Origin of the sequence: Lacticaseibacillus daqingensis (genome assembly GCF_003946115.1) — a bacterium.
Lineage (GTDB): Bacteria > Bacillota > Bacilli > Lactobacillales > Lactobacillaceae > Lacticaseibacillus > Lacticaseibacillus daqingensis.
In genome coordinates, this window is sequence record NZ_RHOH01000007.1 from 112800 (window position 1) to 153799 (window position 41000).

The 41000-nt window shown below is 53.7% G+C and carries 22 protein-coding genes, 1 tRNA gene, 1 pseudogene and 1 CRISPR repeat array (1 of these 25 only partly in view); of the genes and pseudogenes, 4 read left to right on the plus strand and 20 right to left on the minus strand.

The window, feature by feature from the left end:
* From EKM88_RS09695 to EKM88_RS09705, 3 genes are all read right to left on the minus strand, one after another.
* Positions 1 to 1278 carry the 5' portion of a heparinase II/III domain-containing protein gene (locus tag EKM88_RS09695; RefSeq protein WP_125705637.1) on the minus strand. Its footprint begins 606 nt before the window's first position, so only the first 1278 of its 1884 coding nucleotides appear in the window; its start codon is at positions 1276 to 1278; the stop codon falls past the left edge of the window.
* 219 nt (positions 1279 to 1497) lie between these two features.
* A tRNA-Tyr gene (locus EKM88_RS09700) sits at positions 1498 to 1578 on the minus strand.
* A 40-nt stretch (positions 1579 to 1618) separates the two neighbouring features.
* Complete coding sequence (locus EKM88_RS09705; RefSeq protein WP_125705639.1) at positions 1619 to 2458, minus strand: metallophosphoesterase; 840 nt, start codon at positions 2456 to 2458, stop codon at positions 1619 to 1621.
* A 317-nt stretch (positions 2459 to 2775) separates the two neighbouring features.
* Between EKM88_RS09705 and EKM88_RS09710 the strand changes: the two genes are divergently transcribed.
* Positions 2776 to 4635 carry a heavy metal translocating P-type ATPase gene (locus tag EKM88_RS09710; protein WP_125705641.1) on the plus strand — a complete coding sequence of 620 codons (1860 nt, stop codon included), beginning with the start codon at positions 2776 to 2778 and terminating at the stop codon, positions 4633 to 4635.
* Between the two features lie 58 nt (positions 4636 to 4693).
* Positions 4694 to 5011, plus strand: a complete 318-nt coding sequence (locus tag EKM88_RS09715) for an ArsR/SmtB family transcription factor (protein WP_125705643.1) — start codon at positions 4694 to 4696, stop codon at positions 5009 to 5011.
* A gap of 63 nt (positions 5012 to 5074) precedes the next feature.
* Here EKM88_RS09715 and EKM88_RS09720 read toward each other — a convergent pair whose 3' ends face one another.
* Together EKM88_RS09720 and EKM88_RS09725 are read right to left on the minus strand one after the other, a co-directional pair.
* Positions 5075 to 5716 carry an NEAT domain-containing protein gene (locus EKM88_RS09720; protein WP_225418465.1) on the minus strand — a complete coding sequence of 214 codons (642 nt, stop codon included), beginning with the start codon at positions 5714 to 5716 and terminating at the stop codon, positions 5075 to 5077.
* A complete protein-coding gene (locus tag EKM88_RS09725) occupies positions 5697 to 7631 on the minus strand; it encodes a hypothetical protein (protein WP_125705645.1) in 1935 nt (644 codons plus the stop codon). Before EKM88_RS09725 ends, EKM88_RS09720 begins: the two co-directional genes overlap by 20 nt.
* A 220-nt stretch (positions 7632 to 7851) precedes the next feature.
* Between EKM88_RS09725 and arsC the strand changes: the two genes are divergently transcribed.
* On the plus strand, positions 7852 to 8253 hold the full coding sequence (arsC, locus tag EKM88_RS09730) for an arsenate reductase (thioredoxin) (RefSeq protein ID WP_125705647.1): 402 nt from the start codon (positions 7852 to 7854) through the stop codon (positions 8251 to 8253).
* A 193-nt stretch (positions 8254 to 8446) separates the two neighbouring features.
* On the opposite strand, the gene EKM88_RS13390 is transcribed toward arsC, so the two are convergent.
* The 10 genes from EKM88_RS13390 to EKM88_RS09780 form a co-directional block, all read right to left on the minus strand.
* Positions 8447 to 9763, minus strand: a complete 1317-nt coding sequence (locus tag EKM88_RS13390; RefSeq protein WP_191988716.1) for a C39 family peptidase — start codon at positions 9761 to 9763, stop codon at positions 8447 to 8449.
* Positions 9764 to 9847: 84 nt separating this feature from the next.
* A complete protein-coding gene (locus EKM88_RS09740; RefSeq protein ID WP_125705649.1) occupies positions 9848 to 10873 on the minus strand; it encodes a helix-turn-helix transcriptional regulator in 1026 nt (341 codons plus the stop codon).
* A 324-nt stretch (positions 10874 to 11197) separates the two neighbouring features.
* Positions 11198 to 25847: a CRISPR direct-repeat array (repeat unit 32 nt; unit sequence ATTTCAATTCACGCACTCACGTAGAGTGCGAC).
* Between the two features lie 178 nt (positions 25848 to 26025).
* A complete protein-coding gene (locus EKM88_RS09745; RefSeq protein WP_125705651.1) occupies positions 26026 to 28551 on the minus strand; it encodes a CRISPR-associated endonuclease Cas3'' in 2526 nt (841 codons plus the stop codon).
* On the minus strand, positions 28541 to 29476 hold the full coding sequence (gene cas7c / locus EKM88_RS09750; protein WP_164512069.1) for a type I-C CRISPR-associated protein Cas7/Csd2: 936 nt from the start codon (positions 29474 to 29476) through the stop codon (positions 28541 to 28543). Before cas7c ends, EKM88_RS09745 begins: the two co-directional genes overlap by 11 nt.
* A complete protein-coding gene (gene cas8c, locus EKM88_RS09755; protein ID WP_164512070.1) occupies positions 29469 to 31349 on the minus strand; it encodes a type I-C CRISPR-associated protein Cas8c/Csd1 in 1881 nt (626 codons plus the stop codon). Before cas8c ends, cas7c begins: the two co-directional genes overlap by 8 nt.
* 1 nt (position 31350) lies before the next feature.
* Positions 31351 to 32073, minus strand: coding sequence for a type I-C CRISPR-associated protein Cas5c (gene cas5c, locus EKM88_RS09760; protein WP_125705657.1), 723 nt, complete (start codon positions 32071 to 32073; stop codon positions 31351 to 31353).
* A gap of 275 nt (positions 32074 to 32348) precedes the next feature.
* The gene (gene cas2 / locus EKM88_RS09765; protein WP_125705659.1) at positions 32349 to 32636 is read right to left on the minus strand and encodes a CRISPR-associated endonuclease Cas2; all 288 of its coding nucleotides are present in this window, start codon (positions 32634 to 32636) and stop codon (positions 32349 to 32351) included.
* Between the two features lie 9 nt (positions 32637 to 32645).
* Complete coding sequence (cas1c, locus tag EKM88_RS09770) at positions 32646 to 33677, minus strand: type I-C CRISPR-associated endonuclease Cas1c (RefSeq protein ID WP_125705662.1); 1032 nt, start codon at positions 33675 to 33677, stop codon at positions 32646 to 32648.
* The gene (gene cas4, locus EKM88_RS09775; RefSeq protein ID WP_125705664.1) at positions 33674 to 34327 is read right to left on the minus strand and encodes a CRISPR-associated protein Cas4; all 654 of its coding nucleotides are present in this window, start codon (positions 34325 to 34327) and stop codon (positions 33674 to 33676) included. The genes cas1c and cas4 overlap by 4 nt, the downstream gene beginning before the upstream one ends.
* Before the next feature lie 227 nt (positions 34328 to 34554).
* The gene (locus tag EKM88_RS09780; RefSeq protein ID WP_225418466.1) at positions 34555 to 35352 is read right to left on the minus strand and encodes a DUF2399 domain-containing protein; all 798 of its coding nucleotides are present in this window, start codon (positions 35350 to 35352) and stop codon (positions 34555 to 34557) included.
* A 497-nt stretch (positions 35353 to 35849) separates the two neighbouring features.
* On the opposite strand from EKM88_RS09780, the gene EKM88_RS09785 reads away from it, so the two are divergent.
* Positions 35850 to 36536, plus strand: coding sequence for a beta/alpha barrel domain-containing protein (locus tag EKM88_RS09785; RefSeq protein ID WP_125705666.1), 687 nt, complete (start codon positions 35850 to 35852; stop codon positions 36534 to 36536).
* A 94-nt stretch (positions 36537 to 36630) separates the two neighbouring features.
* Here EKM88_RS09785 and EKM88_RS09790 read toward each other — a convergent pair whose 3' ends face one another.
* The 5 genes and pseudogenes from EKM88_RS09790 to EKM88_RS09805 form a co-directional block, all read right to left on the minus strand.
* The gene (locus tag EKM88_RS09790) at positions 36631 to 37218 is read right to left on the minus strand and encodes a DUF3841 domain-containing protein (RefSeq protein WP_125705668.1); all 588 of its coding nucleotides are present in this window, start codon (positions 37216 to 37218) and stop codon (positions 36631 to 36633) included.
* A 201-nt stretch (positions 37219 to 37419) separates the two neighbouring features.
* Positions 37420 to 38574 (minus strand): hypothetical protein, encoded by a 1155-nt coding sequence (locus EKM88_RS09795; protein WP_125705670.1) that lies wholly within the window; start codon positions 38572 to 38574, stop codon positions 37420 to 37422.
* 452 nt (positions 38575 to 39026) lie between these two features.
* Positions 39027 to 40262, minus strand: coding sequence for a hypothetical protein (locus EKM88_RS09800; protein ID WP_125705672.1), 1236 nt, complete (start codon positions 40260 to 40262; stop codon positions 39027 to 39029).
* 69 nt (positions 40263 to 40331) lie between these two features.
* Positions 40332 to 40487 (minus strand): hypothetical protein, encoded by a 156-nt coding sequence (locus EKM88_RS13340; RefSeq protein ID WP_164512071.1) that lies wholly within the window; start codon positions 40485 to 40487, stop codon positions 40332 to 40334.
* A 294-nt stretch (positions 40488 to 40781) separates the two neighbouring features.
* Positions 40782 to 41000: pseudogene (locus EKM88_RS09805) on the minus strand (tyrosine-type recombinase/integrase); the annotation flags it as partial.

Sequence of the window (41000 nt, forward strand, 5' to 3'; positions counted from 1 at the left end):
CACGCCCGTCACCTGCCACGCGTCGATCGGCACGATCGCCGGGCGGTCGTCCAGCACCAATGTGTTATGCGCCGCGGCGCTTTTGAGCGTGCGTCGCAACGGCCCATCGACATAGGTGCCGCGCCCCGGGTCGATCAGCACCGGCACGCCACCGATCACCAGGTCGATATGGCCGAGGTTGGCGTGGCCGTGCCCACTGCCGACCGGCCCCGCCGCAGCGTGCCAAAAATCGGCCGTGGCCTCATCCCCGCTGCGCCAAAACGCGTTGCCGCTGATCGGGTCGAAGAACTGCCGTGGCCGCGCCAGGTGCCCCGCCTCGGGTACCGGCCAACTGCTGTGCGCCAAGGCCAGCAGCAGCCAATCGTACGTCCCGCGGACCGCAGCCCAACGTAGCGGTTGCCCGAGCAACACCTCCGCGGTCGTCAACACGCTGGCGACCGCAATGGCGTCCGAATCGCCTTGCTGCAGCAGCTGCCCCGACGGCAACACGGCCTGACTTAACGCCACAGCCAGTTGGTGCAACTGGTGTAACACTGCGGGCGGCGTCGCGGCACCGGTGGCCTGCCGCGCGGCCACCACCGCCAGCCCCGAGCGCAAGACCTCCAGCTGGTACAGTGGCGCCTGCTCCCAGTGACTGCCGGCCGGGGTGACCTGTAGCGCGAACCCTTCCTGCCACCGTTCGGCCGCCCACGCCTGCTGCGCGCGCGACACACTCGCCGGGTGCCGCGCCGCGTAGGCCAGCACTCCACTGGTGATCAGAATGCCCCAGTTGGACAGTCCGTCAGTGGGCCGCTCATGGGCCATCAAAAACGCGATCTGCGCGCTGACCGCCTGATCGATCTGCACCTGTTCCGCCACCGTCAGCTGCGCCAGCCGTTGCAGTGACGCGACAACCGGCGCCCACGCCATCAACCGCAAGCCGATATCCAGCGTGCGCCAGTTGGTCGGGTCCGCATCGGCCACCACCGCCGACAATAGAAGCGCTTTCATTTTAGCGAAAAATCGTGGATCATCGGTCAACAGCCCCGCTCCCAGCAACTCAAGCAGGTATTCCTGGCGCTGAAGCATATAGCGCCACTCCGGGTCACCGTTGGGCACCGCTCGCCAGTCCAACGGCGCTAAGTGCACCGTTGTCTGCGTCGGCTCCATCGCGTACGGGGCATCGAAGCGGTAATCATCTTGCATCAGCCGCTCAGCGCGTGCGATCAGCGCCGGACCCTCCAGCGCTTCCGCGGTGGCCAAGTGCTTTAAGTGCGTTGCCCATGCCTGTTCCGTCATGTGGCCCCACCCCCTTTCTCACCCCCCTGCCGGCCGCGGTTGGTCCCCCACTGGCCCGCCTGGTCGTGTGGTTTGCCAAAATTCTGCATCTTTCGTCACCTCCTGAACGGTTGCAGTCTAGCACGCGCGTTCACAATTGCCCAGTAACTTGCTCAGCAGCTTCCCAAATCCAAAAAAGCGCCCCAAGTTTCCGGTCGGAAACTTGGGGCGCTGCTGTGATGGAGGATCTAGGATTCGAACCTAGGAACCCGAAGGAACGGATTTACAGTCCGTCGCGTTTAGCCTCTTCGCTAATCCTCCATAAGTGGTGCGCGAATCAACGTTTTATACTATACAAAATTTACGCCGGCGTGGCAACCTTTTTTTCCGGAATGTCCAGCACCACCAGTGTGCGCGTCCACTCGGTGAACCAGTCAGCAGACTGCCACTCGTACAGGCGGCGAAGGCCGTACCCCATCGGCTGGTGGTAAAATACCGTGCGGTCGACCGTCAATGGGGCCTCGCGGCGGTGCAGGTGACCGTACACGACCGCCGAAACCGCGTGCGCCTCCAGGAGTGTCCCAAGGTGCGCCGACCCCATCAGGGCCATCGCCATCTGCCAGTACTCCGGCGCCTCCGGTGGGGCCATCGACAACCCCGTCGGAACAAAGTGCGTGGCGTACAAGATCCGCTTACCCGCGTTGGCGGCCAGTGCGGCCTGGGTGGTGGCCAGCACCCGCGCCATCCGCTCGGCATCACTCACCGGCTGGTCGATCCCGCGGTCGATCCAGTAGGCGCGCTTCCACTGCGCAAACTCCGCCGCCGTTTTGTGCAACCAAGGCGCGGCCAGCGAGTAATCGTACCAGCCGTTGTTGCCGACGATCACCGTGTCCGTGTTCGGCAGCGCCAGCGTTTGCTCGTGCAGGTACAGCGGATCGACCGGGCTTTGCGCCTCCGCGTAACTGATCCCGTTGACCAAGTCGTGGTTCCCAGCCAAAAAACGCACGGTGGTGGTCGGCGCCTGCCGTTGCAACGCCTGAAAAAACGCCAGCGTCTTGGTGAAGTCGTTGAACGTATCGCCGGCATTCACGTACACGCTGATCCGGTGTTCGGTCAGGTAAGCCGCCTGCCGAGCCACGACCGCTTGGGCGTCCAGTTGATTCACGTCCACATGATTATCAACACTAAAGGCTACCTTCATCGCAAACCCTCCGCTTTCAGTGTCGCATCATCTTAGGTTGTGTGCAAGTCATTTTTGTGTGCGCATCAGCGCCTGCCGCCAGTACGCTCGGTGTTCCTAAAAAATTCCCAGTCATGCGGCCAGAACAGAACCCACAGCCGTTAAGGCGAAGCGCCCACTTTACGCCGTGAGCAGGCCCGCCCGCGAGACCTTGGCGCAGGTCATTTTTTCAACGCTTGGTCGTTGACAACCGCCTGCGTCAGCTGATACAGTGGTCTTATCAAATGAATGATTGTTCATATGTTCAATCGTAGTAAGGAGATCTCTGGAGATCACTGATGAAACTTAACCGCGAAACCACTGCTTACCTGCTTGGCGCTGGCACCTTTCTGGTGTCCTTGGTCGTGCCCCCGGCGGCCCAGGCCGCGCTGGCCACCCTCGCCACGGGCCTGGCCGGCTACCATGTGGCCTGGGAGGGCCTGCATGACACGGTGGTGCAGACCCAGGCCGCCCACCGCTTCACCCCCAACATTCACCTGCTGATGATCCTCGCCGCGCTCGGGGCACTCGCCATCGGGAGTCCCACCGAGGCCGCGCTGTTGATCCTGATTTTCGCCGGCGCCCACTTTCTGGAAGAATACGCTGAAAACAAGAGCCGCAGCGCGATCACCGCGCTGATGGCCATGGCACCGAACAATGCGCGGCGCTACACCGCAGGCGGCCGCGTCGAGGTGGTGGCCGTCGACGACTTAGCCGTGGGCGACCGACTCCTGATTCAAAACGGTGCGCAGATCCCCATCGATGGCACCATTTTGACCGGTACCGGCGCCATCAACGAGGCCGCCATCAGCGGCGAGGCCATTCCGCGCGAAAAAGGGCCGGGCGACCCGGTGTTCGCCGGCACGCTGAACGGCAACCACCCCTTTGACATGACCGTGACCAAGGCCGCGTCAGACACCGTGTTCGCGCAGATCATCCGGCTCGTGGCGGCAGCGCAGAACACGCCGACCCAAACCGCCTCGATGATCCAGCGCTTCGAGCCGCGTTATGTGCGCTTGGTGCTTGCCGCCCTGCCACTCGTGCTTTTGGCTGGACCGCTTGGCTTTGGCTGGTCTTGGGCCACCAGCTGGTACCGCACCATCGGCTTTCTCGTGGCCGCCTCCCCGTGCGCCTTGGCGGCCAGCGCCGTCCCTGCCACCCTGGCCGGCATCACCACGCTGGCCAAAAACGGCGTGCTGTTCAAGGGCGGCCGCTACCTGGCCAACCTCAAGCAGCTCAAGGCGATCGCGTTTGACAAAACCGGCACGCTGACCGCCGGCCATCCGAGCGTGACCGACGTGCGGTTCAGCGCCGCCGTGGTCGAAGCCGAGCTGTTGCCTGTCATCGTCGCGATGGAGCGTCAAAGCAACCACCCGCTGGCAGCGGCGATCGTCGCCCATTTTCCGACGGTCCCGCCGTGTGACGTGACCGTGCACAGCCAGCTGGGCCAGGGGCTTTCCGCCACCGTTGCCGGCCACCAGTTCATCATCGGCAAGCCCGCCCGCTTTGCGCCTGTCCCGGCCGCGTGGCAGGCGCAGGTGGCCGCGCTCACCCATCAAGGCAAAACGGTCATTTTGATCGCCCGAGACGGGGTGGTGGTAGGCCTGATCGCCTTGCTAGACGCACCCAAACCCAGCGCCAAGGGAGCCATCGACTACCTCAAGGCGCACGGTGTGACCCCGGTCATGATCACGGGTGACGCCCAGCCCACCGGCGCCGCCGTGGGGGCGAGCCTGGGCATCGACACCGTGTACGCCAACGTGATGCCGACTCAAAAAGCCAGCGTCATCAGCCGCCTGCAGGCCCATTTTGCCCCGCTCGCAATGGTCGGCGACGGGGTCAACGATGCCCCGGCGCTGGCCAGCGCCGAAGTCGGCATCGCCATGGGCGCCGGCACCGATGTGGCCATTGACGTTGCCGACGTCGTGCTGGTCGACAACGACCTGGCGCGCCTCGCCTTTGCCCACCGAGTCTCACGCAAGCTCGACCGCATCGTGCGCGAGAACCTCGTTTTTGCCATGAGCGTGGTCGTGCTGCTGGTGGGGTTGAACGCTCTGCAGCTGACCAACATCGCGTGGGGCGTGGTGCTTCACGAAGGCAGTACCCTGCTCGTGATCCTGAACGGCCTGCGCCTGCTGCACATGCGCCGCGAGTCGTGACCTACCGCCGCAAATCTGTTAGACTAACCGTTAGACAAACAAGGAGCGGTGACGGCAGATGCATGAGCAAACAGACACGATTCCCACCGATGAGGACCTCCGCGAGGTGCTGGCAGTGTTCAAAACGATGAGCGATGCGACCCGCCTGCGGATCATCCTGACCATCGCCGAGGGGCCGATCACCGTGACCGAGCTCGCCGAGCGCCTGGATTTGGGCCAATCGACCGTTTCCCACCAGCTGCGCCTGCTCAAGCAGGAGCGCCTGGTGCTGGGCGACCGTGACGGCAAGCAGATCTTCTACCGGCTCGTGGACGACCACGTCCTGGCGATTTACCACCTGACGCTGGCCCACATTCAGGAACGCCGGCAGCACTAACGCAATCGGCATCCCACGCTTGCCCGGGCATTTCGGGCGGCGGCGGATGCCGATTTTGGTGGGTCAGTGACGCCGGATGAGGCCCCACGCCCCGGCCGCCAGCAGGAGCACCACCGCTGGGCCGCCGAGCAAAACGGCCCGCTGCGTCCGCGCATTTTGCCGGTTCAGGGCCCGGATCGCAGCCGCCTGTTGCCGCGTTGCGCGCGCCGTTGACGCGCGCTCAGGCACCACCCGGGCCGCCGGCGTGGCCTTGGGGTCAAGCTTGGGCAGTGCCGACTGGGCAAACTGGAAGTCGATGGGTTGCTGCGCGGCGTAGACTCCGGCCACATTGATGGCAATGGTGGCCTTGATGCGGCGGTCAAGGGCGGCCGTTTGAAACGCGTAAGTGTAGTCGTACTGCCCGCCATGGCGCGTCTTCGTCACGTTGGCCGGACCGCTGCCGTCAATTGCCAGCACGGTGACCGGCCACTTACCGAGGCTGGCACTGGTGCGGATCGTCATCGTGACCAAGTACTGACCGCCGTTGGCCACCACGGTTGCCGGCTGGACAAAATACTGCGTCGCCATCGAGGCGTGCGCGGTGCCACTGGTCAGCGCCTGGTACCCGACACTGGCCGCCTGCACCGGTTGCGCGCGGTGGGTCAGCGTCAGGCCCGCCAGTAAAGCCAACAAAACCAGCCAACTGCTAAGCGTTTTGTGCATCATGCACGCCCTCCTTGCCGTGTTTCTGGCGCCACTTAATGACGCCGGTCGCCCCAATGATCGCCAGGCTGGCAAGGCCGAACCCGCCCAGCTCCGCAACGATCGGGTAGTGTTTGAGCGCCGGCAACTTCACCGGCTGCGCCGCTTGCACCCCGCGGAGGCGCGGCTCGCTCGGCTGCTTGGCGATCTGAATCGGGGCTAACCCGCCGCTGGCCGATGCCGGGGTTGCCGTAGCGGCCGCCGCGGTGCCCTTGCCCGTGAACGTCAGCCACAGCGTAAAGGACTGCCCGGTGATGCCCGCCATCGGCACCCGCATCGTGATCACCATCGGCAGCGGCTGATCCAGGGCCGTGGCGGACTGAATCAAAAAGCCGAACTGCCAGACATCGCGGCCGGCGCTGACCCGGTGCGTGGTGGCCACGACCGAGGCGCCGTTGACCGACACTGGGGTGAACTGCACCAGCCCGGCGGTGGCGGTCACCGTCAGCAGCACCTTGTAGCCGCTTGGCGTTTGCACCACCTGCGCAGTGTGCGTGAAGTACGCGTTAGCCGTGGACAACGCACTGCGCGCAGCGTTCCACACGGTGTAGCCAACGGTTTGCGTCGCCAAGCCCGCGGTCAACACGTGCTGCCCTGTGCCCACTGTGGCCGCCGCGGCCACGGGTTGCGCCACTGCCCCGGCCTCAGTCACCGGCAGATCGATCAGAAAGAAGGCCGGCTGCGTCATCTGCGTGCCATCCGGCAGCGTCAGTGCAAACGTCACCGGCACCGGGCGGCTCAGCGCGGCTGTGGGCAGGGTGAACACCAAGTCGGCTGCGTTGCCGTGCTGCGCCGTCACCTGTGCCAACTGGCCCGCAACGCGCAACTGCCGCAGGTATAGCGCGCCAGTGGTGGGCAGCGTGAGGGTCGTCTCGGCACCGTGCGCTTGCGTCGTCGCCGTTTGCGCGAGAAACTGCTGGGCGGCGGATGGCTGGCCTGTCAGCTGACCGTTCACCGACTGGTAGACGCGGATGCCCACCGTGCCCGGCGCGGGCGGCGGCGTGGGGTGAACCGGCATGGTGGCGGCAGGGGCCGATTGCGCCGGGTCGGTGACCGCACTCGGCGGCTCATCGGGCGCCGCATCAGCCGTTCCAGGGGCTACGGCCGGCAGCAGCGGCGTCGCGAACACCAAGTCCGCCTGCTGCGTCATGTTGATCACCACCATGGTCATTGTGGCCACCACGGTTGCCGTGGCGAAGCTTTGGTCCACCGTCAGCACCAGGTCCGCCCCGCCGGCGGCCGTGGGCGTGATCGTCGCTGCCTGGTCGCCCACGGTGAAGGTCTTCAGCATGCTGCCGTTTTTGGCCATGTGCAGGGTCACCGTGGTCGGCTGCCCGACCGTTGCCGTCACCGTTGCACTGCCGGTGAAAAAGCCGTTGGCCAGCGAGGGCTGCGTGGTGCCGTGCTTATTCAGCTGAAAGGCAACTGCGTGAGTGCTGACCGCCGGCGTCGATGGCGCCAGCGCAGCGTCAAACACCAGGTCCGCCTGCTGCGTCATCCCCATCACCTGAATGGTGACGCGCACGCGGGCCGTCGCAAACGCGTCATCGACTGGCAGCGTAAAGTCCGCCGTGTCCGCGCCGGTGCTAGTAATTGTGGCGGTTTGGCTGGCGGTTTTCAGTGCCGTCACTAGGCTGGCATTGCGACTCAGGTGCAGCGTTACCGCCGTCACCCGGCCGTCCGCGGCCTGGGTCAAGGTCGCCTGCCCGGTGAAAAAGCCGTTGGCGAGCGAAGGCTGCGTGGTGCCCGCCTTGTCCATCTGATAGCCCACCGTTGCCGGTGCTGCCGCGTGCACCGGCCGCGCCGCCAATGCCCCGAGCATCACGCCGACTAACACAGTGAGCGCCACCCATAACCGCACGATTTTCGTTCCTGTCATCCACTTGCCCCGCTTCTGCGCCGCACGCTCAACCGCATCGGGTCACGCCCAAAGCCGCCAAGTCAAAGATAAAGCGCTTTAATACCCCGATTATCAGCAAGTCGGTAAGCGGTGTCAATGCAATGACAGATCGAGGTAAGAAATGAAACAGATTGCCCCCCACTTGCCCGGTGCGGCATCAGGTGCGACAATGAACGCAACCACAACCCGGAGGTGCGCCATGCCCAAAATTTACTTTCTGTGCACCGGTAACACCTGCCGCAGCCAAATGGCGGAAGGCGTTGCCCGCCACCTGCTGGATGCCAGTTGGACGGTGCAAAGCGCCGGGCTCACACCGCAGCGCCTGAACCCCAACGCCGTGCGCGCAATGGCCGAGGTGGGCCTCGACATCTCGGCCCAACGCGCCAAACCGATCGATCCCACCTTTTTGGCCAGTGCTGACCTTGTCGTCACCCTGTGCGGTGATGCCCGGGACCAATGCCCCACCACCCCACCACACGTCACGCGCGTGCACTGGCCGCTGCCGGATCCAGCGCTTTCCACCGGCGATGACGCGACGGTCATGGCCGTTTTTCGCCAGGTACGCGACGAGATCAGTCGGCGCGTGGCAGCGCTCGCTTGATCGCAACCACACCAAAAAACCGAAGCGACTGGTGATCAGCCACTTCGGTTTTTCTATCGCCAATCGCGTCACGTGGTGTTGACCGACTGCGCGCCTCTCCCAGCCGCCGTCCCCCCGAACCAAGCGGCCAACCGGTGCGCAATCCTCAGTATGGCACATCCCCTGTGCACGATTTGAACAGCACGCCCCGCCGTTAGCCGATCGCCACGGCAAACTTCATCAGGTTGTACGCCGCCATGAAGGTGCTCTGGCTGATCCAGTACGTGCCGTTGGCCGGGTCCACCACGTGAAAACTGCCGGCTCGGTAGCCATCCAGCGTGACCACGTGGGCGTTGTTGACGCCGCGGCTCCACGCGTAGCTGCCCCACCGCGGCGCGTTGTAGTGGTTGACGATCCACACCACCACCGGTTTGTTTTGATCGATGGCCGCCACGAAGCCGGCGCTGTCCGTGCCGCTGATATTGGTCGCGGTCCCGTACTGGCTGATCCACGGCACGAAGGCACTGGGGAAAATCGACTGGTAAAGGGGCCCATCCGCGATCTTGAACGGGCTGTAAACGAACCCGTGGTACGGATTATCGTCGGCCGCGATCGGCATCGTGTTGAGGAAGCTGACCAGGTTGTAGCCGGTCGCTTGCCCGTGATAATGCAGCGCCTCCAGCGCACTGGCCCCTTCACACCCCATCGGCGCCCCCGCCGCATACTGATCGATCCGCGCAACGCCCAGCACCTTGCTGGCGGCCGGCGTCGTGGCCGGCGCAGCCGCTTGCGTCGATGGTGCGGTGGCCGTTTGCGCTACAGCAGCCGCAGCCTTGGCCGCAGCCGCTGCTTTGGCCTTGGCGTCAGCGGCGGCCTGGGCCGCCTGGGCCGCCGCGGCATGCAACTGATCGCGCTTGGCCGTTGCCAGCGGACTGTACTTCGCCACGAACCCCGGGGCTTTGAGCGCCTGGATCGCCGTCAGCACATCGGCTGCCGCCGCTTCCGTTTGGGCCGCCGCCAGCTGGTGGACCAGGTTCAGCTCCGTGGTGACCAGCGCCACACGCGCGGCGATTCGCTTAGCGTACTTCGGCTTGGCCGCCTGAACCGCCTTGAACGCCGCCTGCAGCGGTGCTGGGTCAAACTGTTCGTCACGCAACGTGTCCTGTGCATCCAGCGCTTGCGCTAACGTCGTCTGTACCGTCAAGATCTGTTTGGCCGCCTGCACGTTTTGGCGCGCCGTGGTCAGCCGCTTCCGCTGGGCGGCCGTCAGCTTTTTTTGCTGCGCGGTCGCCGCCTTCTGCGCCGTGGTGACTTTCGCCAGCGCCGTCGCGGTCAGCCCCTTGCTCGGCTGCGTGGCCGCGCGGTTCGCATAGAGTGTCGCCACCGCCTGCTCAAAGTGCGTGAGCCGTTCAACGGCCGCTGACGCGTGCGGCGCCGGCTGCGACTTGGGCGCGCACCCGCCCAGAAGCAACGCCAGCCCGAGCCCTAATCCCAAGGCAGCCAGTGCCTGCCAGTGTTTGACCCATGTCATCGTTTTTCCCTCACAATCGTGTCGGTGCCTGCAGCGCACCATTGCCTGTAGTGTACCAGCCGCAGTGTGCGTTATTTGCACAGGTCACTGCGCCCCGTAGCTCGCCAGCGTCCACTGCATTCGCGTGATGACATAATCCCGCAGCGCGGTCGGCTCAATCACCTTGAGCATGTGCGCCTGCTGCAACAACCACATTCGGATCCCGTAGCCGTCGTTCACTTCAATGGCGAACCGAACCCGCTGCTGCGTCCATCCCGGCCAAGTCGGCCAGTTCGCCTCAGGCACGGGGGTGGCCAGCTGCTTGGCCTGGGGAAACCGATCGCGCACGTACTGCGGGTCCGAGAAGTAATCGATCACCAGCGTCACCGGATTGCCCAAGAACGGCAGCGCCGTGTGCTGGCGCAAGCGCCCGGTTTCCAACCGCTGGGCCTGCGATGGCGCCGCCGCCCGCCCCACCCGGCGCACCGCGGTCATCGACGTGAGCGCAAACTTATGCAACCGCGTCACATCGAGGTCGTCATAGGCGCTTTCGCACCCGGACGTCATGAAGAAGTACAAGTCGGCAAAAAACACCGCAGTCGGCACCCGCTCCAGCACCACGGCTTGGCCGTTGAACGTATACGTGAACCGGAGCCGCGCATGCTCGCGAATCGCCTGCACCACCACTGCCAGCGTGGCGAGCACCGATTCGGCCGCCTCATCCGGGACCCCGCGGTACTGCTGCCAATCGCTTTGAAGCAACGGCTTCAGCGCCGCTGCTTCCACCTGCCCCAACAACGCCTGCAGAATCGGAGCCATCTCCGTGTTGCTCAGCCCCCGACTGGCCAGCAAAATCTGGCCCACCGCCAACCGCTGTGTCGGTGTCAAGGCCACCGCGCTGCGCTGCTTGAGCTGGTACGTGCCGCGGCCTGCCGCCGTGCTGATCTGAAACTGCTCAGCCAGCCCCGCCTCTGCGATCATCGCGCGAATCTCGCGAATATCGCGCTGCACCGAACTTTCCGAGCACTGAAACTCACTTGCAAGCGCGGTTTTGGTCAGCGCCGCCCCAGTAAAAAGGCGGAGCATGATCATCACCGTCCGTTTGCTCCCCCGCAAGCCTCCTGTCGCCATCCGTTCCACCTCCAGTTTGTTGCCCTAATTGTCCGCTACCGCCGCGTGCACGTCAATCCGCGAGGCGCGCGGGATTACAGGCGACTGAACGAGTTTCAGGGAAAACGACACACGGCCAATGCAAAAATTGGCGCGAAGCAGGGGCAAAAACGCGATCGACCGAGTGTTCACGCCTCCACTTAAATTTAACACCGCGTTAAATTTTTAATTTTCCGCGTGTCCTTTTGCCTGAAACGTGACGTCTTACGGTAGTACGGTCGGCCCGCGAGTCTTGGCGCCCCTTGCATCGCGCAACTCAACCACCAGACGAAACTGACGAATGATATTTCAATTCACGTACTCTCGTAGAGTGCGACCCTGACCCCCTCACCCCACTAAACGGGCCCGATTATTTCAATTCACGCACTCTCGTAGAGTGCGACCACGTCACGCTAAGACCCTTGCCTTTGCCCGTGATTTCAATTCACGCACTCTCGTAGAGTGCGACGCGGCTCAAGGAGCTGGTGGTTGCGGAGGGTGAATTTCAATTCACGCACTCTCGTAGAGTTCGACTCGGTTGGTGAGAAACTGAGCGCGGTCGGTACATTTCAATTCACGCACTCTCGTAGAGTGCGACGCACATCCACTGACCATGCTCGAGTGACTCATCATTTCAATTCATGCACTCACGTAGAGTGCGACGAGTAGGGATACCAATGATTGTCATCTGTGAAAATTTCAATTCACGCACTCACGTAGAGTGCGACGCTAGATCAATACATGGATCGCTGGCTTTACAAATTTCAATTCACGCACTCACGTAGAGTGCGACGGCCATGAAGGCTTTTGCCTCACGCTGCATCTCATTTCAATTCACGCACTCACGTAGAGTGCGACTGTCGGTAGTCGTAGATGTGGTAGGTCTCCGCATTTCAATTCACGCACTCACGTAGAGTGCGACGCGTGCGCTTGGCTAACCGCCAAGTGGGACTGATATTTCAATTCACGCACTCACGTAGAGTGCGACCGCGCCGTCAAACGGCGGCGCAAGGATCCCACAATATTTCAATTCACGCACTCACGTAGAGTGCGACCAGTCACGGGGTCAGGCTTTGGCGACGGCATCATTTCAATTCACGCACTCACGTAGAGTGCGACCTCCTTCAGCCAAAAGTCAGTGAACGTGTCTGATTTCAATTCACGCACTCACGTAGAGTGCGACATCAAGCAAGCAACTGAAACCGTGAAGCAAGAATTTCAATTCACGCACTCACGTAGAGTGCGACTCGGATAAACCCAGCGCTGCCTTAACTTGCTCTTATTTCAATTCACGCACTCACGTAGAGTGCGACGATCAAGGTGTCAGTCAAATCGACATCATGTCATTTCAATTCACGCACTCACGTAGAGTGCGACTGACTCAGCACGGTGCACTTGATGTAGCCCGCCGATTTCAATTCACGCACTCACGTAGAGTGCGACTATGTAGGAAACGAATCGGTTTCGTTCAAACATATTTCAATTTACGCACTCACGTAGAGTGCGACAGTCTTCTACAAAATCCTTTTCCATTGCTGTGATATTTCAATTCACGCACTCACGTAGAGTGCGACGCCGTGTTCTCGATGGCAGAGACACGCCGGGTTATTTCAATTCACGCACTCACGTAGAGTGCGACTTGAGGTTGGTCAGGCACACCTCCAGCTCCCACTCATTTCAATTCACGCACTCACGTAGAGTGCGACGTGTAGCCTTCGTGTTCCTTCCCGTCTTTGTCCTTATTTCAATTCACGCACTCACGTAGAGTGCGACTCTAACTGGTGTGGTATCGGTGCCAGTTGGTCGAATTTCAATTCACGCACTCACGTAGAGTGCGACTCAATCCAAGCGTTTTTACAATTCATAGGGAGATTTCAATTCACGCACTCACGTAGAGTGCGACAAGCGCTTTGGGCCAAGTTTGTTGCTTGGATCCAATTTCAATTCACGCACTCACGTAGAGTGCGACGATCGATGTTACAGGCGTACCGAAACGGCTCAAATTTCAATTCACGCACTCACGTAGAGTGCGACTACGCAGACGCCCGCACTCACATGACGCTGATATTTCAATTCACGCACTCACGTAGAGTGCGACTGCGGAGCGGATATAATAACAGGGTTTTCCAACTTATTTCAATTCACGCACTCACGTAGAGTGCGACAATGACGATATTTCATTGGAAAGCGGGTACTAATTTCAATTCACGCACTCACGTAGAGTGCGACGCAATGAATCACACTTTGCTCAGCCGGGTATTGAATTTCAATTCACGCACTCACGTAGAGTGCGACCCGGCGGTAAACGACAGCCACGAGACGTCTGAAATTTCAATTCACGCACTCACGTAGAGTGCGACGGAAGAGCAGTATCCGTTGTTCGCGGATGCCAAATTTCAATTCACGCACTCACGTAGAGTGCGACACTGGCTGGTGTTTATGAAAGAGGTGCGAAATATTTCAATTCACGCACTCACGTAGAGTGCGACCTTGGAGGAGTAACTTAAGTATAGCACCGTAAAATATTTCAATTCACGCACTCACGTAGAGTGCGACGATGAAGGGAGATCATCATGGGACTGACACTGATTTCAATTCACGCACTCACGTAGAGTGCGACCAGCTTGTCAGCAGACAGGATGTTGGTGCACCAATTTCAATTCACGCACTCACGTAGAGTGCGACCTTGGCAACACAACGAGCGCCGCCGAATTTTGATTTCAATTCACGCACTCACGTAGAGTGCGACCCTTGACGTTTTCGGTCGCTTGGAGTTCAGACTTATTTCAATTCACGCACTCACGTAGAGTGCGACGGTATTTCAAGGCGGGTAGGGTCGAAACGTTCGATTTCAATTCACGCACTCACGTAGAGTGCGACGGTAGACTGGTGATAAATAACGAAAGGGGAAACATTTCAATTCACGCACTCACGTAGAGTGCGACTGATACGCCGCCAACGGCCTCTCAGTACGTCAGATTTCAATTCACGCACTCACGTAGAGTGCGACGCCATCGATAATCGAGTTTGCATAATCGTCGTATTTCAATTCACGCACTCACGTAGAGTGCGACCATTTCGTTTTCTTGCTCTTCGGTAATCACTGGATTTCAATTCACGCACTCACGTAGAGTGCGACCATTTCGTTTTCTTGCTCTTCGGTAATCACTGGATTTCAATTCACGCACTCACGTAGAGTGCGACCATTTCGTTTTCTTGCTCTTCGGTAATCACTGGATTTCAATTCACGCACTCACGTAGAGTGCGACCATTTCGTTTTCTTGCTCTTCGGTAATCACTGGATTTCAATTCACGCACTCACGTAGAGTGCGACCTTCGGGCCGGTCAGCATCGAGACTGGCACGTATATTTCAATTCACGCACTCACGTAGAGTGCGACAATATTCGCTCTGTTGCGCGATATAAGCGACTGATTTCAATTCACGCACTCACGTAGAGTGCGACAGGAAGCTAACAAGGCACTGCGCAAGGCTATCGATATTTCAATTCACGCACTCACGTAGAGTGCGACGCGGCCTTCGCTTGTGCTTGCTCGTGAGACTTGAATTTCAATTCACGCACTCACGTAGAGTGCGACAACAAGAAGCCGCGCTCCAAAGACATCGTCATATTTCAATTCACGCACTCACGTAGAGTGCGACGAACACACCAATCAAAGAGGTGGCGCGTCGAACTGATTTCAATTCACGCACTCACGTAGAGTGCGACGCGATTCATCCGGTTCATGATCACGTGGTGGTATTTCAATTCACGCACTCACGTAGAGTGCGACCGTATCATATCCAGCGCGTGCACGTTGGGATTATTTCAATTCACGCACTCACGTAGAGTGCGACTGGTTGTTGCGCTTGCGATTAACTGGCACCTGTGATTTCAATTCACGCACTCACGTAGAGTGCGACGCAAGCACTGTTTATATCACTGAGACGGAACACAAGATTTCAATTCACGCACTCACGTAGAGTGCGACGCAAGCACTTCGCACCGTATGCACTGGCTTGGAAATTTCAATTCACGCACTCACGTAGAGTGCGACAGGCGTTACGGTACCAGCGGCATACGCGTTGATATTTCAATTCACGCACTCACGTAGAGTGCGACGCAATGATCGCAACTATCGCACTGGCGACTACTTGATTTCAATTCACGCACTCACGTAGAGTGCGACTGGCGCCACCCTAGACGAAAAGGGCGGCATCTTGGAATTTCAATTCACGCACTCACGTAGAGTGCGACCAAGGCAATCACTTATCAACGTAAGGAGCTCAAATTTCAATTCACGCACTCACGTAGAGTGCGACGGTGATGGCGGCGCGTGGGTCAACGCGGCTATCATTTCAATTCACGCACTCACGTAGAGTGCGACTCTACGCCGATGCCCGCACACACATGACGCTGATATTTCAATTCACGCACTCACGTAGAGTGCGACGAGGAAATTATGCAGATCACTTTAGCAGGTAAAATTTCAATTCACGCACTCACGTAGAGTGCGACGTGACCTTGCCCGCACTCCCTCCGTCTGCTTTGGTATTTCAATTCACGCACTCACGTAGAGTGCGACAGTATCAGCCAGTAGCTCACCCGCATAGTACGCATTTCAATTCACGCACTCACGTAGAGTGCAACAGCCTGCGGAATCATGTTCTTGAGCGCGTAGGTATTTCAATTCACGCACTCACGTAGAGTGCGACGGCTGGGCGACATTTTCACAGCACCACTGCAAATTTCAATTCACGCACTCACTTAGAGTGCGACTTCATACCATTCGAGCCTTATGTGGTTATCCTCATTTCAATTCACGCACTCACGTAGAGTGCGACGTAATTCTAGCACCTCTTTAATTACATTGATAATTTCAATTCACGCACTCACGTAGAGTGCGACTACGGGTCACGTTGAGCTGGTTACTATTAGATTATTTCAATTCACGCACTCACGTAGAGTGCGACATCTTGGTAAAGCTTTCCAGTGTCGCGAATTGGAATTTCAATTCACGCACTCACGTAGAGTGCGACATGGTTGGCGACATTACAGACGCGTCCGATAGTCTATTTCAATTCACGCACTCACGTAGAGTGCGACTGACCTTCGTACTGCTCGTGGCCGCCTGAGCAATTTCAATTCACGCACTCACGTAGAGTGCGACTTATTGGCGGCGTCCTTCTGACTTCCACTTTCTGATTTCAATTCACGCACTCACGTAGAGTGCGACGGTGCTCAAAGTCAGGACAATCGAATGTTGTAATTTCAATTCACGCACTCACGTAGAGTGCGACGTGGTTCCTCGATGATCTGACCGTTACCGGCGTATTTCAATTCACGCACTCACGTAGAGTGCGACGCACGTCTTTGTCGTGCCCCTTGTCAATGGAAATTTCAATTCACGCACTCACGTAGAGTGCGACCTTACAAGCTTCATTGCTCGCCCTCCCCATACCGATTTCAATTCACGCACTCACGTAGAGTGCGACTGGTGAGGCTATCCGTTTTGTCGCCAGCACGGTTATTTCAATTCACGCACTCACGTAGAGTGCGACAAGGTCGAGCGCCGTCACACTGCCGTCTTTGTCATTTCAATTCACGCACTCACGTAGAGTGCGACCGTAAACACGGGCGCATATACGGGCGGCACAAAAATTTCAATTCACGCACTCACGTAGAGTGCGACACGAACCCGAACGAAACGACCAAAGACCACGCATTTCAATTCACGCACTCACGTAGAGTGCGACATTGGCATGAAAGCGACCGGTGACCCAGACATATTTCAATTCACGCACTCACGTAGAGTGCGACTTGCTTCACGGCTGCCGATCTTAGCCTCGGTGTCATTTCAATTCACGCACTCACGTAGAGTGCGACGCAGACACGGCTGGAGTTCTTCAACAAAACGCTATTTCAATTCACGCACTCACGTAGAGTGCGACGCCGCTGACAGCGATGAAAACGACAAGTCAATCATTTCAATTCACGCACTCACGTAGAGTGCGACGACGCAAGTATGTGGCGGGATTCCGTCGATTAGATTTCAATTCACGCACTCACGTAGAGTGCGACAGGTGAAGCCGCAGCTACTGCGCGCAACGCCGAATTTCAATTCACGCACTCACGTAGAGTGCGACAGTAACCCGGGTCAGCGCTATTCAGAGCTCTCATTTCAATTCACGCACTCACGTAGAGTGCGACGAACGTGCTTGACCAGGTTGTCCTGAATACCAAATTTCAATTCACGCACTCACGTAGAGTGCGACCCTTGTCGCTATCCTCGACATGGCGCACCATGTTATTTCAATTCACGCACTCACGTAGAGTGCGACCCACAACAAAAAACTAAGTAGCGCCGACCAATCATTTCAATTCACGCACTCACGTAGAGTGCGACAATGCCGCCCGCGCCATCTTCAGGCGTGCGTTCAATTTCAATTCACGCACTCACGTAGAGTGCGACTGCACGAATGTCTTGGTTCGCGATGTCGTCAGATTTCAATTCACGCACTCACGTAGAGTGCGACGGATACTGGTATGGCTCGTGGCCACCGCGTCAGCATTTCAATTCACGCACTCACGTAGAGTGCGACGACACTGATGCTTATTGATTCCGGGGAGCCGATATTTCAATTCACGCACTCACGTAGAGTGCGACCGGCTTCGCAGCGGGTTATCTAATCGCTGATACATTTCAATTCACGCACTCACGTAGAGTGCGACAAGGCATTCAAATAATCTAGGAGGAAATTAATTATTTCAATTCACGCACTCACGTAGAGTGCGACACGATTGACCACGACGGCTCAAGGTGAAAAGTGATTTCAATTCACGCACTCACGTAGAGTGCGACGGTCAGTGGAGATGGCCACGCGATATGGTATCCAAATTTCAATTCACGCACTCACGTAGAGTGCGACTGATAGACATCCCTTCTGTCACCCCAGCGCGTGATTTCAATTCACGCACTCACGTAGAGTGCGACTTACATTGCGACCTACGCGCTGTCTATCATCGAATTTCAATTCACGCACTCACGTAGAGTGCGACTCCTTAGCGATGCTGCGGAACTCCTTCCGCATATTTCAATTCACGCACTCACGTAGAGTGCGACCTCTTGGCGGATAATGAATCCGGGAAGGAGGTATTTCAATTCACGCACTCACGTAGAGTGCGACGTGGCCGGACGTGCAGATTGAGGAGGACAAGCATATTTCAATTCACGCACTCACGTAGAGTGCGACACGGTGCCGGCGGAGTTATCCTACATCGTGGTATTTCAATTCACGCACTCACGTAGAGTGCGACAGGCGATACAAGCATTGAAGGCGATTCGCTTGATATTTCAATTCACGCACTCACGTAGAGTGCGACCTAAAACAAAAACGGGTCAAAAACTTTGGTCTATTTCAATTCACGCACTCACGTAGAGTGCGACAGCGTACTTGTATGAACACTTCGACTTGTCAACATTTCAATTCACGCACTCACGTAGAGTGCGACCCGATTGGAGGGTAGTATATGGATTTATTAGTTATTTCAATTCACGCACTCACGTAGAGTGCGACACTTGGCACTCCGGCAGATGGCGTTATCTCCAAATTTCAATTCACGCACTCACGTAGAGTGCGACGGATCAGCGCCTCGTTGATACAAAAGACACCTATATTTCAATTCACGCACTCACGTAGAGTGCGACGTTTGGTGGATCGGGTACAACAATGATGGCTTGTATTTCAATTCACGCACTCACGTAGAGTGCGACCTACGATACTAAGCCCAACGACGCGTTGGTCTATGATTTCAATTCACGCACTCACGTAGAGTGCGACGGTTGCAGGGTATGCCAAGCTGGTAAGCCGAACAATTTCAATTCACGCACTCACGTAGAGTGCGACAGCTAAGCAGCATCGGCATCGGGTGACAGTTGAATTTCAATTCACGCACTCACGTAGAGTGCGACCTGACAAGTGGCGTGATCGCCGTGAGGTGCAAAACATTTCAATTCACGCACTCACGTAGAGTGCGACGTTGACGCGAAGCACCCACCGCGCGAATCGTCCTAATTTCAATTCACGCACTCACGTAGAGTGCGACCTAGCGTGGTTGCTCGGCTATCAGATTGAGGAGATTTCAATTCACGCACTCACGTAGAGTGCGACCACAACCAGAACCCGATCGCCATTGCTGATTGTATTTCAATTCACGCACTCACGTAGAGTGCGACGGTCAACCGAATATCTGTGTGAGCGCAGCTTAGGGCATTTCAATTCACGCACTCACGTAGAGTGCGACCACAGTCTTACATGAATATGCTAGTTAAACCGTTATTTCAATTCACGCACTCACGTAGAGTGCGACCGGTCGAATTGCAGGGTCTGCCATCGCTGCACTAAATTTCAATTCACGCACTCACGTAGAGTGCGACATTTAGGTTCGCCAGAGGCGGCCTTTTTGATTGATTTCAATTCACGCACTCACGTAGAGTGCGACATTTGGAGTCAGCTGATTATCGGTGTCTTAAGTGATTTCAATTCACGCACTCACGTAGAGTGCGACCGAGATCGAGCGCTACGGCTTGCAGGACTGCGAATTTCAATTCACGCACTCACGTAGAGTGCGACCAAAGACTTGCATCACATCATGTTGGACACATCATTTCAATTCACGCACTCACGTAGAGTGCGACGCCCTAGTTGTTCAATCTCGGCCATGGTTAACATATTTCAATTCACGCACTCACGTAGAGTGCGACAACCCACGCAGTGCGGCCGAAGAAGCCTACTTATTTCAATTCACGCACTCACGTAGAGTGCGACGCGCTGGCCAGCGATGAGAAGCGGCTCGATTCACTATTTCAATTCACGCACTCACGTAGAGTGCGACTGCCGCTTGGTCTCGTCCGTGTAGGCCTGCTTATTTCAATTCACGCACTCACGTAGAGTGCGACACGGCCCGCCGCTACCTGGTGGAACTGTGTGATATTTCAATTCACGCACTCACGTAGAGTGCGACCCGCGACGGTATCAGCATGGACGAGGCGATCAAATTTCAATTCACGCACTCACGTAGAGTGCGACAACTCTGTTGGCACATGCGATCAGTTCCTCCAAAATTTCAATTCACGCACTCACGTAGAGTGCGACTCGGCCTACACATAATCACGGCTTCACAGTTAGATTTCAATTCACGCACTCACGTAGAGTGCGACGCTGATGATTCGCGCTACTATGATCCAGAGTTATTTCAATTCACGCACTCACGTAGAGTGCGACGTTCAATTTTTCTAGATCTTCCAATTTTTCTTTATTTCAATTCACGCACTCACGTAGAGTGCGACTTGTGGCAATGTCGCACCAGAAGCAACAAGCGCTATTTCAATTCACGCACTCACGTAGAGTGCGACGCAGGCCTGCCGTTGCAACGCACGGTTAGAATTATTTCAATTCACGCACTCACGTAGAGTGCGACCCATTGCGTCGCTGTATGCTACTCATTACTTTAATTTCAATTCACGCACTCACGTAGAGTGCGACCTGGTACGAGCAACTCTAACCGCTTCGGGCCAATGAATATTTCAATTCACGCACTCACGTAGAGTGCGACGACACGGTACCCGATGCTGGCATTGCAGACGTGATTTCAATTCACGCACTCACGTAGAGTGCGACATTGCGGCGCCGTTTAATTGATCCTTGATAACTTATTTCAATTCACGCACTCACGTAGAGTGCGACCAGATAAGCGTCCACGACTTCGCCACCGCGGAAATTTCAATTCACGCACTCACGTAGAGTGCGACTACAAAACTTAAGCCATTAGGAGGCTACTACCATATTTCAATTCACGCACTCACGTAGAGTGCGACCGTGGTGATGCCGAAGTGCATGTCGTATAACGATTTCAATTCACGCACTCACGTAGAGTGCGACGGCAGTTGGTCATAATCATCGGTGCCAAATTTCGGATTTCAATTCACGCACTCACGTAGAGTGCGACGGTGATAGTGGTGGTTATGGTAGTGTCTCCTTATTTCAATTCACGCACTCACGTAGAGTGCGACAACACCGTCCACTGTAAGATCTGGATGATTCTTATTTCAATTCACGCACTCACGTAGAGTGCGACGCTTCGGTTGGCGGAGCAATGGGCGGCGGAAAATTTCAATTCACGCACTCACGTAGAGTGCGACGCGGTTAAGCTGGTGCTTGTCAACGTCAGCCATATTTCAATTCACGCACTCACGTAGAGTGCGACTATCGCGAGCTGTTTAATATAACCAAATTCCTCATTTCAATTCACGCACTCACGTAGAGTGCGACGCAAGTATGACAGACGAAGGAAAGATGTATGCAGTATTTCAATTCACGCACTCACGTAGAGTGCGACTACTACAGCCAAGGGCTGACGCGATTTGAAGTATCATTTCAATTCACGCACTCACGTAGAGTGCGACGATTTTGCGCTTACCTGGTCGATGATTCAGAGAGTGATTTCAATTCACGCACTCACGTAGAGTGCGACTGCGCCAGCCTTTGCTAACTTCCACGCGTTGTTATTTCAATTCACGCACTCACGTAGAGTGCGACATCTTGGATTCAAATTCTGGTTCGCAATCATTATTTCAATTCACGCACTCACGTAGAGTGCGACGGCCAGCGTCTACTTGAGTGACGATGGGTATCTATTTCAATTCACGCACTCACGTAGAGTGCGACCGTCAGCGGGTCGGTGCTGTGTAGCTCGTCTGGATTTCAATTCACGCACTCACGTAGAGTGCGACCTCATCGTCAGCCATCCATCGTCTTCCCAACCATTTCAATTCACGCACTCACGTAGAGTGCGACGGTGTCAAACCCAACTGAATGGCCTACTTTAGTATTTCAATTCACGCACTCACGTAGAGTGCGACTGGAACCGTCGTAAGTCAGTGCCTTTCTTGTAATTTCAATTCACGCACTCACGTAGAGTGCGACCCGGGGCATCGTGGCAATGCAGCCCCCGGGAGTCATTTCAATTCACGCACTCACGTAGAGTGCGACTTCACAGCGTCCTTGATTGCCGCCTCGGACTGATTTCAATTCACGCACTCACGTAGAGTGCGACAGCCTTTTCTTGCGCTTCGTCCACGACCTGCTATTTCAATTCACGCACTCACGTAGAGTGCGACGCGACAGGCACGAGCAAGGCGTGCCGTGGGCTTATTTCAATTCACGCACTCACGTAGAGTGCGACCGTACGCCCTAGCACCTTTCCGGTGTCGTGGTCATTTCAATTCACGCACTCACGTAGAGTGCGACGGCGCGCTTGTGTTGCCAGCGTTGAGACTGATAATTTCAATTCACGCACTCACGTAGAGTGCGACCCGATACCACCGGCCGTGGCCACACCCAGCAGATTATTTCAATTCACGCACTCACGTAGAGTGCGACGACAGAGATAATCTCACCTGCGGGGAGGTTAAAATTTCAATTCACGCACTCACGTAGAGTGCGACGATACCTGACGGCTGTGGTGTCGCAGTAGCTCCAATTTCAATTCACGCACTCACGTAGAGTGCGACGGACGAACACTCCAGTCGATGCAAACAATCACGATTTCAATTCACGCACTCACGTAGAGTGCGACCATAGACGCGGCGCAAAAGGCTATCGATGCCGCATTTCAATTCACGCACTCACGTAGAGTGCGACGGATTTCACTATGCAGCTCAGCGGCGGCAGCATATTTCAATTCACGCACTCACGTAGAGTGCGACATTCGGCGCGGCTGTCCTGATGGTCGGTGCAGATTTCAATTCACGCACTCACGTAGAGTGCGACGGTCCCAGCATACCGTCATCGTGGACGCCCAGCATTTCAATTCACGCACTCACGTAGAGTGCGACGAACGTGTGGACAATCAACTCGACTTCTGGACATTTCAATTCACGCACTCACGTAGAGTGCGACCCGTTTGCCAGCATCAGCGCGGTCCAGCTCAAATTTCAATTCACGCACTCACGTAGAGTGCGACCCGCAGTCACACTGGCACAGCCAACATGCCGATCATTTCAATTCACGCACTCACGTAGAGTGCGACCTCCGGTCAGCTCAAAGACACCGACGCCTTTCTATTTCAATTCACGCACTCACGTAGAGTGCGACCATGGCCGCATAGGAGGAAAATCATGAACAAAGTTATTTCAATTCACGCACTCACGTAGAGTGCGACGCTAAGCGTGCGCGAGGAGTTGATTTGGCACAAATTTCAATTCACGCACTCACGTAGAGTGCGACTACTCATCTCGCGCCTCCCGTGTGGTCTTTGCAATTTCAATTCACGCACTCACGTAGAGTGCGACTCGTATGTGAGCGTTGCGCCTGCGGTAATTCCCGATTTCAATTCACGCACTCACGTAGAGTGCGACCGTCTTCAGCGCGGACAGGTTGACCGCATCGATATTTCAATTCACGCACTCACGTAGAGTGCGACTTGCCCCACCCACTTGGTGCCATCCGACTTGTAATTTCAATTCACGCACTCACGTAGAGTGCGACCTCGACCAGCTTGGTGATTTCAGGCAATAACTTAATTTCAATTCACGCACTCACGTAGAGTGCGACGCGGCGTCTTTACTATCAGTCTGTGATTTGTTGTAATTTCAATTCACGCACTCACGTAGAGTGCGACCGTTCCATTTCCGCCTAGGGCTTTGTAGCTGCGATTTCAATTCACGCACTCACGTAGAGTGCGACGTGTCTGGCGCGTGGAGGGAACCGGCGAAATCGTATTTCAATTCACGCACTCACGTAGAGTGCGACTCGTTACTCGGGTCAAGCGTGCCATTGAGTGTATCATTTCAATTCACGCACTCACGTAGAGTGCGACCGTTATGCTGGTGCATCTGCTTCGGCCACAATCATTTCAATTCACGCACTCACGTAGAGTGCGACGCGGCCTCCGTGGAAAGGGGTCGCTTTTTATGTATTTCAATTCACGCACTCACGTAGAGTGCGACTATGACGTTGGGAAATTACCTGATCCCTGTAAATTTCAATTCACGCACTCACGTAGAGTGCGACGCCGCATTTAAGATACCAAAACGCCTACAATCATTTCAATTCACGCACTCACGTAGAGTGCGACAGCATGGTTTCGGTGAATTCCCCCGCATAATCATTTCAATTCACGCACTCACGTAGAGTGCGACTCGCTTGATGTTGCCATGATTAGTCCTCCGTATATTTCAATTCACGCACTCACGTAGAGTGCGACGGTAGCTGTAACCCGGTAAAGACGGGTCGGAACAATTTCAATTCACGCACTCACGTAGAGTGCGACCCTTCTTGACGATAGGAGTTGCCAGCAGTTCGGATTTCAATTCACGCACTCACGTAGAGTGCGACCGGGCAACGCCTCGATTATCACGGGGAAAGATATTTCAATTCACGCACTCACGTAGAGTGCGACCTTGCCAAACAGCCGCAACGTGATTTTTGTTTATTTCAATTCACGCACTCACGTAGAGTGCGACGACGATGCTTTCATGACGCACCCCGAATGGATTATTTCAATTCACGCACTCACGTAGAGTGCGACCTCAAGAAACGCATTGCTTCGGAGCGCGGCAATATTTCAATTCACGCACTCACGTAGAGTGCGACAATCAACTTAGTAACGCCCTCCACAGCAGCTCATTTCAATTCACGCACTCACGTAGAGTGCGACTCCTTGGGAACCGCTTAGGTCGGCAATATAGGTATTTCAATTCACGCACTCACGTAGAGTGCGACTCATGTTTAATCTTCCTTTCAGTTCTTGATTTATTTCAATTCACGCACTCACGTAGAGTGCGACGACGTTTATCATTTCCACCGCCGGGTTCGATATATTTCAATTCACGCACTCACGTAGAGTGCGACGGTCTGCACAATGTGCATACCCTTGGCGGAGACCAATTTCAATTCACGCACTCACGTAGAGTGCGACGCAACTTCTTCACCAAGGTGGTTGTACCGGGTATTTCAATTCACGCACTCACGTAGAGTGCGACCCGAAATCAAAGCGCTCATCGGCGTAGTATATATTTCAATTCACGCACTCACGTAGAGTGCGACCTTACGCCCCCAAGCGTTTGATGTCATCCAGCTCAAATTTCAATTCACGCACTCACGTAGAGTGCGACCTCCGGTCAGCTCAAAGACACTGATGCCTTCTTATTTCAATTCACGCACTCACGTAGAGTGCGACTGTTACCAAGAAGGTAATCAACCGATACATGGAATTTCAATTCACGCACTCACGTAGAGTGCGACGGCAATATCGGTTACCCGATTCAGGCAGGCATATTTCAATTCACGCACTCACGTAGAGTGCGACGCCAAAGCGGTCGACAAACCTAATCCTTGGATATTTCAATTCACGCACTCACGTAGAGTGCGACGGTACCGTCTTCGATCCAGATGCCAAGCTTGGAATTTCAATTCACGCACTCACGTAGAGTGCGACGGGAAGTGCGGTAACGTCGAAGCCGCGTCTGCATTTCAATTCACGCACTCACGTAGAGTGCGACGGCAACACAGGCAGACTTCGATAATTTCTGATAATTTCAATTCACGCACTCACGTAGAGTGCGACATCCAGTCCGATCTTGTCAACGCCGATCTTTCTGATTTCAATTCACGCACTCACGTAGAGTGCGACAGCTCTGTCGGAAAGCTGAGGATATCCCCTTTTGAATTTCAATTCACGCACTCACGTAGAGTGCGACCAAGGCCGCTACTGACAGCGGTGGCACGGTCAAATTTCAATTCACGCACTCACGTAGAGTGCGACACAGCTGATCTCGAAGCTTCAATACCTGTAACAATTTCAATTCACGCACTCACGTAGAGTGCGACGCAATAGACCCGCTGGGCTCGCCTCCAAGACTTATTTCAATTCACGCACTCACGTAGAGTGCGACCGCAACATAATGTGTAGAGGGCTTCCCTAAACCTAGATATTGCGGCTAGTAATCATTTCACTCATAATAATAAGGTAATTTCTCCACAAAAACAACGAATCTATCGTAAAAAAAGGTGCGAATCTGCCGAGCATGTTATGTTCGACATCGTTTCGCACCAGCCAACTTATATAGTAACTCAAAGTATCATGGCATGAACCGGAAGATCTTCACTGATTCCCATCTCCGGATCATAGTTCATTGTATAGTATATCCCACCCTGCTTTGAGGTTTCAATATAACCGATTTGACTAAACTTACTTAAATTGTATACCTGCACGGTAAAGGCTTGCGCTTGCTTCATTAAAATGGAAAGATGATCCGCTGGGGTTTCCTTCGATAACAACGCAGTGATAATATCGAGACCACTGACTGCATGATCTTGACTGATTATTTCGCCATTCTCTAAGTCAACGTTAGGATCGTAACCGACAATCACCGGTGTCGTAGGACTGTCAATAACTTGAAAATGGCGACTAATCGACTGAGAAGCTGCACTAACGAGACCGTAAGACGCAAGTGGTCCTTGCGTGCCCAGTACAGGTTTGGCTCGTGCGACTGATGAAAAACGCGCATTGTTGACCAAGTGGCCTTGCGGTAGGAGATGGCCCCAGTCAAACAAGAATGATTTTTCATACGGGTAACGCATGGTTTGCATGCGATCGAAACCGTCATAATACCGTGCAAAAAATTGCTTGATGCAACTTGGTGCCAGCAATTCAGCGCTGGGATTAAGCTTCCAAACTGCGAGTGTGGCTGACTGCCCCGCCGTTAGTTCCTTTAAACTACTCATACGTTCTGCTGAACTCACCAGTCTAACAAGATGAACAAACCCGACTGGCATCTCGTGATTACGATTACAACGCCCCGCAGTTTGAACGACACTATCCAGTCCAGCCAAAGATCGGATAGCCATCTGAAAGCTTAAATCGACGCCGGCTTCAATTAATCGCGTTGAAAAGACGACAACTTTCTGTTCGTTCTGATGTCCTAGCGCGCGCCGAATCCAATCAAACCGTTTCTGACGATTAGCGGGACACATATCCGTTGACAGATGAAAAGTTCGGACGCCTTCTTGGGTGAACTGCTCATAGGCACGCTTAACTGCGCCCTTTGTATTCAATACAACCAGAACGCTATCAACACAAGTCAGCTGCTGAGTTATAAAGTCATCGAGTTGTTCGATTGTCCATTGTTCATCCAGATGCGACACCAATCGCGTTCGCGCAAACGTCTCACTAACTCGCTCAATATCTGGAACGATTTCAATTGGCTCTGTGGTTAATCCCTGGCTCAGCCGCTTATCGCTTAGGTCGGGTTGTGTGGCCGTGCAAAGCAGCACAGTTGCACGACCATGCGCGGTCACCCAGTTAACGAACGCGTTATGCATTGCAATCATTTTTATCGGTAGCGTCTGCACTTCATCCATAATGATAACGCTGTGCGCCAAGCGATGCATATGCCGCAGGTTGCGACTGCCGCTACCAAAAATTGCATCAAAAAACGCAACTTGTGTGGTCACAACCACCGGCGCATCCCAGGCATCTCGAGTATAGCGATACTCTTCACAAATCTGATCATCGTTCACGACAACATTTGAGTGATACTCAAGAACGGTCGTCAGATCATCATCTGCAACGTTCAAGGCAGCGCGTATCGCCTTTGCATTTTGCTCAATAATCGTCGTATATGGGGCAACGTAAATGATTTGGTTCATCCCCTGGGCTTGTGCTTGGCGCAATGCGAATCTCAGACTTGAAAAGGTTTTTCCGCCGCCAGTTGGAACACTAAGACTATAGAGGCCTGAATCGCCATCTCCAGCAATGGCACTCAAGTTCGACATCTGTTGCCGATCCAGGTTGAGCTGACGGGTAGCCTCGTTTGCACACACCTGACTCGACCGAGCCACAACACTCGCTTCGTTGATTTGATTCAACTCCAACAGTCGTTCAGTACTCGTGAAAATTTGATTGGGACGATTAATCGAAAAGTTGGCCGTATCAGTATGATCGGCGTCAACGAGGCAGGATGCAATAAAGCGCTGGTAATACAGCTGATTTGCAAGCAGTTCATCCGCACCAATACGCTGAGCTTCGGCAACCACAGCAATGCATTCGTTAATAAAGTCAGCGTGTGACATTTCACCGACGCTGAAATACGCGGTCGCTATTTCTGCTGGAGTCCAATCCGCCATCGGTTCTTGCATTTTGGCAAAGAACGGGAAGTAAGGTGCAAAATCATCAACTTCCGTCGTTACGACATTTTTGATTGGATCCAAGAAATCGTATGGGCCAAGTGGATTATGGTGCGCCATGATGGCATTCGCCATCATGTCAGCCAACGTGACCACCGCCAATTCCTGAGGATCATCAAAGTCCCCTGTCAGCCAGTGGTTCTGACGTAACTCCTCGAACAGAAGCCGTGCTCCTGCAAAGGCGTGATTAACTTGGGCGTTGTCGTTTTCCTTGATATGTTTTTGAAAACGCGCCGAATATTTACCTGCATCATGGAGCTGGCCAACCAGCCGACACGTGTGTTCAAGCCCAACAGCCGCACCAAATTGTGCAGATAGTTCCCCCGTTGCGATGAGGTGATCACGTAGGCCCTGCTCGCGAACGTTTTTTTCGCCCGCAGTATGACCGATGAATCGATGCTTAGAATCCATCGATCACTTCCACATGTAGGCCTTCGATGTTCGGGTCTTCAACGCTAACTTCCACCTTAGTAAAGTCAGCGTCCTGATAACGACCTTGATCATCCGCAAACAACTCTCCCTTTTGAATTGCCACTGGATTTTTAACCTTAGTTGCGCCATGGACAAGATACGGCGCTAATTGACCAAGCTGAGAATCGTGTTCCCACCAGATAAGCTTAATTACCGCCATTGAGCCTTCCGGACGGGCAGCAGAACTATCGTTAACAAACAGCGTACGCAATGCTTCTTTCAACGCAGCGGCATCCTCCTGCGTAAAGCCACTCTTCTGCGCCAGCTCGATGTTGATACTTCCGTTGAAAACATAGACGCCGAATGGCACAACGGCCTTGGTGCCCATCGTATCACTTCCCTTGGCACTACCAGGCTCTAGGTTAATTGACTTAGTAATTTGTTCCTCGCGGATGACGATTGGATCTGTTGAATATGCGGCCTGAATGCTAACTGGGCCGCGCAGTGGAATTGAAACCCCATCTAGTCCATCGTTACTCCCACTTTTGAACGGTAAGACTTGACCAAACGCACGGACATCAATCCAACTGGCGTTAGCTGCGGCCATAAGCGCATATCGGTCAACTGGTTGCTTCTTGGTTACACCCGCCAACACCTTCTGAACTTGCTCACTCGCTTTAAGCCGATCACGCAAATTAGTTGGCTCTCCCACGGGAATCCGGTCTTGCGATTCAACCAACACCGGCAAGTTCATATCTTGCCACCGATTGCGAATCTTACGTTTGATGGCCACATCGCTGATTTCTCCGAGCCCATCCGAGTTGACGCGTGGGCGGTTACTATCGAGTGGATCCCCGTTCGGATTCGCGTTCTTAACGCCAATGACGACTGTAAAATCAACTTTGTGTGCTAAAACATTACTCATGATCCTTACCCCCATTTACTTTCGTGGCCTGCCGTTCCGAAAAAATTTGTGCCGCTTCCTGCTGTAATGCCGTTCGCTGATCCATGAACCCCTTGAACACATTACCGGTCAGTGGGTCATCGTTCTTCATGGCGTTATCTTCAAACTGCTCAGTTGCCTGTTGCCAGTGTCCCATATACCGTTCACGTTCAGACTGAGCCGTCACTCTGGGTAAGTATGCCGTCATCATTGCCGCTGCGATACGATTCCAGGTTGTGCTGGGTTGGGCGATAAAGCTGGCATAGAAACGTAATGCAGTCGTAAGCCGCGTTGTCCCAGCACCGCTAGTGTGGCTTTGGAGCGTCCGAGCGCGAGTTTCAATGAAGTCAGCGATAGCCAATAGTCGACCAAACACATAAGAGCGGTCGTGTTCATGTTCATTTAGCGACATATCCATCTTCTCCTTATCCAGAAACCGTGAATTGTAATTTAGCAAGCTATCATAGACAAGCACGTCTTGTGTCCAAACATCGGCCCCTTTTTTCTGGCCGCGCGTCACATTCGTATACCCCACGGGTTTACTGATGCGGCGATAAATCGCTTGACGGATATCATCTGGTACTGGCCGGCCATTAATGATTGCGAGTGCCAAGCGACTGGTTGCTCGCCGCCGGATTGCCGTGTACCGCTGGCCACCGGCACCGATTAAGTAGGCGGATTCGATCACCTGATTCAGTGAAGGCGTGAAGACGCCCCAGCTGCACTGAATCGTCGCGCCCCGATTCCACTGGAGCAGGTTGGCTCGAAACGTGCCAGATTGCATCAAATCGTAATACACAACGGACATTCGTCCCGTCGTGGCGGCATCCAAAAATAAAACGTTCACGCTCTGATCTTCAGGTAACGCCCTGACCCGTTTAAACAACGCATCATGATAGGCCGTGGCGACTTCTTGTCCGGCAAGGTCTCGCGGTCCTTCGAACACCAGCCGAAAAACGCCTGCCGCTGGTTGTGACTGTGCGTCTCCGCCCCGAGTCCAGACTAGAAACACACGAGAGTCTAGCATTATACCCTGCCGCTGAATCAACCATTTCAGTGCATGCGTCATCTTCTGCGAAGACTCCAGCCCAATGTGATAAAATTCCGTGTCTAAAAACATCCCCCGATAGGAAAACCCACTGCCATCATTCGCTGAAATCAGCTTAGCACTGCTAGCTGTTGGGTAAATATTCTTTTCCAGCATCGGTGCCTCAGGCTGCAAATTCCCAGTCAAGTAATCAATCGCTTCTGGCAAGGTGCGCTTCATGACAGGTAAGTAATACGCTTGCCACGCTTCAAAAAGGCGTTTATCTCGCCACGGAGTTTCCTCGCTAACGTCTAAGCTGACCAAAGCAAATCGGATGAACGATTCACCTTTTTCAATCCGACTAATCGCTTTCGCATCATCAAATTGCGCTAATAAGTCTACCATGACGGTTGCACCCGCAGTATAGGTCGCCACAGCCTTAACAATTGGTGGTGCCTCAACATCTGCTGCCCAGTCTTTGATCGTCTGCTGATAGGCCAGGTAGCATTCCCTCGCACGTTTGGCTTTATCACCAGCATAAGGTGCAAAGTCACCGGCAACGTATTTGATTTTGTCATGCAACGGAAATGCTGCCACATTATTCGCCCGCCCTGCGGCAGTGATTGTGGCTGGAATCACAGTCAGGCGCTCATCATCAGCAAGCGCACGCGCACCTACAAACTTCCCCGCCTCATTGATGCTGATCTGGTAATCAACCTTTACTGAGACATGCGCTAACGGCATCAAAGTTTGCCCGGCGCTGTCAAAGCGACCTACCTCGTCTGCGTTCTCGTCGAAGGTTGCCACTAATTCTTGGTAGATAGTCACTCTAATCGCCTCCCAACAACTCGTGAAACAAGGTATCGACCGGCTGTTCAATCGGCCGTGGCTGCATTGGTGGATCAACCAAACGAATCAGTTGAACATCTTCAACCGCCTCTGGCCGCGGAAATTTGATGATTCCGTTCACCATAGACGGATTCCAGAGTCGAACCGAGAACTCGTTGTGGCCAGTTTCGCTAGGGTAGTTAAAACCATGAACCATTGTGCCAAAATAACGGATGGATTCCTCTCGGTGATCATAAAACCCCTCATGCTCACCGAAGTGGATCGGCCGAACATACGCGGCACATTCTCTAGTTCCAAGATAAATATCCCGCCGACCGCCACGAGCTAAGGCCCGATTAAACACAGCTATGTGCTTTTTCATATTGCGATCCTGCCTCAAGTCATGTCGTTGCATGTTCCATTCGATGTGTGCTCTTACCTGGTAGCACGGGTCCTTCAGATACGAATAATAAGCAAGATCCGGGCTCCCATCCAATTGAATAGGCCGAATCCCCTTCGACTCAATTCGAATCTCACGCATGACACGAACTTCATCGATTACGTAGACTATAGTCGGCTTCCAGTAAACGCTCTCAACGATTCCAATCAGCGACTGATACGTTGGAATCGGTAAACTCATTCGCTCTGTCCCCTTGGTTAGAGCCGAAGTAAAAAGGGCATTAGGGCCCCAAACCTGGAACGTTAATACATTCTCACTCGACACAGTAAAGTCACCTCCAAACAACGCTTTCTAGCTAACAGCCGTCCCGGCCTAAGAAACTTCTAGCCCATAAGTAGAGTATAACGCCAAAATCTATTTTCTTCAAAAATTATACACACATATGAAAATTTAAATTAAGAGTACACCAGAACTCTGTATTCTGGCTCTTGACTGCAATTTTACACCCATATTTTTCAATTCACGTCCCACGACGTACTGATCTTTCAGTAATAGTCTCATCAACTACCCCCCAATCATATCAGCTTGTCAGCAGTTCCTCAAAGAATTATTGCATGATCCAGCGGTTCAACCTCGCGGGTGCCAACGTGTCTGATTTTGTTCGCATATTGCTTCCCCAACTGATAATAACGAACCGAATCTAAGTCCGGATCGATGATTGCAAGCATCTCGTGTTGCAATTGGTGGAACTGCAAATTATCAATCAAACATTCAAAAACCGAATTCTGTACCCGTTGACCGTAACGCCCACAAAGCTTCGCAACGCGAGCCAAACGCCGCGAACCCTTCGGTGACGTAATTGCAATATCATAAACAACCACAATCATAGCGACCTCCTACTTCCAAAGAAACGGTGGGTACGCATCGATATCCCCGCGCAGATAACGCGCCAACAATAGCGCCTGAACGTGAGGAACCAGTCCCCATTGAATCTTTTCTTTCAAAAATGGGTGAACTAACTGTTCACTTCGCCGATCCTGCCAAGCTGCTAGGACAGTTCGTCTCCCTTGCTCCGTCAACAGCACGGCACCGTCTTCCTGACTCATAAAGTCGCGCTTACGGACCATTCGCTTATTGATCAGAGTTAGCACAAAACGATCCGCAAAGACACTGCGGAGCTCTTCCATCAAATCAAGTGCGAGAGATGTTCGACCCGGTCGATCTGTGTGCAAAAATCCCACGTAAGCGTCTAGTCCAACTGCCTCTAAGGCGGCTGCACAGTCATGCGCTAATAACGTATAGGCATACGATAACAAAGCATTGGTTCGGTCAAGCGGTGGCCGACGGCTGCGATCAGAAAACGAGAATTCTGATTGCTGCTGTAAGATCAGCTCACCAAAAACGCTGAAATAAGCTCTCGCAGTATTCCCCTCGATTCCGCGGAGCGTTGTCGCATCGTTTACTTTTTTTAACGCTTGAAGGCCTTCCCGTAGCTGCTGAATTGCAGCGTCAAGCTGCGTCGCGCTTACTACCAGGCTATGATCGCGCTTTGCTCTAGCTAAAACCCAGCGCTGATTAAAAAGCTTGCCAATCAAAAATGCTTTGGCCAACTGCAATGCCTCAGTCTCACTGTCGGCGACACGATACTGCGCTCGCCTTAAAAGCACATTACCATTCAGCTCCCCTGTCAAACGGCCACAAAATTGACCTGTCTCTGACAGAAAGCTCAGCGCAACATTATGTTCAAGACAATATCGCATTAGTCCAGGGCTAGCCCCTGGATAGCCGAAGGTAACAATGCCCTCGAAACTGATTAGCGGTAGTTTAGCCACTGTTTCGTGGTTACTGGTCACCACAATATTGCCGCCATCCAACTTAAGATACGCTTTGGGGTTAGTCACATATAATGTTGTGAGAATCTTTTTCATTCATCCAGCCGTCCTTCAATGTATGCTGCCACAGAAGATTCTTTCATCAAAGCAGGCAGACAAATTTCCTGAAGCGAACACCGTTTGCACCATGGACCCGTCTTCACCTTTGGTGTATATTGACGCTTCCATAACCGACGCATCTCCTGAAGTCGATCAAGAAGATCCTGACGCATTGCCTCGGTAAACTCAATCGTGACCCGCTGATTCGTCTCGAAATAATATAAGCTTCCGAAATCAATTCGTCCTCCGAGCATTTCCTCTAGACAAAGGGTTTCTGCCAGTAACTGGTAGGTGTCAGATAGATCCCGTTTCTGATGGCCGTGTTTGTACTCGATAATTTCCGGTCTATATCGTTTAGATCTTCCAACTAATCTCATTCCGTCATTAGATTCCGTGAATTCAACAGCATCACAAACACCGTAAATTCCTAACTCCGAGGAGTGAACTCTCATTGCGTGGACCAGTAGCTTGTCCTTTCGCTTCTCTCGTAAGCTTGGTGTATCAGCTCGCGTATGTTTAGCACGACCATCATAAGTGAGCGTATTTTCTTCCCATTGGTGCTCGATATGAATAAGTGCCCATTGACGGCGACAGAAGAGAAAGTGTTGAATACCTGAAATCATTAAGTAATCATCTTCGGCGTACATAAGGACCCCTCCATATCTGCATTATGTACGTAAGCGCTTACTATATCAAGCAGATATTGTTTCGTTTAAACCAAATTCACTTAAGTGCTCATTTATCAACATTAATTTACAATTCGAAACATTCGTTATGATACCAATTCCTAAGTTGTTAAAAACAATTTAGCCCAGGCTACTCACCCAAACCAAGCGCTCAACTACTCATTTTTTACGGTAAGACACCCGTCAGCTCACCATTGTTCCATCAGCCACGCCGCGATCAATGCTTCGTACTCCCCAATCAGCTGTTCCTGTTCCACAAACCGCCCCAGCACCGCAATGCTATCCATCTCCGTCTGCAACGTCGGATCCGCAATCCGCAGTGCCTGCGTGCGCTTGTCATCGCGCTTTCCTTTGAGACTCAACCACCCCATCACGCGGGGCGGAGTCTGTAAAACAAGGAGCTGCGCTGAATCCGGCAGGGCCGCCTTCAGCGTATCCGCGATGCGAATTCCGGTTGCATCGAGGTCGCCGAGGTAGGTCACCTGCAAGCCTCGCGCGACGAGGCGTTGCATCAGCGTCAGGTAGGCTGGTTGAAAATCGTTGCCGCCCTGCGCGATCAGCGGCCAGTCAGGGTGCCGATGATGAAGCCAGATGAACACCCCATTATTTTCGATAACCACGGCACGGTTCGCCGCCAACGGCCAGTCGCCCATCGCAGGCACCTGCCAAGGGTTCAGCGTCAGGGGTTGGGGCAGCGATGTTGCGAAAACGTTAGCACTGACGAACGCCATGCCGATCAATTGTGCCGACAGCTCCCGCGTCCCTGATAAAGCCGCACAGTGGTCGCGCACCCAGTGGTAATAACGGTAATGCGCCGGATCCACGTCCTTGTCACTGAAGGCATGGGCCACCAACCCCGCGTCAACGGCCTGTTGCGAGCGTGGCGGCATCATCTCGCCTTGTTGCATCCGGTCGAACAGCGCATCGATGGCGTCATGCTGCGGGGGCAACGACACCGGCGTCTCACACTTGGTGCGTTTTCTCAATTTTGCGGCGCTCCCGTCAATCACGCTACAATTCGCGCGGGCCGGCCCAAATCGGGCGACACACTGAATTTCAAGGAAAAAGGCACTCGACCAATCCAAAAAATGACGCGGCGCTGGCCCCGAATGCCCGAATAGCGCGGCGCAGCTCATCAGCCGCAATTTGGGGCCGCATCCGATGCAAAAATTTTCCGTGTGTCGTTTTTCTTAAAACGCGTCAAGTCACGCGTTTTCGTACGCCCCTCGCAGAACGGGCAAGCGTGACCAAGACTGAATCTGTGCAAACGCATGCAACGACCATGCATGCACCTGCGCAAAAAGGCGGTATCTGTTGCCTACCGCCTGGTGATTCAGTCGTGACCAATACTGCCACGTCATGTGCCAGTGCCAATGCTTGAGCCCCACTGCCCCCTATGATAGTTTTAACAATATAGACGCGACCCTCAACTGCTCCAGCTTGGCGGTTGCCAGTTCGTATCAACTCAAGGAGGTAAACGCTTATGACTATCAACCGGGAGATTCCCAATTTAACGTCCGAACTCCGCAACAGCATCGTGACCTCGCCCCCTGCGATTCGCGGCGCCTCGGGGATCAAATTGTTTGGCAAACGGATCAAGTCCATCGTGTATTCCACTGACGTGGCCGCCATTGCGAACTGCGATGCGGATGCCATCTTGGCCGTGTACCCGTGGACGCCGAACACCCGGATACTCGATGCGATCAGCCGTGTCGCCAACGTACCGATCCTCGCCGGTGTCGGCGGTGGGCTCACCAAGGGGCTGCGCTCGGCGACCGTTGCCCGCTTTGCTGAGGAAAACGGCGCTCAAAGCGTGGTGGTCAACGCGCCGGCGAGCCTCGAAACCATTCAGAATATTCGGGCAATCGTCGATGTGCCGATTTTTTACACCGTGGTCAATCAGGCCCCGGACCTTAACGCCTACATTGCAGCCGGCGTCAGCGCGCTCAACGTGGCCGGTGGGAGCCAAACCGCGGCCCTTGTGCGATGGATCCGCGAGTCGCTGGACGACACGGTGCCCAACTTCCCGATCATTGCGTCAGGCGGCAAAACCGATGCCCACATCCAGGCCACCATCGCGGCTGGGGCCAATGCGATCACCTACACCGCTTACGGCGTGACGGAGAAGACCTTCCAGGAGAAAATGGCGTATTATCGGGCGCAACACTGAGGCGTGCCAATGGCTGATGCGAGCGTGGCCGCCAGGTGTCACCACCTACTGAAGCGGCCACATTTGATCCTGACACTGCCAGCCAAACACTCGGTCAATGCCGCAGTGGCGACCAATGGAACCGTCTAACCGTCCGCACATCCGCCAAGCGCAACGCCCAAAACGTCGCCTGAACGTAACATCCCCGCCGTTGCCACGCATCATCAAAGGGCGTGACACAAAAAATTCTCGTCCATGACCTTTGCTTCAACGCCAAGGCCTCTTCCACCGAACGGGCATCCAGCCATGCATCCTCCGCCGTCATCACAGCCTCGTTCTTAGCATCACCCACGTACCACTGGTTCAGCACCGCGTGCCAGTTTTCCTGGTCGCTTAGTAATACCTGACTGTCCGGCAGTTCAAGCTCCAAGCACACGCTCGGATCTGAATAGTTTCTAAACTCGGCTGCCCGCAAGTCCGGTTTCTTGTGTTGCCAATTCAACGTGTGCCACGCCCAAATCAGATAGGTCACCCCAGCAGGCGGCGCGCCGACGCGCATACGCATTTGCGCAACCAGCCAGTCATACGCTTGATGAAAATCATCCCAGTCCGCGTATGGTGACCTGGCAAATTCCGCATAAATGACGCCTTCCTGCCGCAGCTGGTCGTACAAAGGTTCTGGCTGGATCGTCCATAGCCGCAAAGCGCCTCCCCCCTTCCCTGAAACACCCGCGCCTCAAATCAAGTCTCTGGCCAGCCGTTTTTGTGCCTCCACGACCATCGCACCGGCACCGACGATCTACGCCAAAGTGCCGCGCGTTAGGCGCTTTGCCACAATCTTTACGGTCAAATTAAGACCAGTAACCACACGCGCCACCAAAGCACATTTGCCGGGTCTAGCGCTTTATTCGCCAAGATCCTCAAACGTCGCGTATTCATCCCCGTGCTCGCGCATGAACGCAGCCAGTAGCTTCTCGTCTTGCACCATCACATGAACCACCGTACTTTCAGAGTCATCTGCCAGGTACTCGACCACTCCGCCAGTCAACGGTTGATACTGCGCAACCACTTCAGCTACATCGCTGTCGCCTGCGTGGCTTTGGGCATACCAATCTAAGAAGCGCTTCATTTTTGCAGTTGCCGCGTCAAAGTCAGCAGCTTCTTCTTCACCAGCGCGTAACTCAGCCAAAAAGCGTGCAATCCCTGCCTCCCGTTGGTTAGCTTCCGTCCCTTCATATGTCAGCCACCACAGTAGGTCCGCAAATCCAGTCCAAAAATCTGGCCCCTCAATCGTGACATCCATCCCCATCAGCTCTGAATAACTCAGCAAATCGACACCACTGTAATCTTCAGCATCGCCTGCAACACGGTACACCGAATGCCACTGCATCCCCTCTTCGTCGGTGTCAGGGTCATAGCGAACGACCAAGTGCCAATCCTTAAACTCCGCCAACCCCTCAAAACTGCGCAGCTCTGCCAGCACCTCATCGACAAATTCCGCTGCGTGTCCATGCAACTTGTCACTTGTGTCATTCAGCGTGCCGATCAGCGCCATCCGATTCTCACGGTCGTTCGCAGCGTGCACCACCTCAGCCATTGAATACTGCTGCGGCAAGTATGCGCACAACACGAGGTCATCGTCCACATGCGCATAATGCTGCGCAAAATTTTCCTGATCAGACGGTGAAATCACTGACCATGCCACTGGAAAGACCTGCCGGTTCTCACCACGATACAACTCGATGGCCGTGATATCTTGAAAATTCTGTAGCCGCTGAATCCCGGGTTCTGCCAGCCTTGGCTGTTCGAAGGTATGCGCTTCTAACACGCTGGCCTCAGTCGCCGGTAACCGCAAATAGAAGTCATCCGCACGCTGTCCGTCAACCCACAATTCCTTGATCGCATCAGGCCGCAAACTGACCACCTCGACATTTTCAAACACGATGTCGACGCGTGTTAGCGGCGCTAGATCGACTTGTTTGCCAGAGCGTGAAAGTCGGCGGAGATATGCGTCTGATGCGCCAGGGGTGATTTCGCGTTGATAAGTTGAAATAGACATCGTGGGCCTCCTTATCCTTTGTAGTAAATGACCAGCAACTGCACATGAACGGAATTCTTATTTGTCACGAAAATAAGAGTTCGCCAGTGCTCTGTTAGGACGGAGCGACGTATTGGCACATTTAGAGCAGGTAAACGAATTTACTAATATGATCAAATTGATGATACTCTGCCGGGGATTGTAATGCAAAACAGACGGTCAATTGTACGCGTTGACGTGTAAGATCCCTGTCAGCTAAACATTGCAACAATTTACACATCTTCAACAACCCTAGTTGCCTCAACAAACTATTTATAACTAACATTTATATTTATTCGACATGCGAAAAACCAGCAATCCACCTCTTGATAATAGATGCTGGTTTTTAGAAAACCTCGAACAATTACTGCTCGTATACTCAATATGAGTCACTCAATGGCTCACGCACTCTGACAAACGCCCCCCTCATATCACTATCGATTACGAATATACTTACTCAAAGCTTCCCTGATTGTCCAAATCACTTCTTGATTGTTGGTCGCCGCTGCCAGATCCTCCAATTTAGAGAACAGTATAAGCAATGTCTCAACTTGGTCGGCAGTTTCAGCCTCCGTGCGCAATTTAACAACCTCTTCACGCGTCTTTTCTGTAAGAATTGACTTTGATCTGAGTAAAGGATTGAAAATTTTGGCTAACGAGGCATCGCTCGCAGGCTCGTAAAGCTTTGCCGCATTCACAGCCAGGAAGACTTGATTAGAGGCTTCATGAAGCCTGCTAAGATTTTTTAGCCTTTCCGCAATTGTCTCCAGCCGCCACCCATGGTTAATCGTGAACACAGATGAATCAGATAGCGTGACAGTTGACTCCCGGTAATCGAGTTTATATAACAACTCAAAATTGGCACTACCGTCTGCAATCTCACTGTTACGAATTGCAAGTCCTACTTGCGCGTGCACGCCACCCTCTAATTCGGTTGTGTCTTGCGATAATAGCAGTAGATCCATTTTAGAATCTGTGACGTCCAGCGAGCTAACATAGAAGTTTACATGCTGTTCTTTAGCATATTGGTATGCACCCATCAAAGCCAAAAATAGAACTTCACAATTGTCATAGTTTTTATACGACTGATCACCCACTACAGATCTCAAAAGAAGCTTGCCGTCTTCTTGCTTTCCCTTTCTCAGGAACCTGAATTTAAATGCCCGGTCCGGAGTAATCCCACGAAGCTTTTCAAGTGTTTCTAAAATTAATAAAGTATTCCCTTCCTCAATTTGTGCCTCTGCGAAGGTATTCATCTTGTACGACTTATCTAAATATTGTTTTCGAGCGTCATAAATTGTCGTGCCCTCTGCAAAAATCCCTTTATGGTCCGGTTCCCAGCATTTGAAGGCCATCTCAATCCGAGAATCTCCAGAGCTACGCGGGAAATCGCTAATTTCAAAGTCTTTTGCAGGAATTACATAGTCCTCTTTGACAGTATTTAGCTCATTAAACACGTCTAGTACAGCTTTGGATCCTGCTATATTGAGATTTTCATCGCTAATCGGGAAAAGTTTCAACATTTCCTCAAATATTTTCTGATCATTTGCGGTCATTTGCGGAAAAAGTTCCTTGTATTTACGCAACATTTCAAATACTTCCGCAATAGATGCCGACTTTCCGCCTATTTGATTACCTAACTGCCTGTGTTCTACTGAATCTACGCTCATACAAACACCCCCCAAAAAAATAATTAGAATACGCTTCCACAAGCAATTATACATCCTTTCCGAGTATTTTCAACGCCATAAACGTTGTCCATCTGTAACATATGCTTTGAATATGATAACTTCCACAACTTCGTCGATGCTGTTGATGCCTAGCTCCGCGCGGCCATCGAGATCGGTGATGCCCGGATCATCTCCATCATCTGGGGAGCACATGACGTCGAGCACGGCCAGATCCTCTTATGGCTGGACCGCGTTGAGACCAAGGTCGTCAAGACGCCGGAGGCCATCCACTTCCTAATGCACAAGAACCGGCATGGTACCTGCACCATCAAGTCACTTGAAGACATCATGGGACTGACGTTTGAAGTATTGCCATAGACAACTAGATACAGCAGGGTCTCCCAGATAACCACTACTGGACGGTCTTCTTCTATATAGAAGAGAGGATGAGCTACCAATGGATAACCGTTCCATTCAAGCGTATCTTCGGCGGCGCTAACCCGTGTCATCACTGATTTTCTATGCCTCAGTCAGCATTTTGGCGGGGAGTTTGGCGGGGCTTAATTGGTCGTACTTCACCGCCTGATTGCCCACGAACCGCACCTGATTCTGACCCGCTGTCTTGATCGTGATATTACCCGCAATCTGTTCTGCGATGTCGGCATCCAGCCCGCCCCACAAGTGCGAGTAGTGCTTCAGCGTAATCTCTGGTGACGAGTGGCCTAAGCGCTTAGACAA

Coding starts and splice junctions, on each gene's coding strand:
- EKM88_RS09800 (WP_125705672.1), bottom strand. CDS start 40,262: ATGAGCGTAGATTCAGTAGAACACAGGCAGTTAGGTAATCAAATAGGC.
- EKM88_RS09785 (WP_125705666.1), top strand. CDS start 35,850: ATGACTATCAACCGGGAGATTCCCAATTTAACGTCCGAACTCCGCAAC.
- cas4 (WP_125705664.1), bottom strand. CDS start 34,327: ATGTACGCCGAAGATGATTACTTAATGATTTCAGGTATTCAACACTTT.
- cas1c (WP_125705662.1), bottom strand. CDS start 33,677: ATGAAAAAGATTCTCACAACATTATATGTGACTAACCCCAAAGCGTAT.
- EKM88_RS09710 (WP_125705641.1), top strand. CDS start 2,776: ATGAAACTTAACCGCGAAACCACTGCTTACCTGCTTGGCGCTGGCACC.
- EKM88_RS09745 (WP_125705651.1), bottom strand. CDS start 28,551: ATGGATTCTAAGCATCGATTCATCGGTCATACTGCGGGCGAAAAAAAC.
- EKM88_RS09720 (WP_225418465.1), bottom strand. CDS start 5,716: ATGATGCACAAAACGCTTAGCAGTTGGCTGGTTTTGTTGGCTTTACTG.
- EKM88_RS13390 (WP_191988716.1), bottom strand. CDS start 9,763: ATGACATGGGTCAAACACTGGCAGGCACTGGCTGCCTTGGGATTAGGG.
- EKM88_RS09795 (WP_125705670.1), bottom strand. CDS start 38,574: ATGTCTATTTCAACTTATCAACGCGAAATCACCCCTGGCGCATCAGAC.
- cas7c (WP_164512069.1), bottom strand. CDS start 29,476: ATGAGTAATGTTTTAGCACACAAAGTTGATTTTACAGTCGTCATTGGC.
- cas2 (WP_125705659.1), bottom strand. CDS start 32,636: ATGATTGTGGTTGTTTATGATATTGCAATTACGTCACCGAAGGGTTCG.
- EKM88_RS09740 (WP_125705649.1), bottom strand. CDS start 10,873: ATGGCGACAGGAGGCTTGCGGGGGAGCAAACGGACGGTGATGATCATG.
- EKM88_RS09705 (WP_125705639.1), bottom strand. CDS start 2,458: ATGAAGGTAGCCTTTAGTGTTGATAATCATGTGGACGTGAATCAACTG.
- EKM88_RS09725 (WP_125705645.1), bottom strand. CDS start 7,631: ATGACAGGAACGAAAATCGTGCGGTTATGGGTGGCGCTCACTGTGTTA.
- EKM88_RS09715 (WP_125705643.1), top strand. CDS start 4,694: ATGCATGAGCAAACAGACACGATTCCCACCGATGAGGACCTCCGCGAG.
- arsC (WP_125705647.1), top strand. CDS start 7,852: ATGCCCAAAATTTACTTTCTGTGCACCGGTAACACCTGCCGCAGCCAA.